We start from the raw sequence: 54,965 nt of genomic DNA on the forward strand, positions 1-54,965 counted from the left end.
TGGTCCACTGACCAGGTCACCCGCACGCGCCCCTCCGGCACCGACAGCGCGCCATACTTGACGGCGTTCGTCGCCAGCTCGTGGATCGCCATCGAGAGCGCCTGCACGGCATCGGGCGCGAGCGCGAGGTCGGGGCCCTCCACCGTCACCGTTCTACCGGACGACGCCGACAGCGCCTCGCCGGCGCCACCGGGCTGGAAGGTGGCCAGCTCGGCCTCGACCAGCTCGCGCAGCGCCACACTGTCCCACTTGCCGGCCGCGAGCATCGTGTGCGCGCGTGCGAGCGCCGCGACACGGCCCTCGACGGAGAGCGCATAGGCATCAGCGTCGTCCTTCCGGGTGAGGCGAAGCGCGGCCTGCACGACGGCCAGCGCGTTCTTCGCCCTGTGGTCCACTTCGCGCGCCAGCAGCGCCTGACGCTCCTCCGCCCGCCGCCGGTCGGTGATGTCCTGCACCGTGGCGATTGCTCTTGCGGGCCGCCCCGGTCCCGGCGGCAGCAGTGCCACAGACTCGATGACCCAGCGCACGCCGCCGTCCTTCCGTAGTAGCCGCTTCTCGACGCGGTAGGGCCGTCGCTCGGCCATTGCGGCGCGGAACCCCGCCTCGTCGCTGGCGCGGTCCTCGGGATGCGTCATGTCGAGGAAGGTCATCCCGCCGAGCAGCTCGACCTCGTTATAGCCCAGCATCTCGCAGAACGCCGCGTTGACCCGCAGGAAGCGCAGCGTGGAAGGGTCGGCCTGGGTCTTGCCGACGACGGAGTTCTCGAAAATGGCGCGGAACTCGGCCTCGTTCGCAGCGAGCTGCGCCTCGACCATCTTGCGCTCGGTGATATCCACGTTCACGCCGAACATGCGGCCGGGCCGACCATCCGGGGCTGAGAAGCGGCGGCCCCGGCCCGTAACCCAGCGCACCTCGCGCGTGCGGTCCGGCTTGCGCCGCCAGACCCGGAAGTCGTGGTCGAACTCGCCGGAGGCGAACGCGGCGTCACTCACTTCCTTCAGGCGCGGCAGATCATCCCGATAGACCACGTCATCAAGGAAGCGTCGGTGGTCCATCGGGCCGTCGCGCAGTCGATCCATCCCGAACAGCGCATACTGCTCGTCCGACCAGATGAGTTCCCCCGCCTCGGGATCCAGCTCCCAGGTGCCGATCTGTGCCCCCTGTTGGGCGATACGCAGGCGTGCCTCGCTCGCGGCCAACGCCTGCGCGGCCGCGCGTTCCTCCGTCACCTCACGCGCCACGACGTTGACAGCGACGATGCGGCCGGCGTCGTCCCGGATCGGGCTCCAGTCCTCCACCCAGGCCCGTCGAACACCAGGCTGCGCAGGCGTCTCTCCCTCGATTTCTACGCCCAGCACCGGCTCGGCCGTCTCGACCACGCGCCGGAGCAGGGCGTTCCCTGCCTCGACAATAGCGGGCACGACCTCGCCGATCGTCCGACCGGGATGGTCCTCAGCCGGGACGCCGTTCATCGCCGCCAACTCCGCATTAACGCGGATGTAACGGCCCTTCAGGTCGAGGACGCATAGGCCGACCGGCGCGGTCGCATAGACGGCGTCGAGCTGCGTCAGGGCGTTGCGGGCGACGGCCTCGCGATCGTGCAGTTCGGCGGTGCGCGCCTCGATGCGCTGCTCAAGGTTGGCGTTCACGGCGGCGAGGTCGCGCTGGCCTCGACGAACCCGGAGCGCGAGGCCGACCAACGCAAGCGTCGCCGGCACCGCGAAGGCGAGTTGCAGCGCGACGACGTCGCGCCAGCGCGCCACGATGGCCGAACGCGGACGGGCGACCGACACGAAGGCCGGCCAGCCATCCACCCGGCGCAGCGCCGCAAGGCGCTCAACACCGTCCAGGTCTGACCGCCCGACGAAGATGCCCCGCTCGGTGCCGTCGGCCACAGCGCGCGCCACAGGGTGTCGTAGCTTTGCAGCTGGGAGCGGCGCGGTCATGCTTGTCGAGCGCGCCAGCACTTCGCCATCGTCGCGCAGCAGGGCCAGCACGTCCGTGGAGCCCTCGCCGTCGCCCGGCAAGAGACGGCGCAGTCCGGCGCCCATCGCGTTGGCATCGGCCGAGACGACGACAACGCCATCGTAGTCGCCGGGCGGCAGGCCGTTGCCGCCGCGTTCGCGGCGCCGTGCAACCGAAAAGAAGGGCCGGTCGAGGACGCGTCCGACGAAGACCTTGCCGAGGTAGACCGGCGGGGCATCGGGGCCGCGCAGGGCCTGATTGTAGTCGCGGTCCATGAAGACCTCGGAGAGCGGCGGCGCGGGGAAGATCGCGCCGCTGACCAGCGTGCGGGCGTCCCGGTCATGCAGGAACACATGCTGCTCGTTGTCGTCGCGGGTCCGCTGCCCGATCGCGCGCAGAGCGGCGTGATACTCGCCCTCTCGCGCGCGGATATGCTCGTCCGAGAGGCCGGCGAGCAGCTCGTCCGCGCGATCGACCCGCAGCAGCAGGCCGTCCAGCACGCGCCGGGCATACTCAGCGCCGGCCTCGGCGGTTCGGGTGACCTCGGCCTCCGCCTCCCGCCAGGCCTGCCGCCAGGACAACCACGCGCTCGCGGCCATCAGCAGCAGCGGCAGCGCAATCGCGAAGGGGAGTAGGAGCGACACCGCGGATGGGGACCGACGCGCGGTTGTGGCAGGGACGGGTGCGCCGGCGAAACCGAGGAGACCGCCTCCTGCGTCCGGGCGACTCACGCCCCGTTGCTCCGTCGCCCTCGCGGCGAGGAGTGTCGGTTCGGGCTTTTTCTCGAAGATCTGGTTCAACCCGCGGCCTTCATTCGGGGGAGACGCGGTTGCGGTAGGCCGGCGATCCTCCACGAAGCGGATCGTCGCTGGAAGAGGTGACGCAATGGCGATCCGATACAATTTCGTGGGGCGTGTATCACAAGACCCCCCACCCCCGCTTTTGGATGCTGCCGGGGGGGCCGCCCGCCCGCCAGGCAACATGGCCGCTGCTTCGCGCAGCGGCTCGGTGGCGCCGCCCTCATGGAGGTCGGCTCGCGGCCCGGCTACGCTGCCCTCGATGACCTCCACGACGCCCATCCGCGTCAACCGCGCCCCCGTGCTGACCCTCTGGGCGGCTGTGGTCGCCGAGCAGCTCGGCCACCCGCCGGACACCGCCTTGAGCATGGCCAGCATCGTTGCCGGCACCGCGGCCCAGGCGAAGGCGCGCCGGCTAGGGATTGTGGAACAGCGCGAGAAGTCGCCGCGCGAGGCCGGCGAGCGCGTCCCCGTCGAGCAGGTGGTGCGGTTGCTCGGGAAGGACATCCGCCTGGTCGCCGACCCCGACGGCGTCATCCTGGCGGCCGGCAGCGACGGAAAGCCGGCCCCAGCGGCGCCGGTGAGGGCCTACATCGCGCGTGCGTTCAGCGACCGCCTGAAGGAGGCGCGGAAGGCGATGGAGAAGCTGGCGGTAGGGCGACGCGGCAGTCCGCGCCGAACCCTCAGGGCTCACCCATGGTTGCAGCCGCCCCTTCGCCGATGGCGTGGGGCCCGGCAACCTCCCGCAGCATCTGCGCCAAGTGCTCCGCTAGCGAGCGTCGTGCGGCAAGAGCATCACGACCGCGGAGATGGCCCAGCGTCCGCCAGTTCTTTGCGACCTGCGCCGCGCGCTGCTCCGGCTTCTCGTTCAGCGCCCGCAGCTTGCCCCAGCCGGCCCGTGCGCGCGCCTCGATGATGACCTCGAACAGATGCACGAGCAGCGGATTGCGCGTCGCACGGGCCATCTCAAGGTGGAAGGCATAGCCGGCTTCGCGGAACGCCTGTTGTGTCGCGGCGGCCTCCATCCGCGTGAGGCAGGCCGCCATGCGGGCGAAGTCGTCCTCCGTGGCGCGGGCGATCACCAGGTCCACGAAGCCGGGTTCGACGGCGAGCCTCGCTTCGAGAACGTCTTGCGGGCTCGCGAAGGGCGCCGCTGCGTCTGGTCGCGGCGGCGCGAGGTCGAGTGGGCGCGCCCGGCTGCCAGCCCGACCCAGCCGGCGCTCAATCAGCCCTTCACCGGCGAGCCTCGCCAGCGCCCGCCGGACAGCCCCGCGTGACGCGCCAAAGCGGGCCGCCAGATCTCGCTCCGACGCCAGCCGCCCGCCGGGTGCGACGTCACCGGCCTCCAGACCCGCACGGAGGGCCGCATAGACCTGCTCCGGCGTGGGCGCGGCCACGGCGATTTCGGGGGCGGCCTGGCGATTGCCCATGCTCAGTTGATCTCGGGCTCCGGGTTGCGCGGGCCGGCCAGCAGCACCTCGAGGTCGGCGCCGGCATCGGCCTGCAGGACCTGCTCGGCATAGAGACGGGCCCAGCCGCGCGCATGCTTCGGTTCGGGCGGCACCCAGGCGGCGCGGCGTCTCGCCAACTCGGCCTCGTCCACCAGCAGGTCGAGGCGCCTTGCCGCGGCGTCGAGCGACACGAGGTCGCCGTCGCGCACCAGGGCCAGGGGACCGCCGATCGCCGCTTCCGGTGCCGCATGCAGGACGACCGTGCCGAAATGCGTGCCGGACATCCGCGCATCCGAGATCCTCAGGATGTCGCGCAGGCCCTGCTTCAGCAGCTTTGCCGGCACCTGCATCATCCCCCATTCCGGCATGCCGGGCACGCCGCGCGGGCCGCAGTTGCGCAGGATCATCACGGTGGCCGGCGTCACCGGCAGGTCGTCGCGATCCACGCGCGACGCGAAGTCGGCCCAGCCCTCGAAGACCAGCGCCGGCCCGGTGTGGCGCAGCAGGTGCGGGCTCGCGGCGGACACCTTCAGCACCGCGCCATCCGGGCAGAGATTGCCGCGGACGACGACGAGGCCGCCGGATGCCTGCAAGGGATTTTCGCGCGGCCGGATGACCTCGTCATTCCAGACGCGGGCGCCGGCGATGGCCTGGCCGAGCGATCGGCCTTCGACCGTCCGGGCCGACAGGTCGAGCAGATCGTCGATGCGCGAGAGAAGGCCGCGCAGACCGCCCGCCTCGAAGAAATCCTCCATCAGGAAGCGCCCGGAGGGCCGCATGTCCGCCAGCACCGGCACCCGCCCCGAAGCGGCGTCGAAATCCTCGAGCGAGAGCGGAAGGCCGGCACGGCGCGCCATCGCGACCAGGTGGATCACCGCATTGGTCGAGCCGCCGAGCGCCATCAGCGTGACGATCGCGTTGGCAAAGCTCGCCGAACTCAGGATATCGGTCGGCTTTAGATCCTCGGCCACCATCGCGACGGCGCGCCGGCCGCTCTCCACCGCCATGTGCCGGTGGCGGCTGTCCGGCGCGGGGATCGACGACGCGCCGGACAGCGTCATGCCGAGCACCTCGGCCAGCGAGGTCATGGTGGAGGCGGTGCCCATCGTCATGCAGGTGCCGGGCGAGCGCGCGCCGGCTTCCTCCATTTCGTGGAACTCGGCGTCGGACAGCACGCCCGCCTTCCAGTCATTGAAGGCCTTCGCGGTGTCGGTGCCGCTGCCGAGCGCCTTGCCGCGCCAGCGTCCGGTCAGCATCGGCCCGGCCGGCACGTAGATCGCCGGCAGGTTCATCGAGATCGCGCCGAGCAGCAGCCCCGGCGTGGTCTTGTCGCAGCCGCCCAGCAGCACCGCGCCGTCGACGGGATGGCAGCGCAGCACCTCCTCCGTCTCGATGGCCAGCAGGTTGCGGTAGAGCATCGTCGTCGGCTTCATGAAGGGCTCGCCTAGCGACATGACCGGCACCTCCACCGGGAAGCCGCCGGCCTGCCATATGCCGCGCTTCACGTCCTCCGCGCGTTCGCGCAGGTGGATGTGGCACGGATTCAATTCGCTCCAGGTGGAGAGGACCGCGATCACCGGCTTGCCCTTCCAGTCACCTCGGGAAAAGCCGGCCTGGAGGATGCGCTGGCGATGCGTGTGGCCCATCCGCGTGGCGGCCTCGAACCAGCGGGCGGAGCGAAGCGGGCGGCTCATGCGGCGAGCCTCGTCGAGGTGGTCATCAGCGGTGCCAGGTCGTCCAGGATGGCGTCGAGCTCCGCGCGATCTTGCTGGTCGAGCTCCGGGTTGCCGTCGCGGTGCCGGGGGTGGGCGATCAGGCCGCGGCGGAGCAGCGCGCGTTTGGTCACCGGCGTGCGGAAGACGCCGCCCATGTTCAGCAGCGGCAGCACGCGGTTGAAGAGATCACGCGCCTGGCGCCGGTCGCCGGCGCGCCATGCGGCGTAGAGCGCGACATGGATCTCCGTCACCTCGCAGGCCGGCATCGAGCCCGCTGCGCCGCGGGCCAGTTCGTCCAGCACGAAGCGGCCGCCGGCGCCACCGAACACGCCGGCGAGGCCGGGAGCCGCGGCGAGCAAGGCGCTGATGCGCTGCCCGCAGGGAACGACCTCCTCCTTCACATAGGCGATGCGCGGCACCTGCCGAAGGATCTCGACGACGGTCTCCGCCGGGAGCGAGGAGCCGAGCGGTGGCGGCGCGTTCTGCAGGATGACCGGCAGCGCTACCCCGCCGAGCGCGGCGTCGAGGAACCGCGCCACGCCATCGGCCGCCGTGCCCGCGCTGCGCGGCGCCATGATCATCAGCGCGGCAGCGCCGAGGCCTGCCGCCTGGCGGGCGAGGGCGGCGGAGCGCTCCGGCGTCTCGGCGGAGATGCCGACGACCAGAGGAATGCGCCCATTCACCGCTTCCGCCACGACGGCCGTCAGGCTCTCCCGCTCGCCGTCGGCAAGGGTCGCGAATTCGCTGGCGATGGCGGGATAGACGCAGCCCTGCGCGCCGGCGCGCACGACGTAGTCGGCAACGCGGCGAAGGCTCGCCGTGTCGGGGCTGCCGTCGGCGTGGAAGGGGCTGGTGACAATCGGGAAGACCCCGTGCAGGCGCTCGTCCGCAGTCGAACCATTCACGACCATTTCCTCCTGCACGCGATGGAACACGCTCTTCGTTGACACCGAGCGTGACGCAGGCGTCAAATAGGGTCAAGCAACGCCGCCGATTGGTCCGTTTTGGTTGATCGGCATAGGACGGGAGGACAGGCCGGTCGTGGCAGCGTCCATCGCGCAGGAAAGGTCTGGCGGCGCCCTGCGCCTGCCCGACCCCGCCCGCACCTTCCGGCTGGACGGACGCCGTGCGCTGGTCACCGGCGCGTCGCGCGGGATCGGTCGAGCCATCGCGCTCGCGCTGGCCGGCGCGGGCGCGGATGTCGCCGTCCACTACCATGCCAACCGCGATGCCGCGTCGGCGGTGGCGGCGGCGATCGAGGCCGCCGGTTGTCGGGCGCCGATCCTGCAGGCCGACCTGTCGCGCCGTGGTTCGGCGGCTGCACTCGCGGAGGCGGCAATCGGCGCGCTCGGCGGCGTGGACATCCTCGTGCTGAACGCCGCGGAGCAGCGGCGCATGACACTGTCGCAGACCACGCCCGATCTTTTCGACCTCCAGCTCGACACCGGCTTCCGCAGCGGCTTCGAGCTGTGCGCCGCACTCGTGCCGGTCATGGCCCAGCGTGGATTCGGTCGCGTGATCGCCATCGGCAGCGTCCAGGCGCGGCGGCCGAATCCGCAGCTTCCGGTCTACGCCGCAATGAAGGCTGCGCTGTCCAACGTGATGCGGAACATCGGCAAGGAATGGGCGCCGCACGGGGTGACAGCGAACACGGTCTCTCCCGGGCTGATTGACACCGACCGGAACGCGGAGCTGCATGACGATGCCGCGGCCGACCGGGCGCTGCTCGATCGCATCCCGGCGCGGCGGGCCGGAACAGCGGAGGACGTCGCCCCGCTGGTGCTGCTGCTCGCCTCCGAGGCGGGCGCCTACATCACCGGCGCTGATCTCTATGTGGACGGGGGGCTGGGTCTGCCATGAGCGCCGCCGTGCACGACCTGTCGGTCCCGGCGCCGCCGCCGCGCAGGCCGCGGGCGGGCCGCCTGCTGCGTCCCTATCTGCTGATGGCGCCGGCGCTGCTACTGGTCGCCGCCGTGTCCTTCCTGCCGCTCGGCCAGGCGATCTGGCAAAGCCTCCATCGGTCGAACTACCTCGACATCGGCGAGTTCGTCGGGCTGCTCAACTACCAGCGCTTCCTGCTGTCCGAGTCCGGGATCCAGCGCGCCTGGAATTCTGTGGTGTTCGTGGCCGGCTCGCTGGCCGTGGCGATGCCGCTCGGCTTCGGACTTGCCGTGCTGTTGAACCTGCCGCTGCGTGCGCGCGGGCTGATCCGCACCGTGCTGATCCTGCCCTGGCTGGTGTCCAACACGGTCGCCGCCATCCTCTGGGCATGGATCCTCTCGGCGCAGTTCGGACCGGTCTCGCCCGTGGTGGCCGCGCTCGGCGCGACGATGCCGAACCCGATGACGAGCCAGGCGCTGGCGATGCCGGCCCTCATCCTCTGCAATGCCTGGGGCAGCTATCCCCTGGTGATGGTGTTCGTGCTCGCCGCCTTGCAGACCATCCCGACCGAGCTGCAGGAGGCCGCGAAGATCGACGGCGCCAGCGGATGGCAGCGCTTCCGGCACGTCGTCTTCCCGCTCGTGCGCAACACCACCCTGGTCACGCTGGTGCTGACGACGCTGCACACCTTCAACGGCGTCTCGATCGTGCTGATCATGACCGGCGGCGGCCCGGTCGGCGCCACCGACGTCATGGCCCTTCGCGTCTTCGAGGAAGGCTTCAAGTTCTACCGCATGGGGCTGGCGACCGCCGGGGCGGTGATCATCTTCGCGCTGAACATCGTCTTCACCATCGTCTACATGCGCGTGCTGCGCGGGGATGGGCACGCATGAGACGCACGCGCCTTCGGCCGGGCGCCGCCGTTGCCGCCTATGGCGCGGTGCTGCTGGCCTGCGCCTTCGCGCTGCTGCCGGTGCTTTGGGGCCTCTCCACGTCCTTGAAGACGACGCAGGAGGTGCATGCCTGGCCGCCGTCCTGGCTGCCCGTCGCGCCGACCTTCGACAACTGGCGCCTCGCCGTCTTCGACGCGCGCTTCATGCGCTATGTCGGGAACACGCTGCTGGTCGTGGCCGGCTCGCTGGTGCTCAGCCTAGGGCTGGCGCTGCTCGCGGCCTGGGCGACGGTGCGCTTCCGCTTTCGCGGGCGAGAGGGTCTGCTGCTGCTGATGTGGTCCACCATCATGGTCCCCGGGATCGCCGTGGTGGTGCCGCTCTATGCCGTCGCGGTCGAGGTCGGGATCTACGACACGCTGCTCGCGCCCGGGCTCGTCTTCTCCGCCTGGCTGGTGCCCACACTCGTCTGGCTGCTGCGCGGCTTCATCGCCGCCGTGCCGGCCGAACTGGAGGAGAGCGCCCAGATCGATGGCTGCACGCCGCTCGGCGCCTTCGCGCGGGTGACCGTGCCGCTGCTGTGGCCGGGGCTCGTCGCCGGATCAATCCTGGTCTTCGTCATGATCTGGAACGACTTTCTGATTGCCTATTCCCTGACGCTCTCGGACGAGAACCGTCTCGTCCAGGTCGGCATCTACGCCTTCATGACGGAGACGGGCGTCGAATACGGACCGCTCTGCGCCGCGGCGATTGCCTCCATCATCCCGATCGTCGCGCTCTACGCCGCGCTGCAGCGCTACTTCATCCAGGGACTGACCGGGGGCGCCGTGAAGGGCTGACCCATCTGAACAAGACAAGGGAGGAGAGACGGACATGACCAGGATCACGCGTCGCACCGCGCTCGGCGCGCTGCTCGCCGCACCGCTCGCCCGGCCGTCGCTCGCGCAGGGCACGACGATCGAGCTCTGGAGCTTCCTCGATCCCGCCGGCCGCGGTGTCCGGTCCGAGGAGATGGCCCACGTCATCCGCAGCTACGAAGCCGCGAATGCCGGCGTGCGCGTCCGCACCAACGTCATCCAGTGGACGGAGCTCGGTCCGCAGCTGCTGCGCGCCTCGCGTGCCGGCCAGGTGCCGGACGTGGTGATGCTCTATTCCCCCTATATGGCGCCGCAGGTCGCGGCCAATACGCTGCTGCCGCTCGATGACATGATGCGGGGCTGGAGCGCGGCGGATCGCGACGACCTCATCACCATGCCGATCGCGCGAGACCGCCAGGGGCGGCTCTATGGCCTGCCCTGGGAAATGCGGATCTTCGGGATGTTCTGGCGCACGGACCTGTTCGCACGCGCCGGCATCGCGGTGCCTGCGACATTGGACGATATGGTCGCCGCCGGGCGACGCCTGCAGGAGGGACCGATCCAGGGCCTCGGCGTCTCCTTCAACACCGCGACCTCGACCGCGGCGATCGAATGGTTCCTGCCGTCCGTCGTCGCGTTCGGCGGCATGATCCTCAGGGACGACGGTGCGGCCGCCTTCGCCAACCCGGCGACGGAGCGGATGCTCGGCTTCTGCCACGACCTCGTGCATCGCCACGGCATCCTGAAGCTCGATTCCGCGCTCATGCCGTCCGACGACCTGCAGAATGTCTGCATCGCCGGCAACATCGCGCAGTATTTCCAGGGTTCGCACCGCCTCTCGACCGTGCAGGAGAGGGCGCCGGCGGGTGCGCAGTTCTCGCTGGTGCCCTTCCCGGCGGTCGAGTCGGGGAAGCCCACGCCAGTCTCGCTGCAGGGCTGGCACCTGTCGATCCCGCGCCGTGCCCGCAATCCGCAGCCGGCCTTCAAGTTCATCGAGCACTGGACATCGGCGCCGATCCAGGCGCGCCAGGCCGGCGCCGCGGGCTATCTGCCGGTGCGGCGCAGCGTCGCGCGCGACCCGGCCTTCGCGACCGAGCAGAACCAGCGCTTCGGCCTGACGGCCATTCTGGAGCAGGCCGCCACCCGGCCGCTGAACTTCCACTGGCCAGAGAATTCCGATGCGCTGAACGACGCGCTCGGGCGCATGGTCCAGCAGGTCGTCAGCAACCGCATGTCGGTGCGCGATGCGATGGCCTGGGGCGAGCGGACCTACAACGAGCTGAGGCGCTGAAATACCTTCGCTACACGGCATCGTCGGGCCCGTCGTGCCTCTGCGCACCGCGACGGAGCGCGACGCGGTCATACCGATGCCTGAAAGTCCACCGGCGTCAGACCGTTGTGTCGATCAACGACGGGCTGTCCGAGCGAGCATTCCCGAACGGCGGCCCAGGATTTCTTTGCAAGTGCGTCGGATCCGAGGATAGGCTCACGGCAGCAGCCGTAGGCGATCGGCGTGCCAACGCAGGCGTCAGTGCGGCCGGGAGGAAGGAACAAGGGGCCATGCCGCATACGCGACGTGTGCCGGGCCACAATTGGTCTGCGGACGCGTGTTGCTTCTCGCACGCCAACAGCTAGGCGCGTAGCGCGTTGGATCTCCCGTTTCAGCTGCTGATCCAGGGCCTCGGCTCCGGCGCCCTTTATGCGGTCGTCGGGCTCTCCTTCGGCTTCATCTTCAACACCACGCGGGTGTTCCACTTCACGCACGGCGCGGTGATCACGCTCAGCGCCTATACGGTTCTCCTGGGCGTCAAGGAGCTGGGCCTGCCGCTCATGCCCGCCATGCTGCTCGCCGCCGTTGCCGCCGCCGTTCTCGGGACAGCCTGCGAGCTGCTGCTTTACCGCCCGCTGCGCCGGCGCGGCGCTCCCCCGCTGCTGTGGTTCCTTGCTTCCTTCGCCCTCCTGGTCATCTTGCAGAACCTTCTCCTGATCGCCTTCGGCGGCGTGCCTATGACGCTGTCGGCGGGAGCGATGAGAACCTTCCCGCTTGGCCCCATCAACCTATCGGAGCTGGTGATCATGAAAGTCCTGGCGGGCTTTCTCACGACCGGACTCGTAGCCTGGATCCTGGTCGGGACCCGGCTTGGCCGGGAGCTGCGCGCCATCGTCTCGAACCCGGAGATGGCGCGCATCGCAGGGATCGATCTCGACCGGCGCTTTCTTCACGCCTACGCCGTCGGATCGGTGCTGACCGTTCCCGTCGGGACCATCGCGCTGTTCGACCAGGGCGTCTCGCCTGACCTTGGCGAACAGCAACTCATCATCGCGACGGTTGCCGTCTTCGCGGGTGGGCTCGGCTCGTTCCTTGGTGGGGCGCTTGGCGGTCTCGTGCTCGGGCTCATCGGGGCCATCGCCGTCTACCTGACGAACGCGTCGTATCAGACGACGATCGCCCTCGCGGCCATGACCGCCTTCCTGCTCCTGCGCCCGAACGGGCTGCTGGGCGTCGGGTTACGGCGAGCCTGAGGGGAGGCGGGCATGGAAGGCTATGTCCTCTCCGTCCTCGCCATCGCCGGCATCTACGCCATGCTGGCCGTCAGCTACGATCTCGCCTTCGGTCATGCCGGCATGTTCTCCGTCGCGCATGGGGCGTTCTTCGGCATCGGCGCCTACGCCGGTGCGCTCGCGATGACGGGGCCAGGTCTTCCATTCCCGATCGCCCTCGTCATTGGCGCCGCAGCCGCCGGGCTCATCGCGGCGGCCATCGCGCTTCCGGCGAGCCGGCTCGAGGGCGACTACCTGATCGTGGGCTCGCTCGCCTTCGCCGTGATCTGCCACGAGCTCATGCTGAACCTGACGAGCGTCACCCGAGGGCCCATGGGCATCCCGGGCATTCCGCCGCCGTCCCTGTTCGGCATCGAGTTCGACACGCCCTGGCGCCAGCTAGTCGTGATCTACGCCGTGCTGGCGCTAATCCTGCTGATGTCCTGGAGGATTGCGTCTTCGCCTTACGGCCGCGTGCTGCGCGCCATGAAGGACGACCCCGTCGCCCTGGAAGCCGCGGGGAGGAGTGTGGTGCGGCGCAAGTTCGAGGTGCTGACCGTCAGCGCGGCGATGGCCGGTGCGGCCGGCGTCACCTATGCCAGCTACGTCGCCTTCATCGATCCTGAGAGCTTCGTTGCACGGACCTCCTTCGTGATCATCGTTGCTACGGTGCTTGGCGGCGCGGGGACGGTCTGGGGTCCTGCGATCGGCGCTTTTGTCATCTGGTGCGTGCCAGAAGCCCTGAGGTTCGCCGGCATCCCGCCCGACCTGCGCGGTCCGCTGAACGAGATCGCCTACGCGTCGCTGCTGATCCTCATCGTCCTGCTGCGCCCCGAGGGCATCGCAGGCCGGCGACGGCTGCGCACGCGGCCACCCGAAGCACGTGAACCAGCGCCAGGAATCCAACCGAACTGAGGAGGCAATCACCATGACCAGGATCGAAACGCGGCGTCGGCTCGGTCAGCTGACGCTCGGCTTGCCCCTGATCGCTGCCGGCCTTGCGCCAGCCGCCGGGCGTGCCCAGGCGCGCTATCCCGAGGTGTGGCGGATGGGTGCCGTGCTGAACCTGTCTGGTCCCACCGCGGCGCAGGGCGCCGATTTCCGCGCGGGCCTCGAATTCGCGGCGACCCAGTGGAACGCACGCGGCGGGCTCGGGGGGACGCGCGTCGAGATCATCTTCGAGGACAGCGCCGCCCAGCCCGCGCGCGCCGTGACCGCCGCCCAGAAGCTGATCCAGGTGGACCGGGTGAACGTCGTCGCCAATGTCTACTCCAGCCCGGTGCTGGCGGTCGTGCCGATCACGGATCGCGCGCGCGTGCTGCAGATCAGCGCCGGCGCCACCAGCCCGCGCCTGGTCGGCATCAGCCGCTACTTCATGACGAGCGTCGCGAACGCGGCCCTGGAAGCGGAGGTGGCGCTCGCCTTTGCGAAACAGGCCTTCAACGCCCAGCGCATCAGCATCTTCTACGGCAACGACGATTTCGGCAGCGGCATGCGCGATGCCGTCCGGCGTCTCTGGCCCGCCTCCGGCGGCACGGTCGTCGACGATGAGGGCGTCGACCCCGCGCGGGCGGATCGCTCCGCCGTGGCTGCCAAGCTGGCGGCGAGCCGGCCCGATGCGATCTATATCGCCCTCTCCGGCGTCTCGATCGGAGCCGCCGTGAAGCAGTTGCGAGAGGCCCGCTACACCGCGCCGCTGCTCAGCCACCAGGGCTTCGAGTCGCGCGACCTGTTCTCGGTCGCGGGCAGCGCGGCCGAGAACAGCTTCTGGACGTCGTCATCAAATCCCGAGGGTGGCCCGCAGGAGGCAACCTTCGTGGCCGCGTTCCGCCAGGCCTATAGCCGCGATCCCGCGATCTTCGTGCGGACCCATTATGACCTCGGCATGTCCCTGTTCGAGGCAATGTCGCGCATGCGCCAGCAGGGCCAGGAGTGGACCTCGGAGAACATCCGCGCCGCGTTGCTCGCCCTCGGCACATACCAGGGGGTGCTGGGCCCCTTCTCCTACCGGGAAGACGGAACGGCCCTGCGGGAGCTCGACATCCGCACCTACCGCGGGGGCGAGGCGACCGTTCATCTCTCGGCCGCCGAGATCCAGCGACGCGGTATCTTTGATTTCGGTGCGCGTCGCGCCTGATGATCGCGCCTCGTCCGGCCGAGGGCCCTGCGCTGCGTCTTGGCGGGCTGCGCAAGGCCTTCGGCTCGGCAGTCGTGTTGGACGATGTGTCGCTCGACGTTGCCCAGGGCTCGATCACCGGGCTGATCGGCCCGAACGGTGCCGGCAAGACCACGCTCTTTAACCTCGTCGCGGGCGTCGTCAGGCCCGATGCCGGTTCAATCGAACTCAACGGCGCGCCGCTTCGGGGCACGGCAGCGGCGCGTGCGGCCCGAGGCATCAGCCGCACCTTCCAGGAGATCCGCCTGTTTCCGACCCTGACGGCGCTGGAGAACGTCATGGTGGCGTGCCAGGACAACAGAGGGCAGCGTCTGGGAACGGCGGTCTTCCGCTGGGCCAGGACAGCGGCGGACCAGCGCGCCACGCAAGGGCGGGCCGAAGCGCTGCTCGACATGGTCGGGCTTGCCGACCTCGCCGACCGGCTGCCGACCGAACTCTCCTACGGTCAGCAGAAGCGCGTCGGCATCGCGCGGGCGCTTGCGACCGGCACCGGCCTGCTGCTGCTCGACGAACCTGCCGCCGGCCTCGATCCCGACGCGGTGCGCGACCTCGCCGCGCTGATACGCCGTCTCTCGCGCGAGGTCGGGACGATCCTCTTGATCGAGCACAACCTCGAACTGGTGCGGGAGATCTGCGACGTCGCGGTCTTCCTCGATGCCGGCCGCGTCGTCGTGGCGGGAGACCCTGCGGCGGTGCTCGACGACCCGCGCGTCTGGCGCGCGTTCATGGGCCTCTAAGCCGCATGCAGGAGCCGATCCTCGCCGCCTCCGGACTGCGCGCGCGCTACGGCAGCCTTCCCGTGCTGCGCGGCCTGGGCCTCTCCGTCGCGCCGGGCGAGGTGCGGCTGCTGATCGGCCGCAACGGAAGCGGGAAGTCGACGGCGTTGAAGGCAATTCTCGGGCTGATCGCCTTGGACGCCGGCTCCATCAGGCTCGGCAACGAGGAACTCGCAGGATTGCCGACGCGTGCGCGCCTGGCGCGCGGCGTCGCGCTGGTCCCGCAGGCCGGCAGCGGCGGGCGGGGCGTGTTCCCCCATCTGACCGTGCGGGAAAACCTGGAACTGATGGGCGCCGCCGCGGGCGGCCGGCCCGACCTCGGCATCGCCTGGCGCCTCTTCCCGATGCTAGAGGGTCTCTCGCGTCGCCGGGCAACAGCGCTCAGCGGCGGGCAGCAGCAGATGCTCGCCGTCGCGATGGCGATGATGCTGCGCCCGCGCGTGATGCTTCTCGACGAGCCCACCTGTGGCCTGGCGCGGGGTCCTGCCCTCCACCTCATGGCGGTGCTGAGGCGGCTGGCCAACGACGCCGGGCTCGCGGTGGTCCTCGTGGAGCAGAATGTCAGCCTGACGCTCGACTACGTCGACAGCGTCTCGGCGCTGCGGGCCGGCGCGGTCGTCGCCGAGGTCGGCCCCGAGACCCTGCGTGACCCATCCTGGTTCACCCGCGTGCTGTGAGGAACGGCTATGAGCAATCCCCGCCCGGCGACGGCCTTCATCGGCGTCGGCACGATGATGGAGGCGATGATCGACAAGGCAATCGCCGGTGGATGGCCGCGGGAGCGCCTGCTGGCGACGCATCGCCGCGCCGATCGCCGCGCCGAATTGTCCGCGCGACACGGGCTTGAGGTCGGGGAGGACAATCTCGCCGCGGTGGCAGCGGCCGAGATGGTGGTGCTCGGCGTGCGACCGCAGGAGATGGAGGAGCTCCTGCGGACGCTCGGCCCCGCCTTTCGTCCGGGCCAGGTCCTCGTTTCCATCGCGGCGGGCCTGACGGTGGAGTGGCTGGCCGAGCGGCTGCCCGACGGCATGGCAGTCATCCGCGTCACGCCGCCGCCGACTGCCTGGGTCTCTGCCGGCATCACGCTGCTGTCCTGCGGCGATGGTGTTGCACCGGGCTGGCGTAGCGCCATCGAGGCTCTCGTGCATGGCACCTGCGAGCGGGTGGAGTGGATCGACGACGCGCTCATGGAGCCGATCACCGGCGTCGCGCTCGCGCTGACGCCGTATACCTGCATGCTGCTACGGACGCTGATCGCGACCGGTGTAGAGCAGGGCTGCGACGAGGCCTTCCTGCGCCGCATGATGGTCGATGGTCTTGCCGCCACGGCCAAGCTGCTGAGCGAGGGCAAGCTGCAGCCCGAGCAGGTGATCGAGACGGTCGCAACGCGCGAAGGCCTGACCTGGAGCGCGCTGCACACCATGGAATCACGTGGCGTGCCGGCCGGGATCCGTGCCGGCGCGCGTGCCATGACCGGCCGCAGCTATGAGCTGCGCGGTGAGCGCGTGCCCGACGACTACATGGGCTTCCTCCGCTGACGTCCTACCTATCGGACCCAGGACGCGCCGTTCACGTCGATGGTCGCCCCGGTCATGTGGCGCACCCGCCCGGTTGCGAGGAACGCGACGAGTTCGCCGAGTTCGGCAGGCGGCACCCACTCCCCCATTGCCAGTGACGCCGTGACCTTCTCCTCGCCGCCTGAGATCGCGGCCGCGTCGAGGCTCATCTGCGTGCGCACGACGCCCGGGGCGACAATGTAGGAGAGGACGCCGGCCTTGGCGTAGTGACGCGCCACGGTGCGAGCGGCGGCCGTCACGGCGGCCTTGCTGGCGGCGTAGGCGATCGTCGCCTGGCTGCCCGATCCGCGCATCGCCGCCCAGGACGACATGGTGACCAGCACGCCGCCGCCGTTGTCCACGAAGTGGTTCACCGCGTGCTTCATCAGCCGCGTGGGAGACGCGACGTTGACGCGCCACTGCGTCTCCCACGCCTGCTCCCAGGCGCCGAGATCGTCCTCGATCCCCCCCGCGTTCACGAAGATGGCGGCGTTGAGCACGACGACATCGATGCGCGGCGACAGCGTGCGCGCCTGCTGCCAAAGCTCATCCATGCCCCGGGGCTCAAGCTGATCGGCGGTCAGCACGTGCCGGCGCTCAGCTGGGACATCGGCGAGGGCCGCCATCGCTCCCGCGGTGTCGGAGCGACAATGGGCAAGGACCGTTGCGCCAGCGGCGCCGACGGCCCGCGCGATCTCCGCCCCGATACCCTTCGAGGCTCCTGTCACGAGCACCGTCTTTCCCAAGAGCTGCACCCTGTCTCTCCCGTCATGCTTCGGCGGCTTCTGCGCCGCGTTTTCGCTTCGCCAAGCTGAGCGATGGTCGCAAGATGGAGGAGGCGTGACCATCGTGGTCAAGGGTCGGGAGCATGGTAGCCGCGATGCCTTCCTCCGGTTGGCGAGATGCGGCGCTCCAGGCGCCTGATCCGGGGAGCCACTTTCGTCTGGACGGCCGGCGTGCGCTGGTCACCGGTGCCTCCCGTGGCATCGGCCGGGCCATCGCACTGACCCTCGCCGGCGCGGGAGCGGATGTGGGCGTGCATTTCCACGCGAATCAGGCTGCCGCCCGTGAGGTCTCGGATGCGATCCAGGCCGCCGGCCGGCGAGCGCCGCTGCTGCAGGCCGACCTCTCCGAACCGTCCGCCGCGCGTGAACTGGCCCGGATGGCGGTGGCGGCGCTCGGTCGCGTGGACATCCTGGTCCTCAATGCCGCCGAGCATCGTCGCCACGACATGGCGGCTGGTCCGGACCGTGCCTTCGATGTCCAGGTCACCAGCGGCTTCCGCAGCGCCTTTGACCTGTGCGGGGCGCTCGTGCCGGCCATGGCCGAGCACGGCTTCGGTCGCGTGATCGCCATCGGCAGCGTTCAAGCACGACGGCCCCATCCCAAGCTCGCCGTCTATGCGGCAACGAAGGCGGCGCTGGCAAATCTCATGCGAAACCTGGGCAAGGAATGGGCCCGGCATGGCGTTACCGCCAACGTCATCGCGCCCGGCATCATCGACACCGACCGGAACGCGGCCCTGCGCAGCGACGTCGCGGAGTATGCCGCCGTGCTTGCCAGCATCCCGGTCGGGCGCGCTGGCCTGGTTGCAGAGGTGGCGCCGCTTGCCCTGTTGCTGGCGTCGCCGGCAGGCGCCTACATCACCGGCGCCAATCTCCCCGTCGACGGTGGTCAGGGATTGCCGTGATTTCGCGGCCCATTAGCAACCAACCCTGGACGGATCCTGCCCATCCGGCCTGTGTCAGACCAGGGCTGACACATCCGCGGCGGCGATGCGCCTAGCGGACGAGGCTGTCGGACGGCCTTCGGGACGCCCGGCTACAACGTGCAGCCGCAGGCGATGAGCCAAGTGCTCCTGTGCATCGCGCGCGACAACATCCCGGTGCGGGACGCAGTCGAGCCGCCGCGGCCGTGTCCTTCCCGGCGGGGACGACAAGTAGCCCTAGCACGCGGACTACATGGCCGTCGGCGTGGACCATGCCGGCGGCACCGTTCCCGGTGGACGCCGGCCTCCATCGCCGGGAACAAGCGCAAACCCGCAGATTGCCGCGCTTCTTCCCGCCGTTCCCGCCGTTCCCGGTGCTTGTGACCGTCGCGCGGACCGGCAAGTGGCCGCCCGCCTGACGTCGCAGCGCCTTGGGCTGCTTGGCGTCCTGCGACACGCGCAGGGCTCAGGTATCACGGACAACCGCCTCGCGGGAAATGGTCGAGCGCAGCCCGGCGCACCATTCCGCGCCGATCCCGCACGCCAAATCGGCGCGCGCGGCCTCACCGCCAACACCGCCTATCGGCTTGCGTACGCCGCAGTTCGCGCGCGTCGTGGCGCGCAACCACCGATACTGCAGCGACATGCGCGCCACGATCGAGTCGTGCGGCCCCTAGAGTCAGCTTGCGTTCGACCTTTCCCATTTGCGGCCGATTTTTTGGCCGGGCGCACTTGACCCTCCCATGGGGGGAACACCCAGCTCGGGGAAGGCGACCCATGCGTCCGACTACCAGCTCGCCGATCGTGTCGAGAAGGACCATCATCATGCGCCGCGTCACCTTCGCCGCTCTTGGCGCCTTCACCCTCGGCGTCGCAACCAGCCTCGCCGTCGCCCAGCATCCAGGCCACGGTGGCATGGCGATGCACGGCAGGACCGAACCAGGCGCCGAGACGCCGGCGAGCCGCGGCTACTTGGGCGCGATGGAGACGATGCAGCGCGCCATGCAGATGCCGATGACCGGCAACGCGGACGTGGACTTCGTCGCGATGATGATCCCCCACCACCAAAGCGCGATCGATATGGCCCGTGTCGTCCTGCAGCACGGCCGCGACCCCGAGGTGCGGGCGCTCGCCGAGGCAATCATCCGCGACCAGGAACGCGAAATCGCCCAGATGCAGGCCATCCTCCAACGGCTACCCGCGCGGTGAATGCGGCCGCCACGGCTACCGCAGCAGGAGAAGAACCATGAGAAAGGCCATCCAAATCGCGGCGATCGCGACGATGCTCGGGATGCCCGGCCTGGCCGCCGCCCAGGCGCCTGCGCCGGCCCAGGATGACGCTGATCACGGTGCCCACCATCCGGAGCAGGCGCCGACGGCCGCGCCAGCACCTGTGCCCGCACCTCCGACACCGAACGCGGGCGGGGCGGGCATGATGGGCGGGGACATGGCGCGCATGATGCAGATGATGATGCAGATGCAGGGCGGCATGGGGCCGGGCCAGCGCATGGCTGGAACGGGCGCCGGGCCCACTCGCATGGACTTCGCCCTGCACCCGTTCCGCCGCATCGAGGGCCAGCTCGCCTACTATCGGACGGAGATGCACATCACCGAGGCCCAGGCGTCGCAGTGGAACGTCTTCGCTGACGTCGTGCGCGCCCAGGCGGAGCGGCTCCGCCAGGCCGTCGTGCAGGCCATGCAGCCGGCAGCGCAGCCCGCCACGGCGCCGCAGCAGATCGAGCGCCGCATCGCGCTGCTGTCCGCCCAGCTCGACGCGATGCGGGCGGTGGCGGCCGCCGTGGGACCGCTCTACGCCGTCCTGTCGGAGGAACAGCGGCGAACCGCCGACGAGTTGATGGCCGAGCATTTCCGGTCGATGCGGATGGGGATGTTCTGAGATGGAACACGGGACGGACATGGACCGGCCGCGCCTGCCGTGGTGGCGGACGCCGGGCGGCGTCGCCGCGATCGGCTTCGCGCTGGTCGCGGAGTTTTACGTGCTGCGGGAGCATTGGGGGCACGCCCTGGGGCTGCTTCCCTACCTCGTCCTGCTGGCCTGCCCGCTGATGCACTTGCTTATGCCGCACCATCACCATGGGCACCGCGACGTTGCGGGAGGTGCTTCCCCCGACGTGTCGTCACGGAGCTGACGCGCCATGAAACGCCAGACGCTCTTCGCCCTGGTGAAGTGCTGCGCGGGCATCGCCTTCATCGCCGTCGCGCTCGCCTTCGCGGTCTCGCAACTCGACCTGACCGGGGGTCTGGCCGGCGCGCTGCCCTACGTCGTCATGCTCGCCTGCCCAGCGGTCCACCTGCTGGTCATCCACCGTCACCAGCACGCCGGCTGCAACCATGGCGCGGCCCCGAAGCACGACGCGCGCTGACCCAGGGCCACGCGCCCTACGCCGAGAGAGCTACCATGAACGATCATCACCACGCACACGGCCGCGATGACCACGCCCACCATCATGCGCACGTCGCGCCGGCCGAGGGCACGGTGACGGCGAAGGACCCCGTCTGCGGGATGACGGTGGACCCGGCGAAGACGGCCCACCACGCCGAGCACGCCGGCGCCACCTACCATTTCTGCTCCGGGGGCTGCCGAGCGAAGTTCGTCGCCGACCCCGCGAGATACCTCGACCCCAAGCCGCCCCGGACGGCCGAGGCCGTGCCCGCCGGCACGATCTGGACCTGCCCGATGCACCCGCAGATCAGGCAGGACCGGCCTGGCTCCTGCCCGATCTGCGGGATGGCGCTGGAACCCGAGACACCGAGCGCCGATGCGGGCCCCAACCCCGAGCTGGTGGACTTCACCCGCCGCTTCTGGATCGGCCTCGCGCTGACCGTCCCCGTCGTTCTGCTCGAGATGGTTGGCCATCTGACCGGGATGATGCACCTGGTCGGGGGCCCGCGCGTCGGCAACTGGATACAGCTCGCCCTTGCCACCCCCGTCGTCCTCTGGGCCGGCTGGCCCTTCTTCGAGCGGGGCTGGGCCAGCCTGCGGAACCGATCCCTGAACATGTTCACGCTGATCGCCCTCGGCACCGGCGTCGCCTGGGTGTTCAGCGTCGTCGCGACCCTCGCGCCGGGGATCTTCCCGGCGGCGTTCCGTGGCTCCGACGGCTCCGTCGCGGTCTATTTCGAGGCGGCCGCCGTCATCGTAGTGCTGGTGCTGCTCGGCCAGGTGCTGGAACTACGCGCCCGCGAGCGCACCGGCGGCGCGATCCGCGCGCTGCTCGACCTGGCGCCGCCCGACGCGCGGCGGATCGGCGCGGGCGGCACCGAGGAGATCGTGCCGCTGGCGCATGTCGCCGTCGGCGACCGGCTGCGCGTGAGGCCCGGCGACAAGGTGCCGCTGGACGGCGAAGTGCTGGACGGCGCCTCCAACGTGGACGAAAGCATGGTAACGGGCGAGCCCGTCCCTGTGCCGAAGGCGCCCGGCGCGCGCGTCGTTGGCGGGACGCTGAACGGCCAGGGCAGCTTCGTGATGCGCGCCGACCGCGTCGGGAAGGACACCGTGCTGGCGCAGATCGTGCGCATGGTGGCGGGCGCGCAGCGGTCGCGGGCTCCGATCCAGCGCCTTGCCGACCAGGTCTCGGGCTGGTTCGTGCCGCTGGTCATCGCCATCGCCGTCCTCGCCTTCGGGGCCTGGGCGATCTGGGGGCCGGAGCCGCGCCTGACCTTCGGGCTGATCGCGGCGGTGACGGTGCTGATCATCGCCTGCCCCTGCGCGCTGGGCCTGGCGACGCCGATGTCCATCATGGTGGGCGTCGGGCGCGGCGCGCAGGCCGGCGTGCTGATCAAGAACGCCGAGGCGTTGGAGCGCATGGAGCGCATCGACACCCTCGTCGTGGACAAGACCGGCACGCTGACCCAGGGGCGACCAGAGGTCGTGGCGCTGGTCCCGGCCGCCGGCATGTCGGAGGACGAGTTGCTGCGCCTGGCGGCCGGCCTGGAACGGCCTAGTCAGCACCCGCTGGCGGAAGCGGTGGTGCGGGCCGCGTCGGAGCGCGGCCTGTCTCTGCCCGCTGTGGAGGGTTTCGACGCACCCGCCGGGCGGGGCGTAACGGGCGTGGTCGAGAGAAGGCGCGTCGCCGTCGGGAACGCGCGCCTGATGGGCGACCTGCACGTCGCTATCACCACGATCGCCAGCGAGGCCGAGCGCCTGCGCTGCGAGGGGGCGACCGTCTTCTTCGTCGCGGTGGACGGCGCCGCGGCGGGGCTCGTCGCCGTGGCCGATCCCGTAAAGCCCACCACGCCGGCCGCCTTGGCCGCCCTTGCGCAGGAAGGCGTCCGGGTCGTGATGCTGACCGGCGACAACCGCACCACCGCCCAGGCGGTCGCGAAGCGCCTCGGGATCGTGGAGGTCGAGGCGGAGGTCCTGCCCGAGGACAAGCAGCGCATCGTCGAGAAGCTGAAGGCCGAGGGCCGCCGCGTCGCCATGGCGGGCGATGGGGTGAACGACGCGCCGGCGCTGGCCGCCGCCGAGGTCGGGATCGCGATGGGCACCGGGACGGACGTGGCGATCGCGAGCGCGGGCGTGACGCTGCTCGGCGGCGACCTGATGGGCATCGTGCGCGCCCGGCGGCTGTCGCAAGCCGTGATGCGCAACATCCGCCAGAACCTGTTCTTCGCCTTCGCCTACAACGCCGCGGGCATCCCAATCGCAGCCGGGGTCCTCTACCCATTCTTCGGCATCCTGCTCTCGCCGGTTATCGCGGCGGCGGCCATGGCGCTGTCCTCGGTCAGCGTCGTGGGGAACGCCTTGCGGCTGCGAGGCTTGCGGATCGATTGAGCGCCAAGTGATCCGCCGCGGCGCTGCTCATGGCAACGCCGCGACGCGCTGGCGCACCGCGGCGTGGAGCCGGATCATGGCGTCGGCGGGCGGCCCTGTGCGGTGGCGGGTGTTGTATAGCGCGGCGTGCAGCGGGATGCGGGGACCACGCGCATCCAGCCCATGCGGGGCTGGCGATTGACGGCACCCATCCAGCGGTCGCGCGCGCGTTCAGTGCGCGTCGTCGGCATCCCTGGCCCGCGCGCCCGCGAGGCGGTGAAGAAGCTGCTCAATTGCGTCACGGTCTTCGCGGGGGAGCCGCTCGAACAGCGCGAGGATCGCCCTTTGGTCCCGCCTTTCCGCGACCAGCCTGCCGCTTCCCGTGCCGTCCCAGCCCAAGAGGTCGTTCGGAGTGGTCTTATAGTGCCTGGCAATGGCGATGAGCATCTCGATCGACGGGTTGACCGCGCCGCCTTCCAGCTTGGCGACGTAGGCGCGGCTCCGGCCGATGACCGCGGCCAGATCGACTTGGTTCTCACTGGCCGCCTTACGCAGATCGCGCAGGCGACCCGGCATCAGCAGCGGCCGAACCATGAAGTCATCGTGACGCGGGGTCATGTCGTAACGGAACTCCCCAGCCGCCGCCAACGACCCTGCGGCGAGCCGCTTCAACCTCGCCGACGCGGCGAAGGGGCGGCGCACCTGCCAGGCGCCTCGTAGCGGACCGGCGAGAACCAGGCGACCCACGGCTTCCTCCTCCGCGCTGACCTTCACTGCGGATCAAGGACGGCGTCGTCCGGGTCGGGGCGGGGAACTACGCGGTTCTCGACGGGGTCAGGCTTCGCGAACCTGCAAGGCTGGCGCGAGGTGGTCCATCTACAGCGCCCCGGCCAGCCGGAAGCTGAACACCTCGCCGTTCCCGACGGTGAGGCGGTCGTGCAGGGCGATGCGGAAGAGCGCGCTGGCTGCGTCCGTGCGCGACCTGTCATGCATCCGCTCGACGCCGGCCGCGGAATTCAGCGAGCAGACCAGCCGCGATCCGCTCCCCCATTGCGATCAAGGTGAAGTTGGGCGGCACCGACAGGCCCCTGGGCATGATGGAGGCATCGGCGATCCAGAGCCCGTCCAAGCCCCGGACCTGGCCTCGCTCGTCCGCGACAGCCATCGGGTCGGACGCCGGTCCCATCGGCGCCGTGCCGCAGGGGTGGTTGAAAGTGCCGACGTTCGCGCGGGCGTAGGCGCCCAGGAGATCATCGGATGCGACCGTCGCGGCATCCATCCCCGCGATGCCGCGTGTCACAGCCGCGACAGGCACGGCGGTCGCCACGCGCCAGGCGAGACGCAGCGCGTCCATCATGGCCGACATGTCCTGTGGATCGCGCAGCAGATCCAACTCGATCACCGGCGCGGCGGAGGGGTCTGGCCCGGCAAGGCGTAGCCTCCCATGCCCGCGTGGGGCCATGAGCGCCGCGTTAACCAGCGAGACCACTGGCGCGCCACCTGCCTCCGCAACGAGGGCGGGCGACGCCGCAATGTCCAGGAAGCTGACCGGGACCAGGAACACAGGCGCGCCCGACCGCGTCGCGGTGCGAGCGACGGCCTGGAAGCGCGGATCCCGCGCGGGTTTTGCCTCGCCCGGTCGAGGCAGCAGGCGGATCGCGACAGCGGGATGATCGTAGAGGCGCGCGCCAACGCCTGGGCGGTTCAGCGCGGGCGTGATCCCCAGGTCGGCCAACTCCGCCGCCGGCCCGATGCCGGACCGCAGCAGGATCGCGGGCGTGCCCAACGCGCCGGCGGAGAGGACCACGGCACGGCGCGCGCGAAGAACCTCGCCGCTGGCCAGCACGACACCGGAGGCGCGCCCCTTCTCCATGAGAACCCGATCAACGAGTACCTCGCTGCGCACGGTGAGGTTCTTCCGGCCTCGGGCCGGCCCGAGCCACGCCAGCATCGTGGAGGCGCGCACGCCGCCCTCGCGGAGGTTCATCGGCCAAGGACCCACGCCTTCGATCAGCCGGACGTCGTTGTGATCGGCGATGGCCGGCAGGCCGAGCGCCTCGCGGCAGGCGTCGGCAAAGGCGCGCTGGAAGGGGATGAGCGCGTCTTCGCGAAATCGGCGGATCGGCAGCGGCCCGTCTTGGCCGTGGAGAGAGACGTCGGGCGCGTCGCAGTCGGACTCGATCCGACGCAGCCACGGCTCCGTCTCGGTCCAGGACCAGGCGGGGTTGCCGAGCCCGCACCATGCTTCGATGTCGGCAGGACGGGGCCAGGCCGCGGCGGCGGCGTTGATCGCGGAGGTTCCGCCGACGGTCTTGCCGCGGCGATACGGGATGCGCCGCCCCGGCGCTGCCTCGGCCGAGTAGTGCCAGTCGTGCACCATTGCGGCGAGGCGCAGTCCATCGAGCAGGTCGGGCGCTGTCACGGCGGGCTCGCGGTGATCGACACCCGCTTCCAGTAGCAGGATGGACAGCGAGGGATCGTCCGAGAGGCGCACCGCGATCGGTATTCCTGTCGAGCCAGCGCCGACCACCAGCACGTCCTGCATCGTCATCCGTAGCCCTCCCGGGGCGAGCCTAAGGCGGCTTCCTACCGGTCTGCACGGGAAAGCAGCCGCCGCGATCTGGCTGGAGCAGTCGATCCTCTTGTTAGACCCTGCTTCAGAACGCCGCCGCTATGCCTCGTGATGCTCCCACCGCTCTGGATAAGGTGCTCCGATCACCTTTGACCGGTTTCGATCCGCAGGCGCAGGCTCGTGGGACTGGTCCAGAGCGACCCGGACCAGCATTGGAGCCGGCCATGATCATTGCAATCGTCCAGTTCGACCTACCTGGCGACATGACGCTGTCGGAGGCGACCGACACGATCTTCGCGCCGTCCGTCGGCAAGTACCGCGCCATGCCAGGGCTCGTTCGGAAAAATTATCTGTTCGGCCACAGCAAGGGAGGCGGCGTGTATTTGTGGGAATCGATGGAGTCTGCGGAGCGCGCGTACTCGACCGAATGGCGCAGCACGATGGCCGCCCGATTTGGGTCAGCGCCGGCGGTCACGTATTTCGAAAGCCCGATAGAAGTGGAGAATATTGCGCGCCTTCAACCGCGCTGACCCTCATCGGCTGCTCGATGCCGGACAGCGGCCGCAAGATACCCAAGGGCTGTTGCGCAATGACCGACCGCTCAGCGGGCGAAGCGTGGGGGTGGGCTGCCTTGTTGTTCTGGCCGTGGAGGCGCGCCCCCTTCGCCCCTCGCACCCCTGTTCGTCGCGTCCAGTCCTTCCTGCAGGTGGGCCCGGAGTTGAGCGGCTTCGGCGCAGTGCTGATGCATTCCTCTACGGCATCGCTCTTCGAGGTCGCTCAACGTCAGAGGTGAATGCTGGTCCGAGGACGGCGACGGCAGCGCTTCGGCTGACCAAGACGGCGACGGCCGCGGTGAGGGCGGCAAACATCGCGCTATGAACGGCAACCTCCCCAGTAAACGCAGTGCAACGCCGCGCGCGCCGGGCTGTTCCACCAGTCAAAAGAACGCCCGTCGGAGCGCGCCGACAGGCAAGGCTCAACTGGGCGCATCCAAGACGCAGAGGCGGCAGCGGGGCAGGCGCCTTCGTCCGCCCTCGATATGATACGCATGTCGCCCAGCTTCGTTCCGACCCTAACTGTTGGTTGATCGAAGCGAGGCAGAGCGTCCGCCGCCGACTCGGCGGGGACGTCACCCGCTGTCGTAGCACCCGATGCGTGGGGCCTCGAAGCTCGCCGCCTGGAAGCGGTAGGCCCTCCACATCTCCGGCACCACGCGCCGGTCCACACGGACGCGGAAGCTTTCGTAGAACGCGCGGTCGGTCAGCGGCACGTCGGCGCATCGCTTGATCGGCTTTGTCGCATCCAGCCCGGCGGCGGAGGAGGCCACGCGGTCCAGCACTGTCTCGCCGGCCTTCCAGTGCGCGAGCAGCGACGCGATGGAGTCTAGCTCAAGGATGCCGGGCATCAGCGCCGGCGCGCCGCCGCGGATTACTGGCGGGCGCCGAGGCTCAAAGGCAGCGAGGACTAAGCATCCAACCGGCACCGATCGTTGACAGCCGCCAGAAGGTCTTGCGCGTTAAACGGCTTGAGAAAGCAGTAGTCACACCGGCCGCCGAGCGGGCGCGCGACGTTCCGATCATCACCCGTCATCACCATTAACACGACGCCCGGCCAGCGCCGGCGGGCCTCCTCCGCCAGCGCCACGCCGTCCATGCCGTAGCCGAGGTTCACATCGGTGACGATGACCAGGGGAGGTCCTTGCTGCTCGACAGCATCAAGCCCTTCCTCGGCGCTGCCGACGGGCACGACGTCGAGCCCGGCGTCGGCCATCTCTTGATGCAACACTTCGCGGACGAGCGGTTCGTCCTCCACCAGCAGAACGTCCATGCGGCCGAACGCCTCCTCGATCCCGGCCGTGAGGCTGGCCGCGTTGCGAACAGCAACAGAAGTCGGCCCGTCGCCCCACGTTCGTTGCCCCGTGGGCGCCAATCGACACGTCAATACCCGTCTCGCGTTCTAGTGATCGCGGCATGAGGTGGCAGGGCGAGCCCGGTGCGCTTGCCCTCGGATGGTTCGCCGACCGGATCGCACGCCGGCGCGGAAGCGTAGACTACCGCCCCATCCGCGTTTTCACGGCGGCTACGAGTTGCTCGGGCTCGAACGGCTTCACCAGGCAGTTCTCGCGAAGTGCGTCGGGCAGGCCATCGACGCTGCGCTCGTCGCCCGTCATGACGACCACCCCCACATCCGGCCAGCGGCGGCGCACCTCTTCCGCGAGCGCGACGCCGTCCAGGCCGGGTCCGAGGTTCACATCCGCCACGACCGCCGCGGGCAGCGGCTGTCCCTGCCGGTCTAGGGCATGGAGCCCCTCCTCGGCGGTGCCGACGGGCAGCACCCGAAAGCCCGCATCCGTCAGGGCTTCCAGCAGCATTTCGAGAACGAGCGGATCGTCTTCGACCAGTAGGACGTCCATGCGGCGATCGGCCCTCGCGACTGGCAACCGAACCTCGCCAGCATGGGCACGTCAGTTGGCCTTGGATGCTGATGTCACTATCAGCACCAGCTTCGCCCTGTCGTCCTCGCTTAAATACAAAACCATCCCCCGTCTCCCCCGACCAGGGGTTGGGACGCTTCTCAGGCCGCCGTTGCTCCGGTCGCTGCCGCGGCGCGCGCGAGCGGCACGGTCATGACGCAGACCAGCCCTCCTTCCTCCCATACGCGCGCCACGCGGCCGCCAAGCTGTTTCTCTACCGTCGCCTCGACCACCCGAGAGCCGAAGCCGCGCCGTGCCGGCGTGCCGTCCACGCGCGGCCCATCACGCTCGCGCCAGATGACCGTCAGCTTGCCGCTCCTGCTGTCCACCCACCACGTGACCCACACCCGCCCCGCCAGCACCGACAGCGCGCCATACTTCGTCGCGTTGGTCGCCAGCTCATGCAGCACCATGGACATCGCCTGCACGGCGTCAGGGGCCAGCGCGATGTCGGGCCCGTCCACCACGACGCGCTGTTCCGGGCGTGCCCCCTCGATGGTGCCGGCGCTGCCCGGCTGGAAGGCCGCCAGCTCGGCCTGCACAACGTCGCGCATCGCCGCGCTCTCCCACTGGCCGGCAGCGAGGATCGTATGCGCCCGCGCGATCGCGCCGACGCGGCCCTCGATCGCCTGCGCGTAGCCTTCCACGTCATCCTTGCGGGTGAGCCGCAGCGCAGCCTGCACAACGGCCAGCGCGTTCTTGGCGCGGTGGTTCACCTCGCGCATCAGCAGCGTCTGGCGCTCTTCGGCAGCCTTGCGCTCCGTGATGTCCACGTTCACCCCGTAGATGCGTCCCGGCGCGCCGTCAGGTCCCAGGAACCGGCGGGCGCGGGCGGTCATCCAGCGCACCTCGCGCGTGCCGTCCGGCCTGCGCCGCCAGACGCGGAAGTCGGCGTCGAACTCGCCGGTCTTTGCGGACATCTCGGCGGCGGCGGCCACCACCGGCCTGTCTTCGGGGTAGACGATCTCGTTGAAGAAGCGGCCGTAGCTCATGCGCCCGCCCTCCGTAGGGTCCAAGCCGAACAGGGCGAACTGCTCGTCGGACCAAATCACGTCGCCTGTGTTGGGGTCCATCGCCCAGCTGCCGGCGCGGGCAGCGCGCTGCGCCAGGAGGAGCTGGGCCTGATGGTCGCGCAGCTCCGCCGTCCGTTCCTCCACCCGCAGCTCGAGGCCGGCGTTCATCGAGGCAAGGGCGCGCTGCTTGCGCTGCAGCAGCAGGGCGAAGACGACCAACCCGGCCCAGGCCGGCAGGCCCACGGCGAACTGCAGCAGCACTGTCTCGCGCCATCGGGCGACCACCCGAGGGGTCGGTCGCCCCATCGTCGCGTAGAGCGGCAACTCGCCGACGCGTCGAAAGGCGATGAGGCGCGCATCCCCAGGCGCTTCGGTCGGCAGACTGAGCGGTCGGCCGATATACCCCCCGCGCACCGCGCCCTGCCTGGCGGCGTCACGGAGCGGGCTGCCGGCGGGTATGTCGGGCGGCGGTGTGGGAAAGCCGCTGCTGCGGGCCAGCAGAGCGCCGTCCGCGCGGACGAGAGACGCCACGTCGCCCGGCTCGCCGCTGATCGTCGCCAAGCCCTCGGACAGCCGATGCGGATCGACCCCGACGCTGATCACGCCGTCGAAGCTCCCGGCCGGCAGTCCGTTCCCGGTGTCGGTGCGGCGACGACTGACGGCGAAGAAGACGGGGCTGCTGCCAATGCGCCCAGTGGTGACGGCGCTGATGTGAAGGTCGGGTCCGCCGGATGTCTGCAAGGCGACCATCCATTCTCGGTCTGGCACGCGCACCCCACGCGGCACCGGGTACACTCCGCCCGTGACCAGACCCTCGGCGTTGCGGTCCACGACGAAGAGCGTCACCACACCAGGAAGCGACCGCAGCAGTCCGCGCACTTGCGCGTGCAGGTCGCCCTCCCGCTCCCGGATCTGGTCGTCTGACAAGCCGGCCAGGAGGAAGTTGGTGACATCGCCTGCCAGCCGATGCGTGTCGAGGACGCGCAGCGCGTATTCTGCAGCCGCGTCGGCGCCGCGCGCGAGTTCGCGTTCCGCCGCCCTCCAGGTGTCGCGCCAGGCCAGCCAGGCGACGACGAGCAGGATCAGCAAGGGAAGCGCGAGCGCGGCAATGACCAGGACACCGAAACGCCTGGGCGCCTTCCCGCGCACCAACACGTCGCGCGTGATATCTGCGCGCGCTTGCCCCCGCGGCGACCCGCGCTGAAAGTTCATGGGGCCCCCAGGGCGGACGAGCCGCCTGCCACCGCCTACTCGGCCCACTATTGGCCGCCAAAATCAAGTTCTCTACGGCGACGGTCAATCACAACCATACCCGACGGGCTGATGAGGTTGGGAATGGGACCCGCAACGAATTTCCGGGGGGGCCTGTATCATCAGGCGCCCCACCCCCGCGTTTCGATGGCGCGCGGGGGGGCCGTCCGGCCGTCACGCTAGATGGCCGCCCCTGGCGGAGCTGCCGGATGGCGCCGCCTCACGAAGACCGGCGCGCGGTCCGGCTAGGCTGCTCGTCATGACTTCCGCAACCGCTATCCGCGTCAATCGCGCGCCGGTGCTGACCCTCTGGGCGGCTGTGGTCGCCGAGCAGCTCGGCCACCCGCCCGACACCGCCTCGAGCCTGGCCAGCATCGTCGCCGGCACCGCGGCCCAGGCAAAGGCCCGACGCCTGGGTATCGCCGAGCAGCGCGAGAAGACGTCGCGCGAGAAGCGCGAGGGCGCGCCCGTCGAGCAGGTCGTGCGCCTGCTCGGGAAGGACATCCGCCTGGTCGCCGACGCTGATGGCGTCATCCTGGCGGCCGGCAGCGACGGCAAGCCCGCCCCAGCGGCGCCGGTGAGGGCCTACGTCGCCCGCGCGTTCGGCGATCGCCTGCAGGAGGCGCGGCAGGCGATGGAGAAGCTGGCGAAGACGCTGCCGCCGGACGAGCTGAACCGCGTCAGCTTCAAGCTCTACGAGGCGTTCAGGCCGCAGGTACCGGAGGGCGCGAAGGGCTGGGGTGCGAAGGGCGAGCTGCACCTCGACCGCATCCGCCAGGCGTCGATTTGATCCCGTGGCAGGCAGCGGTGCGCGCCCCTGGCCTGCTGCCCGCAGATCGCCCTGGCTTCCACCCGTCCCGCGCGGGATGATGCGCGCGAGTGCAAGGGAGGTGCGGCGATGACCGCCATCCTACGATGGCTCCTGGCGCTGTTCGGCGGCTCAGCGCGGCGGGCGGAGGACGAGGCGCGCAATCGGCAGAAAATCCACGCCCGCGATGCTGCCGCGCGACAGGCTGCCCGCGCCGCGGAGGCCGGCGTCCACAGCCTGCATTAATCGACAATCGACGAAGCTGCACATGGACCGCATCCGCCAGGCGTCGCCGTAGTCCATCTGGCACCTATTCGCGCCGGTCCTCCACGACGACGATCTGCCCGTCCAGCGGCGGCTCGCTGCAGGTGGCGCACCACAATTCGGGGCGTAGGCCGATGCGGTGCAGGCGAGCGTCGGCGCCGACGAGCGCGACCAACTCGTCCCGCCTGAAAGCACTTCGATGCGGTCGTCGGCGGGTTGTGAAGGCTCGGAGCTGCGGTCGAATTCTTGATCAGGGCGACCGGGTCGCACGCATCCTTTTCGTCGAATCCTACCAGCCGCCGGAGCGTGGGCTCGCCGCGAGAAACTCGCCGGCAAGCACCCCGAAGGTCAGCGCCGGGCCGAGCGTAATGCCCGGCCCCGGATAGGTGCCGCCCATCACGCTTGCCATGTCGTTGCCGACGGCATGCAGGCCCTCGATCGGCGTTCCATCCGCGCGCAGCACCTGCGCGTCGTGGTTCGTGCGAAGCCCGACGAAGGTGCCGATGTCGCCGGCGCGCAGCCTGATCGCGAAGAAAGGCGGCCCGGCGACCGGCGCCACGCAGGGGTTCGGGTGATGGCCGGTCTCGCCGATGTGACGCTGGTAGGCATCGCTGCCCTTCCCGAAGGCCGGGTCCTCACCGCTTGGCGCATGCCGGTTCCATTCTGCCAGCGTGCCGGCGAAGCCGTCGGGATCGATGCCGAGGCGCTGCGCCAGCGCCTGGGGCGTCGCTTCCCGCACGAGGTAGCCCGCGCGAAGCAGCCCGCCGTTCGGCGCCGGCCAGGGGCGTGCCGCCCCGATGCCATGCCGCCGCACCGCCGGCGCGTCGCCGATCAGGAAGGCCTCACCGCCGGCGCGCTGCGCGATCAGCGGCCCCAGGTCGTGATACGAAAGCGCCTCGCTGGCGAAGCGCCGGCCGCTTCGGTCGACGATGATGAAGCCAGGCTTGCTGCGATCGAAGAAGTGCGGGTGCGGCGTCGTGCCGCCACCTGGCGACGGCACGTCGGACACGGGCACCCAGGCGACGGGCGAAGCAACCGCGCCACGGAACGCTCCCCCCACCAGGCGGGCCGCCCGCACGCCGTCGCCGGTCGAGCCGGCCGGCGCGAGCGACGGGCCGGCGCCTGCCAAGCCGAGATCCGCGCGCAGTGCCTCATCGTGCGGAACGCCGCCGGTCGCGAGCACGACACCCCGCCGCGTTCGGACGCGATGCGTCGCGCCGTCGCGCGCCACCACCGCGCCCATGACGCGCCCACCTTCCAGTAGGATCTCCCGCAGCGTGGTGCCGGTATGCGGCCGGACGCCGCGCGTCAGCACCGCATGCAGCAGGGCACCCACGAGCGCGTTGCCGTTAGTCAGCCGGGTGGCGCGCCCGTGCCGCAGGCGGTCAGCGGCATAGCGGCCCACAAGGCGCGCCGCCACCAGCGCCGCACCGGGCGAGCGCGTGGCCTGCGACAGCGGGACGATGTCCTCGGCGCTGACCATCATGCCGCCGAGCAGCGTCATGCTCGGCAGCGGCTGGCGGAGCAAAGCGAGATCGTTGCCGAGCCGGCGACCGTCGAAGGGCGCCGGCCGCACCGCGCGGCCGCCCGCGGACCAGCCGGCCTTGTCGGGGTGGTAGTCGGGATAGACTGGCGCGACGAGCCGCAGCCCGGCCTGCGCGACAAGGAAATCGATCGCGCGTGGCGCTTCTGCCAGGAACCGCGCGGCGAGCGCCTCGTCCAGCCGGTTTCCGGCCTCGGCACGGAGATAGGTCAGCGCGCTGCCGGCCGGATCGGCCTCGCGCTTGCCGGCGAAGATGGAATTGCCCGGCGCCCAGATCACCCCGCCGGACAGCGCCGTGGAGCCGCCAACGACAGGCTCCTTCTCGATCAGGCAGACATCGAGGCCACCGACGGCAGCGGTGAAGGCGGCCGCCATCCCGCCCGCGCCGGCACCGACGACCAGCACGTCGCAGGCATCGGGAAGCGGGCGGTCCATGACGTCAGCGCAGGATCTCGCTCCAGACGTCGTAGGCCGCGGGCCGCATGAAGACCGCGTCAATCTTCCGCTTCGCGAAGCGCCAGACGCCGTCCTGGCAGACATACTCGTCGTGGTAGTTGCCCATGAAGAAGGGGCCGTCGAAGGGGATGCGGGTGCGCGGCGTCTCGTCCTTGGCGTCGAAGCGATAGCTCGTGACGTAGGTCGTGCCGATGGCGAGAGTCGCGTCCTCCACCTCGATCAAGATGTTGGAGACGGCATGGCGCGTGGTGCGCGTCTTCGGGCGGCTGTGCATGTAGGTCCGGATCGCCTCCCGCCCCTCCAGCGGCCAGCCATCGAGGTTCAGGACCGCATCTTCGGCGAAGAGGTCGCAGAGCTCGTCGAAGCGCCGGAAGTCGATGAAGACGGCGTAGGCGTTGGGCAGCCGGGCACAGTCGGCTTCGATGGCGCGGCGTTCGGCGGGGCTCATCGGGCGTCCTCCAGGGCGTTTGACAGCAGGCTATATCTTATAGGATTCTAGGGTCAACACGTCCCGAGGGTCCGCTTCCGCATGGATCTCGAGCCGCTCCGCGCCGCCAATGCCGCTGCGCCCGCCGCCTTCGGCAGCGCCGCCTTCGAGGTCGGGCGCGTGCTGCGCGACGCCATCCTGGCCGGGCGCTATCCCGCTGGGGCGCAGATCAAGCAGCAGCCCATCGCCGACGAACTCGGCGTCAGCCACATCCCGGTCCGGGAGGCGTTGAAGACCCTGGAAAGCGAGGGCTTCGTCGTCCTCGCGGCGCGGCGCGGCTACTTCGTCGCGCCCGTCTCGGTCGAGGATGCGCGCGAGATCTGGCACCTGCGGCGGACGCTGGAGCCGCAGGCAATCGCGGCCTCGGTCGGGCGCGCCGGATCGGCTCACTTCGCCGCTGCCGAGGCCGCGATGCGCGATCTCCGGCGCACCGACGACCACCTCGCCTGGATGCGGTTGAACTGGCGTTTCCACGCCGCGCTTTACGAAGCTGCCGGACAGCCACGCCTGCTGGACTTCATCCAGTCGCTCTGGGCGAACGTGATCCGCTACTGCGCGATGCTGGCCGTGCGAGAGACACCTTATGTCCGCAGCGGCGAGCATGCCGGCATCCTGGCCGCCTATCGCAAGGGCGACGCGAAGGCCGCGGAGCGCCTGGTCGTGCGCCACATGGACGAGGTGGAGCGGCGCCTCCTCAAGGTGTTGCGGGCAAGCTGATGCGTCGCCTCCTACCGCGTGCTGCGCCCGCCATCCACCGGCAGAGCGATCCCGGTGACGAAGGACGCGTCGCCGCTGGCGAGGAAGGCGACCGCGGCGGCGACCTCCTCCGGCCTGCCGTAGCGACCCATCGGATGGCGCGCGACGGAGGCGGCGCGGAGCCGATCGGCATCGGGATGGCCGGCGAGGAAGCCATCGGCCATTGGCCCCTCGATCGTGCCCGGGCAGACCGCATTGACGCGAATGCCTTCCGCCGCGTGATCGAGGGCCATTGCGTGGGTCATGGCGACGACGCCGCCCTTGCTTGCGGCATAGCCGGCCATGCCGGCATTGCCGCGCAGGCCGACGACCGACGCGATGTTCACGATGTTCGGCCCGCGACCACGCCGCAGCAGCGGGAGCATCGCGCGGCAGCCCAGGAAGGCGCCCGTCAGGTTCACGTCGATCAGCCGCTGCCAGTCGGCGGGCACGGTCTGCTCCACGCTGCCGGTCAGCAGCACGCCCGCGCAGTTCACCAGCGCATCGAGCCGCGCATGGCGGACCTCCAGTTGCGCCGCCAAGTCGGCCCAGGTCGCCTCCTGCGTGACGTCGAGGGCGATCTCGCACCCCTCGTCGACCTTGCGATCGCAGCCGATGACCGTTCCGCCTTCTGCGGCGAGCCGTCCGCTGATCGCGCGCCCGATCGCGCCCGCCGCGCCCGTGACCACCACGATGCGTCCTTCGAACCGCCGCATCCACAGCTTCTCCGCTCGACCCATGCAATCTGCCACGCGCGTCGGCGCCATGGCCACGCACTGATGACCGGAACAGGGAGGACACCATGACCGACATCACTCGACGCATGCTGGGCGCGCTCGCCGCGGGCGCCGTCGTGCCTGGCGCGGCACGGGCACAGGCGCCCTGGCCGTCGCGATCGCTGCGCTGGATTGTGCCCTATGCGGCCGGCGGCGGCTCGGACTTCCTCGGGCGCACCCTTGCTGCAGCCGTGGGGACCGCGATCGGTCAGACCATCGTGGTGGAGAATCGCGGCGGCGGCGCGACAATCCCGGCCAGCGAGATGGCCGCTCGGTCGGCGCCTGACGGCTACACGCTGCTCTCGGCCGATCTCACGGCTCTGGTGATCACGCCGGCGATGGCGCGGCGCCTGTCCTACGACCCGATCCGCGATTTCCGCCCCGTCGCACCCATCGCGCGCTTCCCCTACGTGATTCTGGTGAACGTGGACCTGCCGGTGCGCACCGCGGCGGAGCTGATCGCGCTGGTCAAGGCCAGGCCCAACGCGCTGAACTTCGCCCATGCCGGCACGGGCACGCCGAATCACCTGGGCACCGAGCGGCTGATCCGGGCGACCGGCATCCAGGTGTCGCAGGTCGCCTATCGCGGCGGGGCGCCGGCGGTGACCGACCTGATCGCGGGCGTGGTGCAGGCCAGCGTCAGCGACTACGCCTCCGCGGCGCCGGCCATCCAGGGCGGCCGCGTGCGCGCGATCGCCGTTCCCTCGCCGCAGCGTCTGGCGCTGCTGCCCGATGTCCCGACGCTGGCCGAGCAGGGCATCACCGGCGCTGACGTCTATTCCTGGCAAGGTGTGGTCGTCCCGACGGGCACGCCGGATGCGATCGTGTCGCGCTTGCAGGTCGAGCTCGACCGCGCGCTGCGCGACCCCGAGATCGCCCAGCGGCTCCGCTCGGTCAGCCTCGAGCCCTTCCCGGGAACGAGCGAGCAGATGCGAGAGCTGATCGCGACGGAGACGCAGATCTGGGCGCCGCTTATCCGGGAGCTTGGGCTGACGCTGGACAGCTAGGGTCGATGTCAGGCTTCGCTGACACAGCGCGACCCCACTGCCCCGGGCGGACGCTTGAGGCCAGCACCGGGTGCGACGTCTAGACGTGAGATATTGGCACTTCGCGCATGACACGCCGATGATGGGCGTTCGACGGAGGCGCCGTGCCAATCCGTCGAAAGCCAGGGGAAGTCAGGCCCATGCACACGTCGCGCAGAGCGTTGCTCCTGGCGGTGAGCACCGCACTTCCGTCGCCGGCCCTCGCGCAGATGCCCCCAGCCGCAGGCCCTATCCGACTCGTCGTGCCCTTCGCGCCCGGCGGATCGGTTGATGTGCTCGCCCGTCTGATGGCACCGCGCCTGGCGGAACAGCTCCGACAGGACGTGATAGTCGAGAACCGCACCGGCGCCGCCGGCCTCATCGCGGCGGAGAACGTCGCTCAATCCCCGCCGAATGGGCTCAGCCTTCTCGTGGCCTCGGGTGGTCAGGTCACGATTGCGGCCGCGCTGGCGTCTAACCTGACCTTCGATCCAATGCGCGACCTCGTGCCGGTCACGCATCTCGTAGACACGCCTTACGTCTTCGTGGTCGGCCCGACACTGCGCCAGCCTACGCTGCGCGAGCTGGTGGCGGAGGCCAGGGCCAACCCCGGCAAGATCACCTATGCCTCGCCCGGCATCGGCTCCGTCACGCACCTCATGATGGAACTGCTGAACCAGCAGACCGGTGCGCGGTTCGAGCACGTGCCCTATCGCGGCACCGCGCAGGCAATGGCAGATATGATCGCGGGCCGCGTCGACATGACGCTAAGCTCCATCGCGTCGGTGAAACCGCAGCTCGATCGCGGTGAGCTTCGTCCTGTCGGGACGGCCGGGGCGCGCCGCGCGGCGGAATTGCCGAACGTGCCCAGCACGGCTGAACTGGGGATAGAGGGGATGGATGTCCGGGTCTGGATCGGCCTCGTCACCCGCGCCGGCACGCCGGAGGCGACAATCGCGCGCCTCGACGAGGCCTCGCGGAAGGTGTTGTCCCAGACGGACCTGCAGGAGCGCCTGGCGCCGCTCGGCCTGGTGCCGGTGGGCGACGGGCCGCAGGCCTTCGGCGCGACACTGGCCGACGATGCCGCGCGCTGGCGGCAGGCCGTCGCACGCGGGAACATCACACTGAACTGACCGACATGCCAGAGATCAATCCTGTCATCGCAACCCTACGGCAGCACGACACGCCGACGGTGTGGAACGCGCTGACGAGACTGCGCGGCCATTCGACGCAGGGGCTGACCATCGGTCCCATCGCGGCGAGCGATTCAGCGATGCGCATGGTGGGCTATGCCGCGACGGCGCGCATGACATCCGACGCGCCGGTGGCCATGAGCGCCGAGGAGAAGGACGCGATCCGCTTCGCCTACTACCGCATGGTCGGCGCTGCGCCGGCGCCACGCATCGTGGTGATGCAGGACATCGGCGAGCGCCGCGGCCTTGGCTCGATCTGGGGTGAGGTCAACGCGGCAATCCATCAAGGGCTGGGTTGCGCAGGCGTCGTCACCGACGGTGCGATGCGCGATCTCGATGCCCTGCACGGGTTCCCGATCCTCGCAGGCAGCATCTGCCTCGGCAACGGCTTCACGCAGCTTCGTGACATCGGCGGTGAGGTCGAGGTCTTCGGCCTGCGCGTGAGGCCCGGCGACCTGATCCATGCCGATCGCCATGGCGCCATGACCATCCCCGCCGAGCATGTCGCCGCGCTGCCCGCCGTGATCGAGACGGTGCTCACGCAGGAGAAACGGATCATCGCGACAACGCGTGCCCCCGGCTTCGACGCCGAGGCGATGATCGAGGCCTGGCGCAAGGGTTGGCGATGAAGATCCTTGTCATCGACCCGCTCTTCGAGACCGAGCCCGACGTCGAGCGCGAAGCCGCCGGCCCGGATGCGGAGTTGGTCTTCCGCCGCTCCGTTAACGGCACGCTGCCCAATCCGCGTGACTATGCCGGCGTGGACGCCGTGCTGAACTGCCGCAGCGCGCATGTCCTGCCGGCTGAGGTGATCGCCAGGCTGGATCGCTGCCGCTGCATCGCCCAGGGCGGCGTGGGCTACGGCCATGTGGACCTGAAGGCGGCAGGCGAGGCCGGAATTCCGGTGATTAACACGCCGGACTACGGCACGACAGAAGTCGCGGACCACGCTGTCGCGCTGGCGCTGTCACTGCTGCGCGGCGTGCAGGCCTATGACCGGCGGCTGCGACGATCCAACGACAGCTGGGACGCGCGGATGCTGAAGACCGTGAAGCGGCTCGGCACGCAGCGTGTCGGCATCGTCGGCATGGGCCGCATCGGCACCGCCGCCGCCCTGCGCTTCCAGGCCTTCGGGATGAAGGTCGGCTACTACGACCCGCACCTGCCCTCCGGCCATCACCTTTCCTACGGGTGGGAGCGACTTGAGACGCTGCCCGAGCTGCTCAAGCGCAGCGACCTCCTCAGCATCCATTGCCTGCTGAACGAGGAGACACGCGGGATGATCGACGCCCGCGCGATCGCGATCCTGCCCGCAGGTGCCGTGCTGGTGAACACCGCCCGCGGCGGCATCGTGGACTTCCGGGCGGTGCACGACGCACTGCTGAGCGGCCATCTCGGTGCGGCAGGCCTCGACGTATTCGAGAAGGAGCCGCTGGACCGCGAGGATCCGCTGATACGCGCCTGGGCAGATGGTGAGGAATGGCTGGACGAGCGGCTGATCCTCACGCCTCACGCCGCCTTCTATAGCATCTCCAGCATCATCGACATTCGACGGCTATCGATGACCTACCTCATGGACTACCTTCGGCACGGGCGCCTTAGGACCTGCGTGAACGCGCCCTACCTGACCCATCGGCGGTGACATCGCTTCCGACCAGCATCGAGGGCATGCGTGCCCTCGCGCATCGGCGCCTGCCGCGCTTCGTGGTGGACTACCTTGAAGGCGGTGCTGGCCGTGGCCTGACCCTGGCGCGGAATCGGGCCGCGCTGGATGCGATCGCGCTGGTGCCGCGCACGCTCCGCGATGTCAGTGAGGTGTCGCTCGCAACCCGGCTATTCGGCCTGGCGATGGCCGCGCCGCTGATGATAGCGCCCACCGGCGTCGCCGGCCTGCTTCGGCCTGGGGCGGATGTCATGCTGGCCCGCGCGGCCGCCCGGCTCGGCCTGCCCTTCGTGCTGAGTGCCGCCTCCAACGTCCCTGTCGAGGACGTGGCCGCACAAGGTGGGCTGGTCTGGATGCAGGTCTATCCGCTGCGCGATCGGGAGGCTACGCGGCGCCTGGTCGCACGCGCGACGAAGGCGGGCTGCGTCGGCATCGTGCTCACCGTCGACACACCCGTCGCCGGGGTGCGGCATTGGGAGGCGCGGCACTTCACGCCCGCCGGTCGGCCGCGGCTTCGCACGCGTCTGGACGCGCTGCGCCATCCCGCCTGGCTGATGGCCACGCTGCGCCACGGGCCGCCACGGTTCCCCAACATCGGCCTGGATGTGACCGGGCTCGACGAAAGGGCAGAACGGAAGGCCATCAACGAAGGCAAGGACCCTGCCTTCACCTTCGACGACCTGGCCATCCTGCGCGACGCCTGCGCTGGCCGCCTGGTCGTGAAGGGCTTGGCGGCGCCCGAAGACGTGGAGCGCATCGCGGCGCTCGGGGCGGATGGCGCCATCATCAGCAATCACGGCGGTCGGCAGCTCGACGGCATGGTCTCGACGGTGGAGGCGCTACCGGCTTGCCTGCAGGCCGCCGGCGCGATGCCGCTTATGCTGGATGGTGGCATTCGAGATGGCGTGGATGTCGCGAAGGTCCTGGCACTCGGCGCGAAAGCGGTGTTGGTGGGGCGCGTTCCGCTCTACGGGCTTGCCGCTGCCGGCGAGGACGGCGTGGCACATGCCCTGTCGCTGCTCACGAAGGAGCTGGACCGCGTGCTGGCGCTGGTGGGCTGCCGCGACGTCACCGGGCTAGATCGACGGGTGCTTTCAGGCCGATGTGGAAGCGACCGCGACAGCTGCTTGCGCCTTGGGCGGCCTGGGACCGGAGGACGGGCAGCGTCTGCGCCGTGCTGACCGACGGCGCCGGCCGCATAGAGGCGGCGGCCGATCAACACTGGCCGTCGGGCGTGTCGGCGGCCTGAGCGCAGCGCAATGCCGTCGCGAAGGAGTGGGCGTCGGCCAGCCCGGACGCGCGGCATGGCAGCTTGAACTTTTTTCGCCAGCGCGGGGCGTTTTCGTGGGCATGCCACTAGATTGGGCATCATCAAGCCGCCGACGCCGAGCTCGGCGACAAGTTTTCTTGGAGCCCAAGCGTCCTTGACCGACGACGCCCAACCCCGCCTGACCGTGGCTGCCGCAGGAAATCGGCCGTTCGCGAGGTCGATCGGGCGCCCCTCCAAGCCGACACGCCGGCTGCCTGCTTCGCCAGCGGGTAACAGAAAGGACGATAGGAGGAGGTCTTCAGGGTCTCGGCGCGCAGCGACGCAGGCCCTGAAGACCTCCTCCTACACTGACATCTCCAAGGGCTCATCTGGTCGGCTCCTACATCTCGGCGCTCTGATGCCCGTCCCGAGCATCGCGCCCACGCGTCCCAGAAGGCACCGGCACGCCCGGTATTCCAGGCTCTCGGACATCATCTCTGTGGTGAACGCCAGCAGGTTCGCAGAGAAGCGGGGCACGGCCGATGCCAGGTCGACCAGATCAGCGTCCCCGAGCCTGCTTGAACGCCGGGGTAGAAGCGCTCCACCGTCTCGGCCTCGACGATCTCGCCGGTGATCTCCTCGAACACCAGGCATCCCGCATGGGTCGTGACCACCTGGTCCAGTGGGGGAGGCGCATCGTCCGGCACCGGATAGCACTTGCGACGGCGCTCGGTGGCTTCGACTCTCCGTTTCTCGTTTTCAGGCGAGGCTTTCTCACTTTCCGCGCGCCGGCGCCGCTCCTTGGGTTCGGCGTGGCGCGCAGCGTCCTCAATCGCCGGCCAGTGCTTGCGGAGATCCTCGATGGACCGGAAGGGCACGCGCCACGCCTTCAGGGCAGGGTCCCAACTCGACCAGGGCACCTCGCGGAGTTCCGCGATCACCGTCCGCGAGTACGGCGTTCTGACGATGAAGGTGTCCGCGATTTCCAGGTAGGGACTGGCAATGGGATCGAAGTCGAAGGCATCGCGGCCGCGCTGGTCGGCGTAGGTCAGCACGCCCGACCATTCGCGGCCCATCCAGGCGTTCAGGCGGTGTTCGGCGCGCCGCAACTGCCACATATCCGCCGCTACGTTGTTCTGACCGACGCCGAGCACATGCCTAGGACATCGCTGCCCGGCGCGGTGGACTACGGGTCTTGGCTCGCGGAGGCGGATGGCGACTTCGCCTGGGCGGCTTTCGGCGAGAACACGGCCGCTGGGCTCTGCTACACCTCGGGGCGCGTCGTTATCGGCGGCTCCGCCTGCCCGCGCGTACTGACTGAAGCCTTTGCGAGCCGCGGCGTCCGGGTTGTCCACGCGTGGGGCATGACGGAAACCTCACCCATGGGCACGCTCTGCAGCACAAAGCCCACGACTGCGCGGCTCGATGCGGAAGGGCAGATCGGTCTGCAGAGGAAGCAAGGTTTCCCGTCCTGTCTCGTGGACGTGCGGATCGTCGGTGACGACGGTGCGGAGAAGCCGTGGGATGGAGTGGCTTTCGGCAACCTCCAGGTCCGCGGCCCGGCAGTGGCACGAGCCTATTTCCGCGCCGCACAGGACGCGCTGACGTCAGACGGCTGGTTCGACACGGGCGACGTCGCGACGATCGACGCTGCCGGTTACATGCAGATCGTCGACCGCAGCAAGGACGTGATCAAGTCTGGTGACGAGATACCGCACACCGCCACAGGGAAGATCCAGAAAGCTAAGCTGCGGGAACGCTTCGCGAGCCAGTTTGTCGGAGGTTAGTCTGTCCAGGGTCTGCGTTAGATCTAAGCGCGCGTGATTGACCGAATGCCGCTGAGCAATGGTCAGCCCTCGTCTGTGCCTGCGACCCCTCCACTCATCGGCGCACCCTCGCCCGAACCGTGCGCGTCTCAAGCATCCAGGCGCCGGACCAGAAATGCATCAGGCGCGTCCAGAGGTGAGCATAGCGCACCCAGGGACCGACGAACGGGTCGTTCGTCATCAGCGGATCCATCGTCTCCTCGCAGACGACCGACGCCGCCGCTTTTTCAGTGGCGGTGCTCGACCGATTATCTGTTTGGTCCGAGAACGCCGAAGGGGCCGTCCCGTTCGATCACCAGGTGCGGCAGCCCGATGGGGCTCACTGCCCTAATGTGGCTGTTGAGCCACCCGGTGAAGCTGTCGGCGCCGGCCCCATAAAGTGACTCTCGAGACGTGCGACCCAACGCGCGATCCTCGAGACGGCCGCGCGGCATACCGAGCACCTGGCCTACCCGCCCGAGCGGCTGCCGACCGCGGTGCGGCAACCGGTGGCGAAGGCCCTGCTCAAGACTGACCTGGTGATCGGGGTGCACCGCCCCGCCTACGACGCGCATGCGAAGCGGACGGTGGATGGCGACGAGATGCTGCTGAAGCTCACCGACGATGGGCTTCGCGCCGTTGGCATCGACCCGAACGCGGGCGACACGCCGGAGGAGGATGAGCAGAGCGCCGGCGCCATCGCCCGCCGCAACGCCGAGCGCCGCGCCGCCGCGACGGCGGCCGACACGGCGCCCACAGACGTGGAGGAGCCGGCGCCTCAGGGTAAGAACACCCCGGCGCCGGAAGCGCCCAGGCCACGCCCACGCCCGCCCCGCGCGCGAGCCTGCGCGACGGCGCGCGGCGCGTCCTCGACGCCTGGGGCGACGAGGACAACCAGCGCTACGTCCTGACGGACGCGATGGCTGTGCTGCGCGAGATGCTGGCGAAGCCGGCGCGCGCCACCCGCGAGCCAGGCGCGTCGCGCAAGTCGCGCCAGGGCACGAAGCAGGAGCAGGTGCTGGCGATGCTGCGTCGGCCCGACGGGGAGACGGTCGCCTAGATCGGCGAGGCGACCGGGTGGCAGCAGCACACGGTTCGCGGCTTCTTCGCGGGCCTGAAGAAGCGCCAGGCATCGCGGTCGAGGTGTTGGAGCGGGTCCGCCAGGTCGGCCCCAACCAGGAGGGCGCCCGGGGCCACTACACAGTGTACCGCATCAACGACTGATCCGCGGTGAGGTCGGGCAACGGAGGACCGGTGCCCGACCTCGATGCGCTTCAGGTGTTGGGGGCGCGGTAAGAGACGGAGCGATCCTTCACCATCTGCATCGCGCTCTGCGCCTCTTGTGCAGACATGAGCGGGTGCGTCTCAAAGCGAGCGAAGGCGCCCGACGCGGAGGCTCGCATGCTCGTTGCCGCGGCGGAGACGTTGTCGGGGAACTCCACAATGGCCAGTCCATCGTACTCACCGAGCATGAAGTAGTAGTGGTGCATTTTGCCACCGAAGCCCTCGATCAATTCGCGGGCGGGCGCCTCGCGGTCCTGGGGTCGGTCGGCCAGCGACTTTACGGTGCTGTCCTTGAACATCCAGCGCATCTCATAGAGCGGCACAGGCACCTCCCTTGATGTCTTGGTGTCCCGGCAGGGGAAGTCTACGCAGGCGTGTCCCGAGATGCCGAGTCCATTCGTTCAAAGCGCGTCCGGTGTTCGGCGTTTGAAAAGGCCCGCGTCATCATCGCGCACGGCGGGAGGTCGCCGCCATGCCGGAGCTGACCGCATTCACCCGCGAGGCGGCGCGCCGCATCGGCATCACCGAGACTGCGCTGTGCAAGGCCGAGCAGACCGACCGCATCGCGCGCGAGCCGGACGGCCGCTGGGACATCGACAAGATCCGACGCCGCCTTGTGGAGACCGTGGACCCGTATCGCTCGCCGCTCGCCAACGGCATGCTCTACGAGTTCCAGATGACGATGTTCCAGCCGGTCGGCGGCATGGACGCCATTGGCCAGGCGTTGTTTCGGGCGCTCGGACCGGAGCTAGTCCGCTTGGGCCGCAAGGTGATCGAGATCCGCCAGTCGGAACGCGGCGTACGCGTCCTGCATGTCGATGCGGCGCAGGGCGGCAACCCTATCGAGACCACGGCCGACTGGTGCGTCTGCACCATCCCAATGACCGTGCTGAGCCAGACGGAAATGGATGTGGGCCCCGCGATGCGCGCGGCCATCGACAGCATCCCGTATGACGCGTCGGCGAAGGTCGGGCTGCAGTTCAGGCGGCGATTCTGGGAGCAGGACGAGCAGATCTACGGCGGCATTCCCTACACCGATTTACCGAACTCGCTGATCTCCTATCCCTCACGGCGTCATGTCGGGCGGCAAGGGCGTGCTGCTCGGGGCTTATCCCTCCGGCGGCGTTTACGCCTTCCAGCTTTCGGCGATGCCGCCGGAGGACTGCGTGCGCCACTGCCTGGACTGGGGTGAGCGCATCCACGGCCGACCCTACCGTGATGAGTTCGAGACCGGCGTGTCGGTCGCTTGGCACCGCGTGCCCTGGACTCTCGGCTGCGCGGGGAGTTGGACGCAGGAGAAGCGCGCGGCGCATTACGACAACCTCTGCGCCATCGACAACCGACTGGTGCTCGCCGGCGAGCACGCCTCCTACCTGCCGGCGTGGCAGGAGGGCGCGGTGCTCTCCGCTTATGACGCGACCGAGCGGCTGCACCGCCGCGTGATGGGGAGCTGAGGCGATGCGCGATAGGACACTGTGGCGCCTGGCGCTGGCCGGCGCGCTCGAGCTGCCCGCTGGACTCGCCCTCGGGCAGAGCCGGGGGGCGCCCTTTTCTGCGACGCCCACCGTGCAGGCCCGCGATGGCGAGGGCGTATACCGGGAGGTCTGCGACCTCTACAGCCCAAGCGAGTGCTGGAGCTACTTCAGGACGGCAGGATACGCACCGGATCAACGGCACGATGCTCTAGGCAAGGCTGCCTCCGTGCAATTCCGCAGGAGCCCCTCCAGCTATCGCGGCGAGCGCCGAGCCGCGAGTACTGCGGCAGGAAGAGGAACCAGGCGCCGCGCTGGCGCAGCGTGGCCTTGGCGACGGCGCTGTCGTGGACGGAGAGGTTGTCGGCGATCACGACATCGCCGCGCGAGAGCGTCGGGGCGAGTTGGGTCTCGATGTAGGTGTTGAAGCTGGTGCGGTTGATGGGACCCTCGATCACCCAGGGCGCGACCAGGCGGTCGGCCGGCAGCCCGGCGATGAAGGTCTGCGTGCCCCACCTGGCATAGGGAGCACGCGCGCGCAGACGCTGGCCGCGGCGAGCGCGACCACGCAGGCGTGTCATCTTGGTGTTGACGGCGTTCTCATCGAGGAAGACGAGGCGGCCGGGCTCGCGTCGCATGCGGGGCTGGCGCTGCTCGATCCACTCCTTGCGCCGCGCGGCGACGTCGGGGCGCGCGAGATCCGCGGCCATCAGCGCTTTTTTTGTATGAGAACCCGGCCCGGCAGAGCAGGCGCGACAGCGAGGAAGGGTGCGCCGTCACGCCACGCTTGGCCAACAGACACTCCGCCAGTTCGGGCATGGTGATATCCGGCGTCGCCTCGACGGCGGCAACCAGAGAGGGGAGCTGATCTGGCAGCCGCCCCCGGCCAGCCGGACGACCGGGCCGCCGCGTCGGCGGCGCGCGCTCATCCTGCGTCCAGCGGATTGCCGTGCTCACGCCCACCGCAAACCGTTCGGCCGCCGCACGGCACGCCATGCCGCGCGCCATCGCTTCCAAAACCCGACGCCGAATGTCCTGCGAGTGCGCCATGGCTCACCTCCGGCCATGGTGAATCACAAACCAACTCCGCGCCGGAATCCCCCACTGATTCAGAGTTCCGGCACGAGACTCTAACCGACTAAGTCGTCGCGCATGAGGTCGCGCATCTCAGGGGGGATGAACCACTCCGCCCGGTTCTGGGCACCGGTCGAGCAACTGAGCGGGACCCGGGACGTCGCCGTGGATCGGCTGGAGGTGGAAGGCCCGGCGCTGCTGCGCGAGGGGTGAGGGCAAGGCTGCCCTGCCCGATCGGACAGGGCCTGCCCTGCCGCTACTTTGCGGCTTGATCCAGGTAAGCGACGATATCGGCGCGATCCTGAGCGCTCGGCACGCCGTCAAAGGGCATGCGGTTACCGCGAATCACGTCCTGCGGATCGGCGAGGAAACGTTCGAGGTTGGCGTCATCCCACACCAAGTTGGCGCGCCGCATCGCCGGCGAGTAGCGGAAGCCGGCGACCGCGCCGGCTTGCCGTCCGACGACACCCTTCAGCGTCGGACCGGTGCCGTTCTCGCCATTCAGGGTGTGGCAGGCCTGACAGAGCGCGAACAGCTCCTGGCCACGGGCGGGGTCGGCTGCTTCGGCTAAGCTGGCGGAGGCCAGCAGCGCGACGGCGCCCACCGTCATCCTGAGTAACACCGTCATCTTACGCCTGCACCAAGGGGCCAGGCTGACGCATGTAGCGCTGCTTGATCGCGTCTGCGGCCCAATAGGCCAGCGCCCCGACCGGGCCGGTCGGATTGTAGGCGGAGTTGTGCGGGAAGACCCCGGCGCCGAGGACGAACAGGTTGTGAAGCTGCCAGTGCTGCAGATACTTGTTCACCACGCTGTTCCGAGGGGTTGTACCCATGATGGTGCCGCCGGTGTTGTGCGTGCTCTGGTAGGGCACCGCGGACCAGCTGCGCCTGGGCCCCGCCTGTGTGACCTGCTTCGCCCCCATCGTCGCCGCGACACGGTTAATCACCCCGGCGATGTGTTCGGTGAGCCTGACCTCGTTCGGCTTGTAGTCGAAGGTCATGCGCATCAGTGGCAGGCCGAAGACATTGCGATAGGTGGGATCGAGATCGAGGAAGTTGGCCTTGTTCGGCATGACGCTGCCGGAGGAACCGATGCCCATGGCGCCCTGATACCACTGCTTCGTGGCGCGCTTCCATTCCGTGCCCCAGCGCGGCGTGCCGGCGGGCACGGGGCGATACTCGATCGGCCGGCCATGCGTGCCACCGGCGGTGATGGTGCTCCCGCCGATGTAGTTGAAGGGACCGCGGTCGAAGTCCCAGTTCGTGTTGAAGTCGTCGATATTCACGCCCCAGGACCCGGTTGCGATGAAGGGATTGAAGAACTTGTCCTCGTAGAACAGCGTTGCGCCGGTGCCGGTCTGGTAGCAGTAGTTCTTGCCGACAAGCCCTTCGCCGGTGCGGGGGTTGTAGATCTCGCCGATGCCCGACCACATCAGCAATGCCGCGTTGTTGAGTCCGTAGGCACCGAGGATGACCATGCCCGCGGGCTGCTCCAGTTCCTCGCCGTTCAGCAGGTTCACGTATGTCACGCCGGTCGCCTTGCGCCCGTCGTTGTCCTTCTCGACCTTCGTCACCCAGGCATGCGTCCGTAGTGTGACGTTGGGGCTGCGCAGCGCGATCGGGATGACGGTGATGTTCGGGCTGCCTTTTGCATTGGCTTCACAGCCGTAGCGCTCGCAGAAGCCGCAATACTGGCAAGCGCCCAGACGCGCGCCGTCGGGATTGGTGTAAGGCTGCGACGCATTCGCCGACGGACGCGGATGCGGGTGATAGCCCATAGCCTTCGCCGCCTCGCCGAAGAGAATGCCCGACAGCGGATCCTCCAGCGGCGGCAGCGGATATTCGTTCTGCCGCGGATCTTCGAAGACATTGCCACCTTCGATCTTCTGCCCACGCAGATTGCCCGCTTTGCCTGAGACGCCGGCAGTCTTCTCGAACTTGTCGTAGAAGGGTTCGAGCTCGGCGTAGGTGACGCCCCAGTCCTGGATCGTCATGTCCTCGGGGATATACGCCTTGCCGTATCTCTCCTCGTATTTCGTACGGATCTGCAACTCCATGTCGCCCCAGCGCCAATTCTGGCCGTTCCAGTGCGCCCCGGCGCCACCCACGCCCTCGCCGGGCAAAAAGCTGCCGAGGCGCCGCATCGGCAGGGCCTCTTCGTCTGGCGTATTGCGGATCGTCAGCGTGTCCTGCTGGGTGTTCATCATCATGTCGGTACGGCTGCTGAAGCGCAGCTCGTCGCGAACATGCGGGACCTGGAAATCCTCTTCCGGTCGCCGCATCGCGCCGCGTTCCAGCACGACGACCTTGAGCCCCGCCTCGGAAAGCTCTTTCGCCATGATGCCGCCGGTCCAGCCCATCCCGACAATGACGACGTCCGTTTCAGGAAGCCTGCGTGCCATGACAGCGACCCTCCCTCACGACATGTCGGCGATCGAGACGGGATCCGCCTCGTATCGCTTGTTGCGGGTGGACAGCACGCGGTTGCGGTTGGTCTCCAGCACGCCCGGGAAGCCGACCATCTTCCAGCCGGCCATGCCCTGATTGCCGCCATAGATCGGGTCGGCGAACATGCCTTCTATCACGTTCTGATAGGCGACACCCCAGAAGACGCGGGCAGGCAGCCCACCGTCGAAGGTGACACGACCCGCATCAAGGTCCGTCAGCACCTGGTTCCTCTGTGCCGGGGCAAGCTGGTCGAAGGGCTCGCCGAGGGCCTTCTCGCAATGCGCATTGGTCGCCTCGATGCCGGCTCTCCAGAGCTGAGCCGGCGTCAGTGCCAGCTGATAGCCCTGGTTGGCGGTACCGGTCTTCCAGGGGCCCTGCATGTAGAGGCGGTCACCCTTGCCCCAGCCGGAGGCGAGAGCCCGGTCGATATAGATGTTGATGCCGATGTCGGTGCCCTTCGGCGAGAATTCGTCGGCGGGGATCATCGCATCCACCAGCGCCTCGACGAAGGCGGCCTCGTCGGAGCGGAGGAACATGTAGCCCGGCGCGGCGGGCTGCGGTGGCGGAGCAGCGCCGGGCGGTGCCGACCCTTGGGCCGCGGCGGGCGTGGCGCTGCTGCCGATGCTGGACGCGGCCGCGCCACCCGCCGCCGCACCCTTGAGGAACGCGCGACGGTCCAGACTGGATTCTTGCTTCATCTCGTTCCCTTCCCCGGGAGTCGCAGGCGCGACACCCGCTTGCAGGCACGGCCTGAGCCGACCTGTTCGTTCGCCCCCCCTCCGTCATGGGCTCGACCTGATGGAGGCGTAGGAACGAAATGTTGCGGATTACGCCGCGGGCGTCATCCGATTTTTCCCTTGGGATTCCATGGCAAGATGACGAGCGATGACCTTGGCCCCCTCGGCGAGATCGGTTCTGATCACCGAGACAGGACATATCGGCTCCCGTAAATTCATGCTGCGCGGCTCCCGCGCAAGCGTCTCGGCGCTTCCATGATCCATGGGTGACCGCCACCCAGTCGCTCACGCCAACCTCGGGATCGCGGGCCGAGCAAACGCGCGGCTGCATCCGCCGGAGTGTCTGCCTACGACTGACCTGACCCCTAGAAGCGGTCCGCCGGTAATGTAGTCCGGCGGCAGCGATGGGAGTTGCGGGGATGGGCGGAAGAAGGCGCACACGCCTGAGGAGATCGTCGCGAAGCTACGACAGACGGAGGTGCTGATCGGCCCGGGGGAAGACGGTGGCCGATGCGGTGCGTGCGATCGGGGTAACGGAGCCGACCTACCATCGCTGGCGGACGGAGTTCGGCGGTCTGAAGCTGGACCAGGTGAAGCGGCTGAAGGAACTTGAGCGGGAGAACGCGCGGCTGCGCAAGGCGGTCTCTGACCTGACGCTCGAGAGGGTCATCCTGAAGGAAGCCGCGTCGGGAAAATGGTGAGCCCCGCGCGGCGTCGGGCCTGCGTCGAGCATGTGGTGGGTGAGCTCCGCGTGTCGGAGCGGAAGGCCTGCGCGGTGCTGGGGGAGCACAGATCGACGCAGCGCAAGGCGCCGCAGGGCGCCGAGGACGAAGCGGCGCTGACGGCGGACATTGTCGAGTTGGCGAAGCGCTACGGGCGGTATGGATATCGGCGGATCACGGCGCTGCTGCGAGGTGCGGGCTGGACGGTGAACCGCAAGCGGGTGGAGCGGATCTGGCAGCGCGAGGGGCTGAAGGTGCCGCAGCGGCGGCCGAAACGCGGCAGGCTGTGGCTGGCGGACGGCTCGTGTATTCGGCTGCGGCATGACCGGGCGGGAGCCTTGGGTCACCAATGGTACCGCCGCGGGCACGACGTTGCTGAAGGACATCAACCCTGGCGGCGAGGACAGCAGTACCTCCTATGGCTACGGGTTCTTCGTGTTCGGGGACGGACGCGTGCTGAACATCGCGACCACGGCGGCGGAGGGCGCAGCGGTCTGGGTGACGGACGGCACCCCGGACGGCACACATCTTCTACGCGACATCAATCCCGGGCGCGCCGGCATCTTTGGGCTGTCTGGACGCAGCATTGCATTCGCCGCCACCGGCGACGGTCGCGCCCTGTTCACGCCGGATGATGGCACGCATGGGCGGGAGCCATGGATCACAGACAGCACCGAGGCCGGGACCTTTCTGCTGCGGATATCACGCCGGGTGCGGCGGACAGCGGCGGGCAAGGCTTCGTCCCGGTGGGCCCGGAGGCGCTTGGTCCGCCGCGGTGAGCGCGCCGAGGGGCAATCACGGATGTCGGGAGGACGATGCGCACCGGCGGCGACGCCTGGTTCTTCATCACCGCCGACTACGCCTTCGGCCAGGCGCTGCAGCGCGACACCACGCACGACGGGAGGGACTGAGCTTCGCGACGCTCGACATTACAAGCGGCGATTTCACCGGTAATGGCACCGTCGATAGTAGGGTCGTTTTCGACGCTGAAAACACGGTATCAGTTCTCAACGTGACAAGTCTCACCGCAGCAGATTTCGTCTTCCTCTGATCCTGGACGCGGCATCCGACCCGCCTTGTCCAGGCTGGATACGCGGGTCCTGGAGCGCGACCTTCTGACAGGGTGATTGCGTTGGAGCGCCGCGAGGCGCCGCCCGCTCCATCGCGCGTCCCAAGCTCGCCCGTTCGCCTCGGGCTGCAGGCCGCCTCATCCGAACGGAGACATGTCGGCCGCGGGCGGCGTAGTGTCGGAGATCGGCGCAGCTGCGCCCGCGGCGAATGCGCCGTCCAGGTTCTTGACGAAGACGTCCAGCACGCCGTTGGTGTCGCCTGGTACGAGGTTGCTCGCCTCGCTGTCGAAGGCGATCATATTGCCGTCGGCTGACAGCGAGGGAATGCCGCTCGATCCATTGCCCTGCTCTCCGCCCGACGACGCGCTCGCGAGGGTGATCGCGCCGCTAACCAGGTCCTTGACGAAGACGTCGGAAGCCGTGTTGGCGTCGCCTGGCAGCAGGTTCGTCGCCTCGCTGACGAAGGCCACCCTGCGCCCGTCAATCGACAGCGAGGGGAATTCACTTCGTCCATTGCCCTGTTCGCCCTCGGCCGAGGTGCTGGCCAGGGTGACTGCGCCGCTGATCAGGTCCTTGACGAAGATGTCGAGCGTCCCGTTGTCGTCGCCTGGGACAAGGTTGCTGGCGAAGCTCTCGAACGCGACCCGCGTGCCGTCGGCGGAGATCGAGGGAAGCAGACTCCCGCTATTGCCCTGCTCGCCCGCTGAGGAGGCGCTGACGAGTGTGATCGCACCCGTGACGAGGTCCTTGACGAAGACGTCGCTCGTCCCGTTGTCGTCGCCCGGCACCAGGTTGTCGGCATCGCTGACGAAGGCGACCTTGGTGCCGTCACGTGAGATCGCCGGCTGGAAGCTGCGGCCGTTCCCCTCCTCCCCGTTTTCTGAGGCGCTTGCCAGCACGAGGCGGCCGGTGGCGAAGTCCCTGACCACGACATCCGTGTCCACCATTGGAGGATTCGGAGGCGCGTGCGGCGACTGTGGCGGGACGGGTCCGGTGGGGAATGTCACCAGCGAACTGGTGAATGCCACGATCGTGCCGTCAGCCGAGAGCGAGGGGCTGCCGCTTGACCGTCCTGTTTCGCCGACCGGCGTGAGTTCGCCGGTCCGAAGGTCCTGCACGAAGACCTCGGTGAAGGGGAAGCTCCCGATGGTGAAGGCCAAAAGGCCGCCGTCCGAGGAGAGGGATGGCTCGAAGCTAGCGCCACTGCCCGTCTGGCCGCTGGCCGAAGCGCGCACTAGCGAGACGCCGCCGGAGACGAGGTCCTTCACGAAAACGTCCGTGGCACCGTTCAGGTCGTCGCCAATGACATTGCTCGCGAGACTTTCGAACGCGACCTTGGTGCCGTCGCCGGAGAGCGAAGCGCCCAAGCTGCGCTCATTAGCCTCCGCGCCGGCCGCTGAGGTGCTAGTCCTCACAACCGCGCCGGCCGTTGGGCCGGGGCTCGGGATCTGAAAGTACCACCATTGACCTGTCGCCTCTAGATTCGCCAGCACTTCCGCGGCCACTGCGTTCCAGTCCACCGACACGGGAAAGGACGGCGTGCCGCTCGAGTACCATTGTCCGGTCGCCTCGTAATTGGCCAGCACATCCGTCGCCACAGCATCCCAGTCCAGGGTGTCGGCCATCTTCGTCCCTCCCTTCGAGGCGGGACAGCCCGGCTGCGGCGTACATCCCGCCTCACTGACCGGAGCATAGACAGCTGACACCCGCCATTGGTTCCCGGCTATTTCAGGGAGCTCCGAACCGCGCTTCATAATGTCGCGCGCGGAACACGCAACCAGCGTTCCCACGCCGCCGCCGAACGGCGTCAAGGTCTCCCGAACAGAAGCCCGGACGGGGCCACCCGCCGTCAAGCGAACACGAAGTCGCTCTCCTCCAGCGGCGCATTGCTTACCACCGCAATCGAATCCTCGGGCCCGAACACGATGGTAAAGCCGGAGTCGATGTCGAGATCGCCGAAGCCGTGCACGCCGTCGGTTGCGAAGGCGGTGAGATCAATCCGGTCCTTGCCGTGCTCGAAGTCATAGACCGTGTCCGTGCCGGGCTGCGGCGCAAAGACGAAGAGGTCGCGCCCGCCGACGACGCCGGGAGTGACCTGATCGTGCGAATCCCCATTCATCCAGTCTGTCGTGCGCGTCGCGCCGACTAGCGTATCGTCGCCGCCGCGCGCATTGCCGGACATGGACCAGCCATCACCGACCAGCACGTTGACGTGGTCGCCGGACGCACCGATCAGCACGTCGTTTCCGCCGCGTGAGTCGTCCCACATCAGCCCCGCCGCATCGCCGTAGAGATAGACGGCATTGCCGGACAGGCCGCGTCCGCCCATCAGCAGGTCGTTCCCGCCCGTCGCCTGGCCAAACAGCGACACCGCGTCGCCCGATATGGAGCCGAGTGCTAGGTCGCCGCCGACAATCGTGTCGTCACCGCCATGCGCAGAATCGAACATCCAGCCGCCGTCACCCCAGAGCGTATTCCAGGTTATGGCGTCGCTGCTCCCGCTGCCCCCGAAGATCAGGTCGTTACCACCGCGTGTGCCGCCAATCATCTGCTCGGCGTCGCCGTAAATGAGGTTCGTCGCACCAGAGGACCCTCCGACCACGAGATCCGCCCCGCCCACCGCAACGCCCTCGAGCGCGCGCCCGTCGCCATAGGCGGTGTTCTCCCCGCCGTCCCCGAGCCGCAGCTCGTCGTTGCCGCCGCGGGCCGCATCCGCCAGCCGGTCGGCATCGCCGAACAGCATGTTGCGCACGCCGTCGGCGCCGTGCAGCAGGTCGTTGCCGGCGACCGCACTGTTGTAGACGTCGTGTGCATCGCCGTAGAGCGTGTTCGCCGCACCGGCGCCGCCGCCGGTCAGCTCGTCATTGCCGGCCACGGCGCGGTCGCGGACGCGGTAGGCATCGCCGTACAGGACGTTGACCGCTCCCTCTCCGCCACGAAGCACGTCGTTTCCGCCTTGCGCGTCGTCTCGCAGCGCGCCGTTGTTGGGGATGCCTCCGCCATCGCCGTAGAATTCATTGTAGGCATTGACGCCACCGGTCAGGTCGTCGTTCCCGCCGTGCGCCGTCCCGCCGAGGACGTCGGCGTCCCCGATGGCGTAGTTCCAGGCGCCGTCTCCGCCGGAGATGCTGTCGTCGCCGCCGCGTGATTCACCCCCAATAATCCCGGCATCGCCTAGCAGGCGGTTCGTCGCGCCCATGCCGGCCCCGCCCCGCAGGTCGTCGTTCCCGCCCAGTCCGTAGAGGAAGATGGCGTCGCCAAAGAGCAGGTTGTACGCGTCCACCCCGCCCTCGATCTCGTCGTTCCCGCCGCGTCCCTCGACGAAGGTGGCATCACCGAACAGGGTGTTGTTTGCGCCGGTCCCGCCCTGGAGATGGTCGTTGCCGGCAACCGCTGAGCCGTGGATCTGGGCCGCGTCACCGTAGAGCGCATTCGTCGCGCCGTCGCCGCCCCTCATGGAATCATTGCCCGCGACCGCGGCGTCGTAGAGATCGTGCGCATCGCCGTAGAGCGTATTTAACACGCCGGCGCCGCTGGCGCCGCCCACCTCGTCATCCCCGGCCACGGCGCGGTCACGAATCTCATAGGCATCGCCGTAAAGGACGTTCTCCGACCCTGCCCCGCCGCGCAGCACGTCGTTCCCGCCCCGCGAATCGTCGTTGAGACCGCCGGCGTCGCCGTAGAGCTCGTTGTAGGCGTTGTCGCCGCCACGCAGGCCGTCGTTGCCGCCGCGCGCCGTGCCGTACATGCCGGCGGCA

Annotated in this window: 57 protein-coding genes and 1 pseudogene (1 of these 58 running past the window's edge); 32 read left to right on the forward strand and 26 right to left on the reverse strand. The window is 69.3% G+C overall.

Features of this window, described 5'->3' with window-relative positions:
* The 4 genes from ACLF3M_RS29050 to ACLF3M_RS29065 form a co-directional block, all read right to left on the reverse strand.
* Positions 1-2,765, reverse strand: a 2,765-nt coding sequence (locus tag ACLF3M_RS29050) for a PAS domain S-box protein (RefSeq protein ID WP_430660503.1), incomplete at its 3' end; no start/stop codon positions are given.
* A gap of 680 nt (positions 2,766-3,445) precedes the next feature.
* Positions 3,446-4,192, reverse strand: coding sequence for a FadR/GntR family transcriptional regulator (locus ACLF3M_RS29055; protein ID WP_430660504.1), 747 nt, complete (start codon positions 4,190-4,192; stop codon positions 3,446-3,448).
* A gap of 2 nt (positions 4,193-4,194) precedes the next feature.
* Complete coding sequence (araD, locus tag ACLF3M_RS29060; protein WP_430660505.1) at positions 4,195-5,907, reverse strand: L-arabinonate dehydratase; 1,713 nt, start codon at positions 5,905-5,907, stop codon at positions 4,195-4,197.
* Entirely contained in the window at positions 5,904-6,833 is a 930-nt protein-coding gene (locus ACLF3M_RS29065) for a dihydrodipicolinate synthase family protein (protein WP_430660506.1), read from the reverse strand. The genes araD and ACLF3M_RS29065 overlap by 4 nt, the downstream gene beginning before the upstream one ends.
* A gap of 136 nt (positions 6,834-6,969) precedes the next feature.
* On the opposite strand from ACLF3M_RS29065, the gene ACLF3M_RS29070 reads away from it, so the two are divergent.
* From ACLF3M_RS29070 to ACLF3M_RS29115, 10 genes are all read left to right on the forward strand, one after another.
* Positions 6,970-7,788 (forward strand): SDR family NAD(P)-dependent oxidoreductase, encoded by an 819-nt coding sequence (locus ACLF3M_RS29070; RefSeq protein ID WP_430660507.1) that lies wholly within the window; start codon positions 6,970-6,972, stop codon positions 7,786-7,788.
* Positions 7,785-8,702, forward strand: coding sequence for a carbohydrate ABC transporter permease (locus tag ACLF3M_RS29075; RefSeq protein WP_430660508.1), 918 nt, complete (start codon positions 7,785-7,787; stop codon positions 8,700-8,702). Before ACLF3M_RS29070 ends, ACLF3M_RS29075 begins: the two co-directional genes overlap by 4 nt.
* On the forward strand, positions 8,699-9,538 hold the full coding sequence (locus ACLF3M_RS29080) for a carbohydrate ABC transporter permease (RefSeq protein ID WP_430660509.1): 840 nt from the start codon (positions 8,699-8,701) through the stop codon (positions 9,536-9,538). Before ACLF3M_RS29075 ends, ACLF3M_RS29080 begins: the two co-directional genes overlap by 4 nt.
* Positions 9,539-9,572: 34 nt before the next feature.
* Positions 9,573-10,847: an ABC transporter substrate-binding protein gene (locus ACLF3M_RS29085; protein WP_430660510.1), complete on the forward strand. Its 1,275-nt coding sequence runs from the start codon at positions 9,573-9,575 to the stop codon at positions 10,845-10,847.
* Between the two features lie 356 nt (positions 10,848-11,203).
* A complete protein-coding gene (locus ACLF3M_RS29090; RefSeq protein ID WP_430660511.1) occupies positions 11,204-12,079 on the forward strand; it encodes a branched-chain amino acid ABC transporter permease in 876 nt (291 codons plus the stop codon).
* Positions 12,080-12,091: 12 nt separating this feature from the next.
* The gene (locus ACLF3M_RS29095; protein ID WP_430660512.1) at positions 12,092-13,012 is read left to right on the forward strand and encodes a branched-chain amino acid ABC transporter permease; all 921 of its coding nucleotides are present in this window, start codon (positions 12,092-12,094) and stop codon (positions 13,010-13,012) included.
* Positions 13,013-13,025: 13 nt separating this feature from the next.
* Complete coding sequence (locus ACLF3M_RS29100; protein WP_430660513.1) at positions 13,026-14,234, forward strand: ABC transporter substrate-binding protein; 1,209 nt, start codon at positions 13,026-13,028, stop codon at positions 14,232-14,234.
* On the forward strand, positions 14,234-15,010 hold the full coding sequence (locus tag ACLF3M_RS29105; protein ID WP_430660514.1) for an ABC transporter ATP-binding protein: 777 nt from the start codon (positions 14,234-14,236) through the stop codon (positions 15,008-15,010). The genes ACLF3M_RS29100 and ACLF3M_RS29105 overlap by 1 nt, the downstream gene beginning before the upstream one ends.
* Positions 15,011-15,015: 5 nt before the next feature.
* Positions 15,016-15,726 carry an ABC transporter ATP-binding protein gene (locus ACLF3M_RS29110; RefSeq protein WP_430660515.1) on the forward strand — a complete coding sequence of 237 codons (711 nt, stop codon included), beginning with the start codon at positions 15,016-15,018 and terminating at the stop codon, positions 15,724-15,726.
* 9 nt (positions 15,727-15,735) lie between these two features.
* On the forward strand, positions 15,736-16,587 hold the full coding sequence (locus tag ACLF3M_RS29115) for a pyrroline-5-carboxylate reductase family protein (protein ID WP_430660516.1): 852 nt from the start codon (positions 15,736-15,738) through the stop codon (positions 16,585-16,587).
* A gap of 8 nt (positions 16,588-16,595) precedes the next feature.
* Here the strand turns inward: ACLF3M_RS29115 and ACLF3M_RS29120 are convergent, their stop codons facing one another.
* Positions 16,596-17,453 carry an SDR family NAD(P)-dependent oxidoreductase gene (locus ACLF3M_RS29120; protein WP_430660577.1) on the reverse strand — a complete coding sequence of 286 codons (858 nt, stop codon included), beginning with the start codon at positions 17,451-17,453 and terminating at the stop codon, positions 16,596-16,598.
* A 20-nt stretch (positions 17,454-17,473) separates the two neighbouring features.
* Here ACLF3M_RS29120 and ACLF3M_RS29125 point away from each other — a divergent pair, with 20 nt between their 5' ends.
* Positions 17,474-18,295: an SDR family NAD(P)-dependent oxidoreductase gene (locus ACLF3M_RS29125; RefSeq protein WP_430660517.1), complete on the forward strand. Its 822-nt coding sequence runs from the start codon at positions 17,474-17,476 to the stop codon at positions 18,293-18,295.
* A gap of 484 nt (positions 18,296-18,779) precedes the next feature.
* Here ACLF3M_RS29125 and ACLF3M_RS29130 read toward each other — a convergent pair whose 3' ends face one another.
* Positions 18,780-18,959, reverse strand: a complete 180-nt coding sequence (locus ACLF3M_RS29130; protein ID WP_430660518.1) for a hypothetical protein — start codon at positions 18,957-18,959, stop codon at positions 18,780-18,782.
* A gap of 179 nt (positions 18,960-19,138) precedes the next feature.
* On the opposite strand from ACLF3M_RS29130, the gene copM reads away from it, so the two are divergent.
* From copM to ACLF3M_RS29155, 5 genes are read left to right on the forward strand one after another with little or no spacing between them, the layout of a single operon-like run.
* Positions 19,139-19,522, forward strand: a complete 384-nt coding sequence (gene copM, locus ACLF3M_RS29135; RefSeq protein WP_430660519.1) for a CopM family metallochaperone — start codon at positions 19,139-19,141, stop codon at positions 19,520-19,522.
* A 37-nt stretch (positions 19,523-19,559) separates the two neighbouring features.
* The gene (locus ACLF3M_RS29140) at positions 19,560-20,210 is read left to right on the forward strand and encodes a Spy/CpxP family protein refolding chaperone (protein WP_430660520.1); all 651 of its coding nucleotides are present in this window, start codon (positions 19,560-19,562) and stop codon (positions 20,208-20,210) included.
* A 1-nt stretch (position 20,211) separates the two neighbouring features.
* The gene (locus ACLF3M_RS29145) at positions 20,212-20,463 is read left to right on the forward strand and encodes a DUF2933 domain-containing protein (RefSeq protein WP_430660521.1); all 252 of its coding nucleotides are present in this window, start codon (positions 20,212-20,214) and stop codon (positions 20,461-20,463) included.
* Between the two features lie 6 nt (positions 20,464-20,469).
* Positions 20,470-20,697, forward strand: a complete 228-nt coding sequence (locus ACLF3M_RS29150; protein WP_430660522.1) for a DUF2933 domain-containing protein — start codon at positions 20,470-20,472, stop codon at positions 20,695-20,697.
* Positions 20,698-20,732: 35 nt separating this feature from the next.
* The gene (locus ACLF3M_RS29155) at positions 20,733-23,108 is read left to right on the forward strand and encodes a heavy metal translocating P-type ATPase (protein ID WP_430660523.1); all 2,376 of its coding nucleotides are present in this window, start codon (positions 20,733-20,735) and stop codon (positions 23,106-23,108) included.
* Positions 23,109-23,318: 210 nt separating this feature from the next.
* Here ACLF3M_RS29155 and ACLF3M_RS29160 read toward each other — a convergent pair whose 3' ends face one another.
* Both ACLF3M_RS29160 and ACLF3M_RS29165 read right to left on the reverse strand, forming a co-directional pair.
* Positions 23,319-23,834, reverse strand: a complete 516-nt coding sequence (locus ACLF3M_RS29160) for a helix-turn-helix transcriptional regulator (protein WP_430660524.1) — start codon at positions 23,832-23,834, stop codon at positions 23,319-23,321.
* Positions 23,835-24,072: 238 nt separating this feature from the next.
* Positions 24,073-25,638, reverse strand: a complete 1,566-nt coding sequence (locus tag ACLF3M_RS29165; RefSeq protein ID WP_430660525.1) for a GMC family oxidoreductase — start codon at positions 25,636-25,638, stop codon at positions 24,073-24,075.
* 245 nt (positions 25,639-25,883) lie between these two features.
* On the opposite strand from ACLF3M_RS29165, the gene ACLF3M_RS29170 reads away from it, so the two are divergent.
* Complete coding sequence (locus ACLF3M_RS29170) at positions 25,884-26,189, forward strand: hypothetical protein (RefSeq protein WP_430660526.1); 306 nt, start codon at positions 25,884-25,886, stop codon at positions 26,187-26,189.
* A 599-nt stretch (positions 26,190-26,788) separates the two neighbouring features.
* On the opposite strand, the gene ACLF3M_RS29175 is transcribed toward ACLF3M_RS29170, so the two are convergent.
* The 4 genes from ACLF3M_RS29175 to ACLF3M_RS29190 form a co-directional block, all read right to left on the reverse strand.
* On the reverse strand, positions 26,789-27,064 hold the full coding sequence (locus tag ACLF3M_RS29175; protein ID WP_430660527.1) for a hypothetical protein: 276 nt from the start codon (positions 27,062-27,064) through the stop codon (positions 26,789-26,791).
* Between the two features lie 59 nt (positions 27,065-27,123).
* Complete coding sequence (locus ACLF3M_RS29180; RefSeq protein WP_430660528.1) at positions 27,124-27,486, reverse strand: response regulator; 363 nt, start codon at positions 27,484-27,486, stop codon at positions 27,124-27,126.
* Between the two features lie 223 nt (positions 27,487-27,709).
* Positions 27,710-28,072 (reverse strand): response regulator, encoded by a 363-nt coding sequence (locus tag ACLF3M_RS29185; RefSeq protein WP_430660529.1) that lies wholly within the window; start codon positions 28,070-28,072, stop codon positions 27,710-27,712.
* Between the two features lie 161 nt (positions 28,073-28,233).
* The gene (locus ACLF3M_RS29190) at positions 28,234-30,294 is read right to left on the reverse strand and encodes an HWE histidine kinase domain-containing protein (protein ID WP_430660530.1); all 2,061 of its coding nucleotides are present in this window, start codon (positions 30,292-30,294) and stop codon (positions 28,234-28,236) included.
* 361 nt (positions 30,295-30,655) lie between these two features.
* Between ACLF3M_RS29190 and ACLF3M_RS29195 the strand changes: the two genes are divergently transcribed.
* Complete coding sequence (locus tag ACLF3M_RS29195; protein ID WP_430660531.1) at positions 30,656-31,186, forward strand: hypothetical protein; 531 nt, start codon at positions 30,656-30,658, stop codon at positions 31,184-31,186.
* Between the two features lie 150 nt (positions 31,187-31,336).
* On the opposite strand, the gene ACLF3M_RS29200 is transcribed toward ACLF3M_RS29195, so the two are convergent.
* The 4 genes from ACLF3M_RS29200 to ACLF3M_RS29215 form a co-directional block, all read right to left on the reverse strand.
* Positions 31,337-31,507 (reverse strand): hypothetical protein, encoded by a 171-nt coding sequence (locus tag ACLF3M_RS29200; RefSeq protein ID WP_430660532.1) that lies wholly within the window; start codon positions 31,505-31,507, stop codon positions 31,337-31,339.
* A gap of 7 nt (positions 31,508-31,514) precedes the next feature.
* Entirely contained in the window at positions 31,515-31,643 is a 129-nt protein-coding gene (locus ACLF3M_RS29205) for a hypothetical protein (protein WP_430660533.1), read from the reverse strand.
* Positions 31,644-31,757: 114 nt separating this feature from the next.
* Entirely contained in the window at positions 31,758-33,446 is a 1,689-nt protein-coding gene (locus ACLF3M_RS29210; RefSeq protein WP_430660534.1) for an FAD-dependent oxidoreductase, read from the reverse strand.
* A 4-nt stretch (positions 33,447-33,450) separates the two neighbouring features.
* Entirely contained in the window at positions 33,451-33,915 is a 465-nt protein-coding gene (locus tag ACLF3M_RS29215; RefSeq protein WP_430660535.1) for a nuclear transport factor 2 family protein, read from the reverse strand.
* Positions 33,916-33,996: 81 nt separating this feature from the next.
* On the opposite strand from ACLF3M_RS29215, the gene ACLF3M_RS29220 reads away from it, so the two are divergent.
* Positions 33,997-34,671, forward strand: a complete 675-nt coding sequence (locus tag ACLF3M_RS29220) for a GntR family transcriptional regulator (protein ID WP_430660536.1) — start codon at positions 33,997-33,999, stop codon at positions 34,669-34,671.
* 11 nt (positions 34,672-34,682) lie between these two features.
* Here the strand turns inward: ACLF3M_RS29220 and ACLF3M_RS29225 are convergent, their stop codons facing one another.
* A complete protein-coding gene (locus ACLF3M_RS29225) occupies positions 34,683-35,405 on the reverse strand; it encodes an SDR family NAD(P)-dependent oxidoreductase (RefSeq protein WP_430660537.1) in 723 nt (240 codons plus the stop codon).
* Positions 35,406-35,491: 86 nt separating this feature from the next.
* Here ACLF3M_RS29225 and ACLF3M_RS29230 point away from each other — a divergent pair, with 86 nt between their 5' ends.
* The 5 genes from ACLF3M_RS29230 (at position 35,492) to ACLF3M_RS29250 (ending at position 40,527) form a co-directional block, all read left to right on the forward strand.
* The gene (locus tag ACLF3M_RS29230) at positions 35,492-36,472 is read left to right on the forward strand and encodes a Bug family tripartite tricarboxylate transporter substrate binding protein (RefSeq protein ID WP_430660538.1); all 981 of its coding nucleotides are present in this window, start codon (positions 35,492-35,494) and stop codon (positions 36,470-36,472) included.
* 281 nt (positions 36,473-36,753) lie between these two features.
* Positions 36,754-37,623 (forward strand): Bug family tripartite tricarboxylate transporter substrate binding protein, encoded by an 870-nt coding sequence (locus ACLF3M_RS29235; RefSeq protein ID WP_430660539.1) that lies wholly within the window; start codon positions 36,754-36,756, stop codon positions 37,621-37,623.
* Positions 37,624-37,628: 5 nt separating this feature from the next.
* Positions 37,629-38,312, forward strand: coding sequence for an RraA family protein (locus tag ACLF3M_RS29240; RefSeq protein WP_430660540.1), 684 nt, complete (start codon positions 37,629-37,631; stop codon positions 38,310-38,312).
* Positions 38,309-39,325 (forward strand): C-terminal binding protein, encoded by a 1,017-nt coding sequence (locus tag ACLF3M_RS29245; protein WP_430660541.1) that lies wholly within the window; start codon positions 38,309-38,311, stop codon positions 39,323-39,325. The genes ACLF3M_RS29240 and ACLF3M_RS29245 overlap by 4 nt, the downstream gene beginning before the upstream one ends.
* A gap of 26 nt (positions 39,326-39,351) precedes the next feature.
* Positions 39,352-40,527, forward strand: a complete 1,176-nt coding sequence (locus ACLF3M_RS29250) for an alpha-hydroxy acid oxidase (protein WP_430660542.1) — start codon at positions 39,352-39,354, stop codon at positions 40,525-40,527.
* A gap of 559 nt (positions 40,528-41,086) precedes the next feature.
* On the opposite strand, the gene ACLF3M_RS29255 is transcribed toward ACLF3M_RS29250, so the two are convergent.
* Positions 41,087-41,704 (reverse strand): hypothetical protein, encoded by a 618-nt coding sequence (locus tag ACLF3M_RS29255; RefSeq protein ID WP_430660543.1) that lies wholly within the window; start codon positions 41,702-41,704, stop codon positions 41,087-41,089.
* Here ACLF3M_RS29255 and ACLF3M_RS29260 point away from each other — a divergent pair.
* Positions 41,687-42,382: an AMP-binding protein gene (locus ACLF3M_RS29260; protein WP_430660544.1), complete on the forward strand. Its 696-nt coding sequence runs from the start codon at positions 41,687-41,689 to the stop codon at positions 42,380-42,382. The genes ACLF3M_RS29255 and ACLF3M_RS29260 overlap by 18 nt on opposite strands.
* A gap of 94 nt (positions 42,383-42,476) precedes the next feature.
* On the opposite strand, the gene ACLF3M_RS29265 is transcribed toward ACLF3M_RS29260, so the two are convergent.
* Positions 42,477-42,602, reverse strand: coding sequence for a hypothetical protein (locus ACLF3M_RS29265; RefSeq protein ID WP_430660545.1), 126 nt, complete (start codon positions 42,600-42,602; stop codon positions 42,477-42,479).
* 307 nt (positions 42,603-42,909) lie between these two features.
* Here ACLF3M_RS29265 and ACLF3M_RS29270 point away from each other — a divergent pair, with 307 nt between their 5' ends.
* Genes ACLF3M_RS29270 through ACLF3M_RS29280 form a run of 3 tightly spaced genes read left to right on the forward strand, consistent with a single transcriptional unit; the run spans position 42,910 to position 43,634 of the window.
* Positions 42,910-43,311 (forward strand): hypothetical protein, encoded by a 402-nt coding sequence (locus ACLF3M_RS29270; protein WP_430660546.1) that lies wholly within the window; start codon positions 42,910-42,912, stop codon positions 43,309-43,311.
* Positions 43,312-43,319: 8 nt separating this feature from the next.
* Complete coding sequence (locus tag ACLF3M_RS29275; protein ID WP_430660547.1) at positions 43,320-43,460, forward strand: hypothetical protein; 141 nt, start codon at positions 43,320-43,322, stop codon at positions 43,458-43,460.
* Complete coding sequence (locus ACLF3M_RS29280; protein ID WP_430660578.1) at positions 43,461-43,634, forward strand: DUF3489 domain-containing protein; 174 nt, start codon at positions 43,461-43,463, stop codon at positions 43,632-43,634.
* A 40-nt stretch (positions 43,635-43,674) separates the two neighbouring features.
* Here the strand turns inward: ACLF3M_RS29280 and ACLF3M_RS29285 are convergent, their stop codons facing one another.
* Complete coding sequence (locus tag ACLF3M_RS29285; protein WP_430660548.1) at positions 43,675-44,007, reverse strand: GYD domain-containing protein; 333 nt, start codon at positions 44,005-44,007, stop codon at positions 43,675-43,677.
* 149 nt (positions 44,008-44,156) lie between these two features.
* Here ACLF3M_RS29285 and ACLF3M_RS29290 point away from each other — a divergent pair, with 149 nt between their 5' ends.
* Together ACLF3M_RS29290 and ACLF3M_RS29295 are read left to right on the forward strand one after the other, a co-directional pair.
* Positions 44,157-44,876, forward strand: a complete 720-nt coding sequence (locus tag ACLF3M_RS29290; RefSeq protein ID WP_430660549.1) for a flavin monoamine oxidase family protein — start codon at positions 44,157-44,159, stop codon at positions 44,874-44,876.
* The gene (locus ACLF3M_RS29295; RefSeq protein ID WP_430660550.1) at positions 44,761-45,138 is read left to right on the forward strand and encodes a flavin monoamine oxidase family protein; all 378 of its coding nucleotides are present in this window, start codon (positions 44,761-44,763) and stop codon (positions 45,136-45,138) included. The genes ACLF3M_RS29290 and ACLF3M_RS29295 overlap by 116 nt, the downstream gene beginning before the upstream one ends.
* Before the next feature lie 188 nt (positions 45,139-45,326).
* On the opposite strand, the gene ACLF3M_RS29300 is transcribed toward ACLF3M_RS29295, so the two are convergent.
* Positions 45,327-45,866 carry a transposase gene (locus ACLF3M_RS29300; RefSeq protein ID WP_430660551.1) on the reverse strand — a complete coding sequence of 180 codons (540 nt, stop codon included), beginning with the start codon at positions 45,864-45,866 and terminating at the stop codon, positions 45,327-45,329.
* 442 nt (positions 45,867-46,308) lie between these two features.
* Between ACLF3M_RS29300 and ACLF3M_RS29305 the strand changes: the two genes are divergently transcribed.
* Positions 46,309-46,443, forward strand: a complete 135-nt coding sequence (locus tag ACLF3M_RS29305) for a hypothetical protein (RefSeq protein ID WP_430660552.1) — start codon at positions 46,309-46,311, stop codon at positions 46,441-46,443.
* 43 nt (positions 46,444-46,486) lie between these two features.
* Here the strand turns inward: ACLF3M_RS29305 and ACLF3M_RS29310 are convergent, their stop codons facing one another.
* Genes ACLF3M_RS29310 through ACLF3M_RS29320 form a run of 3 tightly spaced genes read right to left on the reverse strand, consistent with a single transcriptional unit; the run spans position 46,487 to position 49,376 of the window.
* Complete coding sequence (locus ACLF3M_RS29310) at positions 46,487-46,858, reverse strand: c-type cytochrome (RefSeq protein WP_430660553.1); 372 nt, start codon at positions 46,856-46,858, stop codon at positions 46,487-46,489.
* Position 46,859: 1 nt separating this feature from the next.
* Positions 46,860-48,632 (reverse strand): GMC family oxidoreductase, encoded by a 1,773-nt coding sequence (locus tag ACLF3M_RS29315; protein WP_430660554.1) that lies wholly within the window; start codon positions 48,630-48,632, stop codon positions 46,860-46,862.
* Between the two features lie 15 nt (positions 48,633-48,647).
* Entirely contained in the window at positions 48,648-49,376 is a 729-nt protein-coding gene (locus tag ACLF3M_RS29320; protein ID WP_430660555.1) for a gluconate 2-dehydrogenase subunit 3 family protein, read from the reverse strand.
* A 490-nt stretch (positions 49,377-49,866) separates the two neighbouring features.
* Between ACLF3M_RS29320 and ACLF3M_RS29325 the strand changes: the two are divergent.
* A pseudogene (locus ACLF3M_RS29325) lies at positions 49,867-50,490 on the forward strand (IS3 family transposase); the annotation flags it as partial.
* An 854-nt stretch (positions 50,491-51,344) separates the two neighbouring features.
* Here the strand turns inward: ACLF3M_RS29325 and ACLF3M_RS29330 are convergent.
* Positions 51,345-52,832, reverse strand: a complete 1,488-nt coding sequence (locus tag ACLF3M_RS29330; RefSeq protein ID WP_430660556.1) for a TolB family protein — start codon at positions 52,830-52,832, stop codon at positions 51,345-51,347.
* 224 nt (positions 52,833-53,056) lie between these two features.
* Positions 53,057-54,965, reverse strand: the 3' portion of a protein-coding gene (locus ACLF3M_RS29335) for a beta strand repeat-containing protein (RefSeq protein ID WP_430660557.1). It continues 365 nt past the right edge of the window; the window shows 1,909 of its 2,274 coding nt (coding positions 366-2,274); its start codon lies off the right edge, out of view — the gene reads right to left on this strand; it ends in the stop codon at positions 53,057-53,059.

Source organism: Falsiroseomonas sp. HW251, from assembly GCF_050563545.1.
GTDB lineage: Bacteria > Pseudomonadota > Alphaproteobacteria > Acetobacterales > Acetobacteraceae > Falsiroseomonas.

Bases quoted from the DNA above. Each gene is read 5' to 3' on its own strand.
- ACLF3M_RS29310 (WP_430660553.1), bottom strand. From the start codon at position 46,858: ATGACGGTGTTACTCAGGATGACGGTGGGCGCCGTCGCGCTGCTGGCC.
- ACLF3M_RS29250 (WP_430660542.1), top strand. From the start codon at position 39,352: ATGCGTGCCCTCGCGCATCGGCGCCTGCCGCGCTTCGTGGTGGACTAC.
- ACLF3M_RS29150 (WP_430660522.1), top strand. From the start codon at position 20,470: ATGAAACGCCAGACGCTCTTCGCCCTGGTGAAGTGCTGCGCGGGCATC.
- ACLF3M_RS29080 (WP_430660509.1), top strand. From the start codon at position 8,699: ATGAGACGCACGCGCCTTCGGCCGGGCGCCGCCGTTGCCGCCTATGGC.
- ACLF3M_RS29315 (WP_430660554.1), bottom strand. From the start codon at position 48,632: ATGGCACGCAGGCTTCCTGAAACGGACGTCGTCATTGTCGGGATGGGC.
- ACLF3M_RS29240 (WP_430660540.1), top strand. From the start codon at position 37,629: ATGCCAGAGATCAATCCTGTCATCGCAACCCTACGGCAGCACGACACG.
- ACLF3M_RS29185 (WP_430660529.1), bottom strand. From the start codon at position 28,072: ATGGACGTCCTACTGGTCGAAGACGATCCGCTCGTTCTCGAAATGCTG.
- ACLF3M_RS29200 (WP_430660532.1), bottom strand. From the start codon at position 31,507: ATGGACTACGGCGACGCCTGGCGGATGCGGTCCATGTGCAGCTTCGTC.
- ACLF3M_RS29210 (WP_430660534.1), bottom strand. From the start codon at position 33,446: ATGGACCGCCCGCTTCCCGATGCCTGCGACGTGCTGGTCGTCGGTGCC.
- ACLF3M_RS29055 (WP_430660504.1), bottom strand. From the start codon at position 4,192: ATGGGCAATCGCCAGGCCGCCCCCGAAATCGCCGTGGCCGCGCCCACG.
- ACLF3M_RS29075 (WP_430660508.1), top strand. From the start codon at position 7,785: ATGAGCGCCGCCGTGCACGACCTGTCGGTCCCGGCGCCGCCGCCGCGC.
- ACLF3M_RS29290 (WP_430660549.1), top strand. From the start codon at position 44,157: ATGCCGGAGCTGACCGCATTCACCCGCGAGGCGGCGCGCCGCATCGGC.
- araD (WP_430660505.1), bottom strand. From the start codon at position 5,907: ATGAGCCGCCCGCTTCGCTCCGCCCGCTGGTTCGAGGCCGCCACGCGG.
- ACLF3M_RS29330 (WP_430660556.1), bottom strand. From the start codon at position 52,832: ATGGCCGACACCCTGGACTGGGATGCTGTGGCGACGGATGTGCTGGCC.
- ACLF3M_RS29115 (WP_430660516.1), top strand. From the start codon at position 15,736: ATGAGCAATCCCCGCCCGGCGACGGCCTTCATCGGCGTCGGCACGATG.
- ACLF3M_RS29095 (WP_430660512.1), top strand. From the start codon at position 12,092: ATGGAAGGCTATGTCCTCTCCGTCCTCGCCATCGCCGGCATCTACGCC.
- ACLF3M_RS29100 (WP_430660513.1), top strand. From the start codon at position 13,026: ATGACCAGGATCGAAACGCGGCGTCGGCTCGGTCAGCTGACGCTCGGC.
- ACLF3M_RS29230 (WP_430660538.1), top strand. From the start codon at position 35,492: ATGACCGACATCACTCGACGCATGCTGGGCGCGCTCGCCGCGGGCGCC.
- ACLF3M_RS29085 (WP_430660510.1), top strand. From the start codon at position 9,573: ATGACCAGGATCACGCGTCGCACCGCGCTCGGCGCGCTGCTCGCCGCA.
- ACLF3M_RS29105 (WP_430660514.1), top strand. From the start codon at position 14,234: ATGATCGCGCCTCGTCCGGCCGAGGGCCCTGCGCTGCGTCTTGGCGGG.
- ACLF3M_RS29130 (WP_430660518.1), bottom strand. From the start codon at position 18,959: ATGTCGCTGCAGTATCGGTGGTTGCGCGCCACGACGCGCGCGAACTGC.
- ACLF3M_RS29215 (WP_430660535.1), bottom strand. From the start codon at position 33,915: ATGAGCCCCGCCGAACGCCGCGCCATCGAAGCCGACTGTGCCCGGCTG.
- ACLF3M_RS29110 (WP_430660515.1), top strand. From the start codon at position 15,016: ATGCAGGAGCCGATCCTCGCCGCCTCCGGACTGCGCGCGCGCTACGGC.
- ACLF3M_RS29220 (WP_430660536.1), top strand. From the start codon at position 33,997: ATGGATCTCGAGCCGCTCCGCGCCGCCAATGCCGCTGCGCCCGCCGCC.
- ACLF3M_RS29305 (WP_430660552.1), top strand. From the start codon at position 46,309: ATGAGGTCGCGCATCTCAGGGGGGATGAACCACTCCGCCCGGTTCTGG.
- ACLF3M_RS29300 (WP_430660551.1), bottom strand. From the start codon at position 45,866: ATGGCCGCGGATCTCGCGCGCCCCGACGTCGCCGCGCGGCGCAAGGAG.
- ACLF3M_RS29275 (WP_430660547.1), top strand. From the start codon at position 43,320: ATGGCTGTGCTGCGCGAGATGCTGGCGAAGCCGGCGCGCGCCACCCGC.
- ACLF3M_RS29140 (WP_430660520.1), top strand. From the start codon at position 19,560: ATGAGAAAGGCCATCCAAATCGCGGCGATCGCGACGATGCTCGGGATG.
- ACLF3M_RS29195 (WP_430660531.1), top strand. From the start codon at position 30,656: ATGACTTCCGCAACCGCTATCCGCGTCAATCGCGCGCCGGTGCTGACC.
- ACLF3M_RS29145 (WP_430660521.1), top strand. From the start codon at position 20,212: ATGGAACACGGGACGGACATGGACCGGCCGCGCCTGCCGTGGTGGCGG.
- ACLF3M_RS29170 (WP_430660526.1), top strand. From the start codon at position 25,884: ATGATCATTGCAATCGTCCAGTTCGACCTACCTGGCGACATGACGCTG.
- ACLF3M_RS29155 (WP_430660523.1), top strand. From the start codon at position 20,733: ATGAACGATCATCACCACGCACACGGCCGCGATGACCACGCCCACCAT.
- ACLF3M_RS29125 (WP_430660517.1), top strand. From the start codon at position 17,474: ATGGTAGCCGCGATGCCTTCCTCCGGTTGGCGAGATGCGGCGCTCCAG.
- ACLF3M_RS29165 (WP_430660525.1), bottom strand. From the start codon at position 25,638: ATGACGATGCAGGACGTGCTGGTGGTCGGCGCTGGCTCGACAGGAATA.
- ACLF3M_RS29295 (WP_430660550.1), top strand. From the start codon at position 44,761: ATGTCGGGCGGCAAGGGCGTGCTGCTCGGGGCTTATCCCTCCGGCGGC.
- ACLF3M_RS29320 (WP_430660555.1), bottom strand. From the start codon at position 49,376: ATGAAGCAAGAATCCAGTCTGGACCGTCGCGCGTTCCTCAAGGGTGCG.
- ACLF3M_RS29225 (WP_430660537.1), bottom strand. From the start codon at position 35,405: ATGCGGCGGTTCGAAGGACGCATCGTGGTGGTCACGGGCGCGGCGGGC.
- ACLF3M_RS29265 (WP_430660545.1), bottom strand. From the start codon at position 42,602: ATGACGAACGACCCGTTCGTCGGTCCCTGGGTGCGCTATGCTCACCTC.
- ACLF3M_RS29175 (WP_430660527.1), bottom strand. From the start codon at position 27,064: ATGCCCGGCATCCTTGAGCTAGACTCCATCGCGTCGCTGCTCGCGCAC.
- ACLF3M_RS29120 (WP_430660577.1), bottom strand. From the start codon at position 17,453: ATGGTCACGCCTCCTCCATCTTGCGACCATCGCTCAGCTTGGCGAAGC.
- ACLF3M_RS29180 (WP_430660528.1), bottom strand. From the start codon at position 27,486: ATGGACGTTCTGCTGGTGGAGGACGAACCGCTCGTCCGCGAAGTGTTG.
- ACLF3M_RS29245 (WP_430660541.1), top strand. From the start codon at position 38,309: ATGAAGATCCTTGTCATCGACCCGCTCTTCGAGACCGAGCCCGACGTC.
- copM (WP_430660519.1), top strand. From the start codon at position 19,139: ATGCGCCGCGTCACCTTCGCCGCTCTTGGCGCCTTCACCCTCGGCGTC.